The sequence below is a fragment of the Bradyrhizobium sp. CCBAU 21365 genome, assembly GCF_015291305.1.
GTDB classification, from domain to species: domain Bacteria; phylum Pseudomonadota; class Alphaproteobacteria; order Rhizobiales; family Xanthobacteraceae; genus Bradyrhizobium; species Bradyrhizobium elkanii.
Genome location: NZ_CP030036.1, coordinates 2794350 through 2850368, shown reverse-complemented (window position 1 = coordinate 2850368; position 56019 = coordinate 2794350). Strand labels below are relative to the sequence as shown.

Annotated in this window: 55 protein-coding genes (2 of these 55 running past the window's edge); 19 read left to right on the top strand and 36 right to left on the bottom strand. The window is 65.9% G+C overall.

All coding sequences use genetic code 11. From position 1 onward, the window contains the following. Together XI02_RS13080 and XI02_RS13075 are read right to left on the bottom strand one after the other, a co-directional pair. Positions 1-2785, bottom strand: partial view of an efflux RND transporter permease subunit gene (locus tag XI02_RS13080; RefSeq protein ID WP_172648396.1) — the 5' portion only. The gene continues 398 nt to the left of window position 1, outside the view; 2785 of the gene's 3183 nt are visible here — the first part of the coding sequence; its start codon is at positions 2783-2785; its stop codon lies off the left edge, out of view. Positions 2786-2808: 23 nt separating this feature from the next. Continuing rightward, positions 2809-4053, bottom strand: coding sequence for an efflux RND transporter periplasmic adaptor subunit (locus XI02_RS13075; RefSeq protein WP_172648397.1), 1245 nt, complete (start codon positions 4051-4053; stop codon positions 2809-2811). Positions 4054-4257: 204 nt separating this feature from the next. On the opposite strand from XI02_RS13075, the gene XI02_RS13070 reads away from it, so the two are divergent. After that, on the top strand, positions 4258-4857 hold the full coding sequence (locus XI02_RS13070) for a TetR/AcrR family transcriptional regulator (RefSeq protein WP_172648398.1): 600 nt from the start codon (positions 4258-4260) through the stop codon (positions 4855-4857). 53 nt (positions 4858-4910) lie between these two features. Continuing rightward, a complete protein-coding gene (locus XI02_RS13065) occupies positions 4911-6635 on the top strand; it encodes a SulP family inorganic anion transporter (RefSeq protein ID WP_172648399.1) in 1725 nt (574 codons plus the stop codon). A gap of 29 nt (positions 6636-6664) precedes the next feature. On the opposite strand, the gene XI02_RS13060 is transcribed toward XI02_RS13065, so the two are convergent. From XI02_RS13060 to phnG, 9 genes are all read right to left on the bottom strand, one after another. Continuing rightward, on the bottom strand, positions 6665-7276 hold the full coding sequence (locus XI02_RS13060; RefSeq protein WP_172648400.1) for a pyridoxamine 5'-phosphate oxidase family protein: 612 nt from the start codon (positions 7274-7276) through the stop codon (positions 6665-6667). A 76-nt stretch (positions 7277-7352) separates the two neighbouring features. Then, positions 7353-7946: a phosphonate metabolism protein/1,5-bisphosphokinase (PRPP-forming) PhnN gene (phnN, locus tag XI02_RS13055; RefSeq protein WP_069278613.1), complete on the bottom strand. Its 594-nt coding sequence runs from the start codon at positions 7944-7946 to the stop codon at positions 7353-7355. Beyond that, positions 7943-9097 carry an alpha-D-ribose 1-methylphosphonate 5-triphosphate diphosphatase gene (locus XI02_RS13050; protein WP_172648401.1) on the bottom strand — a complete coding sequence of 385 codons (1155 nt, stop codon included), beginning with the start codon at positions 9095-9097 and terminating at the stop codon, positions 7943-7945. Before XI02_RS13050 ends, phnN begins: the two co-directional genes overlap by 4 nt. A 13-nt stretch (positions 9098-9110) precedes the next feature. Next, positions 9111-9809: a phosphonate C-P lyase system protein PhnL gene (phnL, locus tag XI02_RS13045; protein WP_172648402.1), complete on the bottom strand. Its 699-nt coding sequence runs from the start codon at positions 9807-9809 to the stop codon at positions 9111-9113. Between the two features lie 8 nt (positions 9810-9817). Then, positions 9818-10615, bottom strand: a complete 798-nt coding sequence (phnK, locus tag XI02_RS13040; RefSeq protein WP_172648403.1) for a phosphonate C-P lyase system protein PhnK — start codon at positions 10613-10615, stop codon at positions 9818-9820. Beyond that, entirely contained in the window at positions 10608-11492 is an 885-nt protein-coding gene (locus tag XI02_RS13035) for an alpha-D-ribose 1-methylphosphonate 5-phosphate C-P-lyase PhnJ (protein ID WP_172648404.1), read from the bottom strand. The genes phnK and XI02_RS13035 overlap by 8 nt, the downstream gene beginning before the upstream one ends. Beyond that, the gene (locus XI02_RS13030) at positions 11489-12592 is read right to left on the bottom strand and encodes a carbon-phosphorus lyase complex subunit PhnI (protein WP_172648405.1); all 1104 of its coding nucleotides are present in this window, start codon (positions 12590-12592) and stop codon (positions 11489-11491) included. The genes XI02_RS13035 and XI02_RS13030 overlap by 4 nt, the downstream gene beginning before the upstream one ends. A gap of 3 nt (positions 12593-12595) precedes the next feature. Continuing rightward, positions 12596-13204, bottom strand: coding sequence for a phosphonate C-P lyase system protein PhnH (gene phnH, locus XI02_RS13025; RefSeq protein ID WP_172648406.1), 609 nt, complete (start codon positions 13202-13204; stop codon positions 12596-12598). A 4-nt stretch (positions 13205-13208) separates the two neighbouring features. Further along, entirely contained in the window at positions 13209-13670 is a 462-nt protein-coding gene (gene phnG, locus XI02_RS13020) for a phosphonate C-P lyase system protein PhnG (protein ID WP_172648407.1), read from the bottom strand. A gap of 116 nt (positions 13671-13786) precedes the next feature. On the opposite strand from phnG, the gene phnF reads away from it, so the two are divergent. Beyond that, positions 13787-14512, top strand: coding sequence for a phosphonate metabolism transcriptional regulator PhnF (phnF, locus tag XI02_RS13015; RefSeq protein ID WP_016846420.1), 726 nt, complete (start codon positions 13787-13789; stop codon positions 14510-14512). Between the two features lie 167 nt (positions 14513-14679). Here the strand turns inward: phnF and phnE (XI02_RS13010) are convergent, their stop codons facing one another. The 4 genes from phnE (XI02_RS13010) to phnC form a co-directional block, all read right to left on the bottom strand. Continuing rightward, entirely contained in the window at positions 14680-15528 is an 849-nt protein-coding gene (gene phnE, locus XI02_RS13010) for a phosphonate ABC transporter, permease protein PhnE (protein WP_016846419.1), read from the bottom strand. Next, positions 15525-16409, bottom strand: a complete 885-nt coding sequence (gene phnE, locus XI02_RS13005; RefSeq protein ID WP_172648408.1) for a phosphonate ABC transporter, permease protein PhnE — start codon at positions 16407-16409, stop codon at positions 15525-15527. Before phnE (XI02_RS13005) ends, phnE (XI02_RS13010) begins: the two co-directional genes overlap by 4 nt. A 74-nt stretch (positions 16410-16483) precedes the next feature. Further along, positions 16484-17419 (bottom strand): phosphonate ABC transporter substrate-binding protein, encoded by a 936-nt coding sequence (phnD, locus tag XI02_RS13000; protein ID WP_016846417.1) that lies wholly within the window; start codon positions 17417-17419, stop codon positions 16484-16486. 76 nt (positions 17420-17495) lie between these two features. Further along, positions 17496-18311 (bottom strand): phosphonate ABC transporter ATP-binding protein, encoded by an 816-nt coding sequence (phnC, locus tag XI02_RS12995; RefSeq protein WP_172648409.1) that lies wholly within the window; start codon positions 18309-18311, stop codon positions 17496-17498. 206 nt (positions 18312-18517) lie between these two features. Here phnC and XI02_RS12990 point away from each other — a divergent pair, with 206 nt between their 5' ends. The 3 genes from XI02_RS12990 to XI02_RS12980 are packed head-to-tail and all read left to right on the top strand — an operon-like array spanning position 18518 to position 21054. Continuing rightward, entirely contained in the window at positions 18518-19183 is a 666-nt protein-coding gene (locus tag XI02_RS12990) for a chloramphenicol acetyltransferase (protein WP_172648410.1), read from the top strand. Then, positions 19180-20352: an alpha-D-ribose 1-methylphosphonate 5-triphosphate diphosphatase gene (locus tag XI02_RS12985; RefSeq protein ID WP_244980733.1), complete on the top strand. Its 1173-nt coding sequence runs from the start codon at positions 19180-19182 to the stop codon at positions 20350-20352. The genes XI02_RS12990 and XI02_RS12985 overlap by 4 nt, the downstream gene beginning before the upstream one ends. Positions 20353-20361: 9 nt before the next feature. Further along, positions 20362-21054, top strand: a complete 693-nt coding sequence (locus XI02_RS12980) for a DUF1045 domain-containing protein (protein ID WP_172648411.1) — start codon at positions 20362-20364, stop codon at positions 21052-21054. Here XI02_RS12980 and XI02_RS12975 read toward each other — a convergent pair. After that, positions 21051-22001, bottom strand: a complete 951-nt coding sequence (locus XI02_RS12975) for a LysR substrate-binding domain-containing protein (RefSeq protein WP_244980734.1) — start codon at positions 21999-22001, stop codon at positions 21051-21053. The genes XI02_RS12980 and XI02_RS12975 overlap by 4 nt on opposite strands. Before the next feature lie 170 nt (positions 22002-22171). Here XI02_RS12975 and XI02_RS12970 point away from each other — a divergent pair, with 170 nt between their 5' ends. Then, entirely contained in the window at positions 22172-23302 is a 1131-nt protein-coding gene (locus tag XI02_RS12970) for an aromatic ring-hydroxylating dioxygenase subunit alpha (protein ID WP_244980735.1), read from the top strand. Between the two features lie 26 nt (positions 23303-23328). Further along, positions 23329-24117: a crotonase/enoyl-CoA hydratase family protein gene (locus tag XI02_RS12965; protein ID WP_172648413.1), complete on the top strand. Its 789-nt coding sequence runs from the start codon at positions 23329-23331 to the stop codon at positions 24115-24117. A gap of 22 nt (positions 24118-24139) precedes the next feature. On the opposite strand, the gene hemC is transcribed toward XI02_RS12965, so the two are convergent. The 14 genes from hemC to XI02_RS12895 form a co-directional block, all read right to left on the bottom strand. After that, a complete protein-coding gene (gene hemC / locus XI02_RS12960; RefSeq protein ID WP_194483405.1) occupies positions 24140-25150 on the bottom strand; it encodes a hydroxymethylbilane synthase in 1011 nt (336 codons plus the stop codon). A gap of 65 nt (positions 25151-25215) precedes the next feature. Next, on the bottom strand, positions 25216-25836 hold the full coding sequence (gene pncA, locus XI02_RS12955) for a bifunctional nicotinamidase/pyrazinamidase (protein WP_172648415.1): 621 nt from the start codon (positions 25834-25836) through the stop codon (positions 25216-25218). Further along, on the bottom strand, positions 25836-26654 hold the full coding sequence (locus XI02_RS12950; RefSeq protein ID WP_172648416.1) for an aspartate dehydrogenase: 819 nt from the start codon (positions 26652-26654) through the stop codon (positions 25836-25838). The genes pncA and XI02_RS12950 overlap by 1 nt, the downstream gene beginning before the upstream one ends. Further along, the gene (locus tag XI02_RS12945) at positions 26654-28072 is read right to left on the bottom strand and encodes a M20/M25/M40 family metallo-hydrolase (RefSeq protein ID WP_245164046.1); all 1419 of its coding nucleotides are present in this window, start codon (positions 28070-28072) and stop codon (positions 26654-26656) included. Before XI02_RS12945 ends, XI02_RS12950 begins: the two co-directional genes overlap by 1 nt. A gap of 130 nt (positions 28073-28202) precedes the next feature. Then, entirely contained in the window at positions 28203-28691 is a 489-nt protein-coding gene (locus XI02_RS12940) for a RidA family protein (protein ID WP_197971322.1), read from the bottom strand. A gap of 23 nt (positions 28692-28714) precedes the next feature. Next, complete coding sequence (locus XI02_RS12935; protein ID WP_172649223.1) at positions 28715-29119, bottom strand: cytochrome c; 405 nt, start codon at positions 29117-29119, stop codon at positions 28715-28717. Positions 29120-29121: 2 nt separating this feature from the next. Beyond that, positions 29122-30714, bottom strand: a complete 1593-nt coding sequence (locus tag XI02_RS12930; RefSeq protein ID WP_016846403.1) for an NAD(P)/FAD-dependent oxidoreductase — start codon at positions 30712-30714, stop codon at positions 29122-29124. A 124-nt stretch (positions 30715-30838) separates the two neighbouring features. Further along, the gene (locus XI02_RS12925) at positions 30839-31591 is read right to left on the bottom strand and encodes a hypothetical protein (RefSeq protein ID WP_172648419.1); all 753 of its coding nucleotides are present in this window, start codon (positions 31589-31591) and stop codon (positions 30839-30841) included. Positions 31592-31877: 286 nt separating this feature from the next. Further along, positions 31878-32303 (bottom strand): GFA family protein, encoded by a 426-nt coding sequence (locus tag XI02_RS12920; RefSeq protein ID WP_026192428.1) that lies wholly within the window; start codon positions 32301-32303, stop codon positions 31878-31880. A 203-nt stretch (positions 32304-32506) separates the two neighbouring features. Beyond that, positions 32507-33727, bottom strand: a complete 1221-nt coding sequence (locus tag XI02_RS12915; RefSeq protein WP_018270335.1) for an ABC transporter substrate-binding protein — start codon at positions 33725-33727, stop codon at positions 32507-32509. Between the two features lie 232 nt (positions 33728-33959). Continuing rightward, positions 33960-35405 (bottom strand): amidase family protein, encoded by a 1446-nt coding sequence (locus XI02_RS12910; RefSeq protein WP_194483404.1) that lies wholly within the window; start codon positions 35403-35405, stop codon positions 33960-33962. 24 nt (positions 35406-35429) lie between these two features. Then, complete coding sequence (locus tag XI02_RS12905; protein WP_194483403.1) at positions 35430-36848, bottom strand: amidase family protein; 1419 nt, start codon at positions 36846-36848, stop codon at positions 35430-35432. 44 nt (positions 36849-36892) lie between these two features. Beyond that, complete coding sequence (locus tag XI02_RS12900; RefSeq protein ID WP_172648420.1) at positions 36893-37687, bottom strand: FadR/GntR family transcriptional regulator; 795 nt, start codon at positions 37685-37687, stop codon at positions 36893-36895. Positions 37688-37868: 181 nt separating this feature from the next. Next, entirely contained in the window at positions 37869-38207 is a 339-nt protein-coding gene (locus XI02_RS12895; protein WP_244980736.1) for a hypothetical protein, read from the bottom strand. Between the two features lie 81 nt (positions 38208-38288). On the opposite strand from XI02_RS12895, the gene XI02_RS12890 reads away from it, so the two are divergent. Next, the gene (locus XI02_RS12890; RefSeq protein ID WP_172645842.1) at positions 38289-38624 is read left to right on the top strand and encodes a hypothetical protein; all 336 of its coding nucleotides are present in this window, start codon (positions 38289-38291) and stop codon (positions 38622-38624) included. Positions 38625-38689: 65 nt separating this feature from the next. Here the strand turns inward: XI02_RS12890 and XI02_RS12885 are convergent, their stop codons facing one another. Further along, positions 38690-39811 (bottom strand): amino acid ABC transporter permease, encoded by a 1122-nt coding sequence (locus XI02_RS12885; RefSeq protein ID WP_016843332.1) that lies wholly within the window; start codon positions 39809-39811, stop codon positions 38690-38692. A gap of 1 nt (position 39812) precedes the next feature. Then, positions 39813-41000, bottom strand: a complete 1188-nt coding sequence (locus tag XI02_RS12880; protein ID WP_172648422.1) for an amino acid ABC transporter permease — start codon at positions 40998-41000, stop codon at positions 39813-39815. A gap of 154 nt (positions 41001-41154) precedes the next feature. Between XI02_RS12880 and XI02_RS12875 the strand changes: the two genes are divergently transcribed. The 5 genes from XI02_RS12875 to XI02_RS12855 all read left to right on the top strand — a co-directional run bounded on the left by XI02_RS12875 (position 41155) and on the right by XI02_RS12855 (position 46427). Then, positions 41155-42030: a MurR/RpiR family transcriptional regulator gene (locus XI02_RS12875; RefSeq protein WP_172648423.1), complete on the top strand. Its 876-nt coding sequence runs from the start codon at positions 41155-41157 to the stop codon at positions 42028-42030. 5 nt (positions 42031-42035) lie between these two features. Then, the gene (locus XI02_RS12870) at positions 42036-43391 is read left to right on the top strand and encodes an aspartate aminotransferase family protein (RefSeq protein WP_172648424.1); all 1356 of its coding nucleotides are present in this window, start codon (positions 42036-42038) and stop codon (positions 43389-43391) included. 91 nt (positions 43392-43482) lie between these two features. Beyond that, complete coding sequence (locus XI02_RS12865) at positions 43483-44493, top strand: amino acid ABC transporter substrate-binding protein (RefSeq protein WP_172648425.1); 1011 nt, start codon at positions 43483-43485, stop codon at positions 44491-44493. Positions 44494-44663: 170 nt separating this feature from the next. Then, positions 44664-45299, top strand: coding sequence for an aspartate/glutamate racemase family protein (locus XI02_RS12860; RefSeq protein ID WP_172648426.1), 636 nt, complete (start codon positions 44664-44666; stop codon positions 45297-45299). A 177-nt stretch (positions 45300-45476) separates the two neighbouring features. Further along, positions 45477-46427 carry a YiiG family protein gene (locus XI02_RS12855; RefSeq protein WP_244980737.1) on the top strand — a complete coding sequence of 317 codons (951 nt, stop codon included), beginning with the start codon at positions 45477-45479 and terminating at the stop codon, positions 46425-46427. A 102-nt stretch (positions 46428-46529) separates the two neighbouring features. Here XI02_RS12855 and XI02_RS12850 read toward each other — a convergent pair whose 3' ends face one another. Then, the gene (locus XI02_RS12850) at positions 46530-47864 is read right to left on the bottom strand and encodes an MFS transporter (RefSeq protein WP_172648427.1); all 1335 of its coding nucleotides are present in this window, start codon (positions 47862-47864) and stop codon (positions 46530-46532) included. A gap of 328 nt (positions 47865-48192) precedes the next feature. Here XI02_RS12850 and XI02_RS12845 point away from each other — a divergent pair, with 328 nt between their 5' ends. After that, positions 48193-49392: a multidrug effflux MFS transporter gene (locus tag XI02_RS12845; RefSeq protein WP_245164520.1), complete on the top strand. Its 1200-nt coding sequence runs from the start codon at positions 48193-48195 to the stop codon at positions 49390-49392. 196 nt (positions 49393-49588) lie between these two features. Here the strand turns inward: XI02_RS12845 and XI02_RS12840 are convergent, their stop codons facing one another. After that, positions 49589-50002, bottom strand: a complete 414-nt coding sequence (locus XI02_RS12840; protein ID WP_172648429.1) for a DUF983 domain-containing protein — start codon at positions 50000-50002, stop codon at positions 49589-49591. Between the two features lie 96 nt (positions 50003-50098). Between XI02_RS12840 and XI02_RS12835 the strand changes: the two genes are divergently transcribed. Both XI02_RS12835 and XI02_RS12830 read left to right on the top strand, forming a co-directional pair. Then, complete coding sequence (locus tag XI02_RS12835; RefSeq protein ID WP_172648430.1) at positions 50099-51475, top strand: PLP-dependent aminotransferase family protein; 1377 nt, start codon at positions 50099-50101, stop codon at positions 51473-51475. A gap of 107 nt (positions 51476-51582) precedes the next feature. Continuing rightward, complete coding sequence (locus tag XI02_RS12830; protein ID WP_245164047.1) at positions 51583-52881, top strand: serine hydrolase; 1299 nt, start codon at positions 51583-51585, stop codon at positions 52879-52881. A 6-nt stretch (positions 52882-52887) separates the two neighbouring features. On the opposite strand, the gene XI02_RS12825 is transcribed toward XI02_RS12830, so the two are convergent. Beyond that, positions 52888-53097 (bottom strand): hypothetical protein, encoded by a 210-nt coding sequence (locus XI02_RS12825; protein WP_172645843.1) that lies wholly within the window; start codon positions 53095-53097, stop codon positions 52888-52890. 192 nt (positions 53098-53289) lie between these two features. Between XI02_RS12825 and XI02_RS12820 the strand changes: the two genes are divergently transcribed. Continuing rightward, positions 53290-54294: a hypothetical protein gene (locus tag XI02_RS12820; protein WP_172648431.1), complete on the top strand. Its 1005-nt coding sequence runs from the start codon at positions 53290-53292 to the stop codon at positions 54292-54294. Positions 54295-54426: 132 nt separating this feature from the next. On the opposite strand, the gene XI02_RS12815 is transcribed toward XI02_RS12820, so the two are convergent. Further along, positions 54427-55659: a rhodanese-like domain-containing protein gene (locus XI02_RS12815; protein WP_069279375.1), complete on the bottom strand. Its 1233-nt coding sequence runs from the start codon at positions 55657-55659 to the stop codon at positions 54427-54429. A 256-nt stretch (positions 55660-55915) separates the two neighbouring features. Here XI02_RS12815 and glgC point away from each other — a divergent pair, with 256 nt between their 5' ends. Next, on the top strand, positions 55916-56019 hold the 5' portion of the coding sequence (glgC, locus tag XI02_RS12810; protein ID WP_172648432.1) for a glucose-1-phosphate adenylyltransferase. The gene runs 1159 nt beyond the window's last position; 104 of the gene's 1263 nt are visible here — the first part of the coding sequence; the start codon lies at positions 55916-55918; the stop codon falls past the right edge of the window.

Sequence of the window (56019 nt, the reverse complement as noted above, 5' to 3'; positions counted from 1 at the left end):
CCTTCGACAGCCAGACCCCGAACATCGCGGCCAAGAGCCCCATCGGCACGATCATGATGATCGAGAGCGGCAGCGCCAGGCTTTCATAGAGCGCGGCGAGCACCAGGAACACCAAGAGGATCGCCAGCGGAAACACCCAGATTCCGGAATTGCCGGCGATGAACTCCTGATAGGTCAGGTCGGTCCATTCGAAAGCGAATCCGGGCGGCAGCGTTTCGGCCGCGATCCGCGTCGCCGCCTCCTGGGCCTGGCCGGAGGAATAGCCCGGTGCGGCGGCGGCGTTGATGTCCGACGACAGGAAGCCGTTGTAGCGGATCGCACGCTCCGGCCCCGCGCTCTGGCGGACCTTCAGCAGCGCCGACAGCGGCACCATGTCACCCGACGACGAGCGCACCTTGAGCTGCCTGATGTCGTCGGCACGCGCGCGGAACGGCGCGTCCGCCTGCACATAGACCGAATAGGTGCGGCCGAATTTGTTGAAGTCGTTGACGTAGTAGGAGCCGAGATAGATCTGCAGCGTGTTGAAGACCTCCGTGACGGGCACACCGAGCTGCAACGCCTTGGTGCGGTCGATATCGGCGAACAGCTGCGGCACGTTGACCTGGAAGCTCGAGAACACGCCGGCGATCTCCGGCGCCTTCTGCATCGCCGCCATGAACGCCTTGGTCGCTTCGTTCAGCGCCTCATAGCCGAGGCCGGCGCGGTCCTCGATCTGCAGCTTGAAGCCGCCGATGGTGCCGAGGCCGTTGACTGGCGGCGGCGGGAACATGGCGATGAAGGCATCCTGGATGCCGGCATATTTCTTGTTGAGCGCCGCCGCGATCGCCGGACCGCTGAGCGAGGGATCCTTGCGCTCGTCGAACGGCTTCAAGGTCGAGAACACGATGCCCGCGTTTGAGGAGTTGGTGAAGCCGGAGATCGACAGGCCGGGGAACGCCACCGAGCTTTCGACGCCGGGCTGGGTCAGCGCGATGTCGCTCATCTTGCGGATCACTTCCTCGGTGCGGTCGAGCGTCGCGCCGTCGGGCAGCCGCGCAAAGCCGACCAGATACTGCTTGTCCTGGCCCGGCACGAAGCCACTCGGCACCTGCTTGAACAGCACGCCCGTGAGGCCGATCAGCAGCACATAGAGGCCGATCACCACGGCCTTGCCGTAGATCACCTTGGTGACGGTGCGGCCGTAGTTCTCGGAAGACTTCGTAAAGACCTTGTTGAAGCCGCGGAAGAACCAGCCGAGCGACCTTTCCATGATCCGGGTCAGCCAGTCCTTCGGCTCATGATGCCCCTTCAGCAGTAGCGCAGACAGCGCCGGCGACAGCGTCAGCGAGTTGACGGCTGATATCACGGTCGAGATCGCGATGGTCAGCGCGAACTGCTTGTAGAATTGTCCGGTGAGGCCTGAGATGAAGGCGAGCGGCACGAACACTGCGATCAAGACCAGCGCGATCGCGATGATCGGGCCGGACACTTCGCGCATCGCCTGGTTGGTGGCGTCGCGCGGCGACAGGCCGGACTCGATGTTGCGCTCGACGTTCTCGACCACAACGATGGCGTCGTCAACCACGATGCCGATCGCCAGCACCAGGCCGAACAGGCTGAGCGCGTTGATCGAGAAGCCGAACACATGCATCACCGCGAAGGTGCCGACGATCGACACCGGGACCGCGATCAATGGAATGATCGAGGCGCGCCAGGTCTGCAGGAACAGGATCACGACCAGCACGACGAGCGCGACCGCCTCGAGCAGCGTGTGGATGACGGCCTCGATCGACGAGCGCACGAATTGCGTCGGATCGTAGACGATCTGGTAGGACACGCCTTCCGGCATGTTCTTCTTGATCTCGGCCATCGTGGCGCGAACACGGTCGGAGATCTCCAGCGCGTTCGAACCGGGCGCCTGGAAGATCGGGATCGCGACCGCCTGCTTGTTGTCGAGCAGCGAGCGCAGGCCGTATTCGGAGGCGCCAAGCTCGACCCGCGCGACGTCGCGCAGCCGCACCACCTCGCCGGCCGAACCGGTCTTGACCACGATGTCGCCGAACTGTTCCTCGGTCGACAGCCGCCCCTCGGCGTTGACGGAGAGCTGGAGGTCGATGCCCTTGACGCTGGGCGAGGAGCCGACCACGCCGGCGGCGGCCTCGACGTTCTGCGCCTGGATCGCGCGCACCACGTCGCTCGCGGTCAGCGAATGCTCGGCGGCCTTCTGCGGATCGACCCAGAGCCGCATCGAATAGTCGCCGGCGCCATAGAGCTGGACGTCGCCGACGCCATCGATCCGCGCCAGCCGGTCCTTGACGTTGAGCACCGCGTAGTTGCGCAGATACGTCATGTCATAGCGGTTGTTCGGCGACAGCAGATGCACGACCATGGTGAGGTCGGGCGAGCTCTTCTTGGTGATGATGCCGAGCTGGCGCACCACGGCCGGCAGGCGCGGCTCGGCCTGCTGCACGCGGTTCTGCACCAGCTGGGTCGCCTTGTCGGGGTCGGTGCCGAGCCGGAACGTCACCGTCAGCGTCATCGCGCCGTCGGTGGTCGCCTGGCTCGACATGTAGAGCATGCCTTCGACGCCGTTGATCTGCTCCTCGATCGGCGTGGCCACCGTCTCGGCGATCACCTTCGGATTGGCGCCGGGATAGGTCGCGCGCACCACGACCGACGGCGGCACCACGTCGGGATATTCCGAGATCGGCATCGCCAGCAGCGAGATCAGGCCGGCCAGGAAGATCAGGATCGAAAGCACGCCGGCGAAGATCGGCCGGTCGATGAAGAATTTTGAGAGATTCATGGCTCCGCCCCCGCGTGCAGCGCCTAGCGCTGCACGACGTGCTGGTTGGTTTCAGTGGATGCCTGTTGCATGCCGCGCGCGCCCATCTCGGCGACTTCCATCTTCAGAAGTGCGCCCGGACGCACGCGCTGCAGGCCATTGACGACGATGCGGTCACCGGATTTCAGGCCGGCGGTGACGATCCGCAGGCCATCGACCGCGCCGCCAAGCGTGACGGAGCGATAGACCGCGCGGCTGTCGTCGCCGACCAGCATCACGAACTTCTTGTCCTGGTCGGTGCCGACGGCGCGCTCGTCGATCAGCACCAGCGTCTGCTGCTTGGGCTGGCCCATGCGCACGCGGGCGAACTGCCCGGGTATCAATCGGCCGTCATCGTTCTTGAACACGGCGCGGACGCGGATGGTGCCGCTCTGCCCGTTGACCTGGTTGTCGATCAGCTGGATGTGGCCCTTGGCGCCGAGGCCGCCCGACGTCACCATGTCGACCGGGATCTGGTCGAGATTGCCGCGCTTGCCGGAGGCGTCCGCGATCGAGTTCAGCGCGCGCAGCACGACTTCCTCGTCGGCATCGAAGCTCGCATAGATCGGATTGACCGAGACCAGCGAGGTCAGGACCGGCGAAGACGTACCTGCCGCGACGAGATTGCCGACGGTGACCTCGATCCTGCCGACCCGGCCGTCGACCGGCGCCCGCACCTCGGTGTAGTCGAGATTGAGTTTGGCCGTCTGCAGGGCGGCCTCGGCGGCCTTGACGTTGGCGACCGCCTCGCGATTGGCGTTGTCGCGCTGGTCGAAATCGCGCTTGGTGACGATGTTGTTGCCAACCAGCTGCGCGCCGCGCTCGACTTCGCTCGTGGTGAACACGACGCGGGCCTTGGCGGCCTCGAGCTGCGCCTGGGCGCGATCGACCTCGGCGGCGTAGGGCGCAGGGTCGATCTTGAACAGGATATCGCCGGACTTCACCAGCGCGCCCTCGGTGAAGTTGGTCGAAAGGATCGCGCCCGCCACCCGCGGCCGGAGCTGAACCCGGTCGACGGCTTCGAGCCGGCCCGAGAAGTCATCGAACAGCGTGGTCGGCCGCGGCTGGATCACGGCAACGGTGACCGGGACCGCCAGCTCGGGGGCCGCGGCAGTCGCGGTCGCCTGTGCGGCATGAAAATAGTGGCCAGTCGCGATCGAACCGGCCACCGCGACGGCGCCAAGGATTACGATACCGCCGACGACACGTCGGAAGCGGCCGGAACGGGGATTTTGGGTTGACGAAGGCATTCACGCGCTCCAGATATCTGTAGTGTTCGCTACAGATGTGGAGCTGGACGCCGGTTCGCAAGATACTTATGTATCGAGCACTATGAATTTCTTATCTCATTCATGGGGAAATGGGAAGTCGCGGAAAAACATCACGTGCAACAAGAGGATAAGCCAGGGACAATCCGTCATAGAAACGGCACCCGGCTTACGGAGCAACGAAAAATGGGAATGGGACGCCCCCGCGCTTTCGACGCGGACGCCGCTTTGGAACAGGCCATGGATGTGTTCTGGCGCCACGGTTACGAGGGCGCGACGATCGCGCAGCTTACCGAGGCGATGAATATCAATCCGCCCAGTCTCTATGCCGCCTTTGGCAGCAAAGAGGGTCTGCTGAAGGCCGCGCTCGACCGCTACACCGAGAAACGCGACGCCTGGATGGAAAAGGTCTTGGATGCCCCCACCGCCCGAGAGGTGGCCGAACGATTTCTGATGGAGCACGCGGACGCCCAAACCGATCCCGCCAATCCGCCCGGCTGTCTGCTGGTCCAGGGCGGCCTTGCCTGCGGCACCGGCTCGGAGAATGTTCCATTTGAACTGGCAGCGCGCCGCACCCGAACCGAGGACCAGTTGTACGAACGTTTTGTCCGCGCGAAGGCCGAACGCGACCTGGGCGAAGGCGCCGATCCGGCCACCCTTGCCCGTTATCTCTCCGCGGTGACATCAGGCATGTGCGTGATGGCCTCCTCGGGCGCCGACCGCAACGCGCTGCGCGAGATTGCAGCGGTGTCGCTGAAGGCGTTTGATGAGCAGGCGAAGGGGTAGAGCGGTTCACATCAAGCGCCTGCGAGCCCCAACGAAGTTGGGAGTGACCGGGGATGAAGCATTGGACCGGCTGGCTGCCGGGTCTCGACACGCTGCGTCGATATCAAGCGGCGTGGCTTCCACACGACATCGTTGCCGGGCTTGTGCTCGCGACCATGCTGGTCCCGGTCGGCATCGCCTATGCGGAAGCGTCCGGCTTGCCCGGCATCTACGGGCTCTATGCGACGATCGTCCCGCTGCTTGTCTACGCGCTGTTCGGGCCGAGCCGCATCCTTGTCCTTGGACCGGACTCGGCGCTTGCGGCCATCATCCTCGGCGTCGTCGTTCCGCTGTCGGGCGGCGATCCCCTGCGCGCGGCAACCTTGGCCGCCATGATGGCCGTCGTCTCCGGCTCGATATGCATCGTCGCGGGCATCGCGCGGCTGGGATTCCTGACCGAGCTTCTCTCCAAGCCGATCCGCTACGGCTACATGAACGGAATAGCCCTGACCGTGCTGATCAGCCAGCTGCCAAAGCTGTTCGGCTTTTCCATTGAAGGCGATGGACCTCTGCGCAGCCTCTGGGCGGTCGTCGGAGCAATCGTCGACGGAAAGACGCATTGGGCGACCCTCGGGATCGGCGTTGCGACGCTGGCGGTGATCCTGCTGCTCGCGCGGAACAAGCGGCTGCCGGGCATTCTGATTGCCGTCGTCGCGGCGACGGTTGTCACCGGGGTTCTCGATCTCGGGGCACGCTTCGGCGTGACGGTCTTGGGTTCGCTTCCCCAGGGCCTGCCGGGATTTGCGATTCCCCGGATCGGCTATGGCGACATCGTGCAGGTGCTGATCGGCGGCTGCGCCGTCGCGCTGGTGTCGTTCGCCGACACCAGCGTGCTTTCGCGCGCCTATGCGGGACGATTGGGCGATCGCGTTGATCCCAACCAGGAGATGGTGGGGCTCGGCGCGGCCAATCTGGCGGCCGGCTTTTTTCAGGGTTTTCCGATCAGCAGCAGCGGATCGCGCACGCCTGTTGCGGAAGCTGCCGGAGCGCGCACGCAATTGACCAGCGTCATCGGCGCGCTGGCCATCGCCTTTCTGCTGCTGATAGCGCCGAACCTGCTTCAGCACCTGCCCAACGCCGCGTTGGCCGCCGTCGTCATCGCCGCCGCGCTCGGCCTGTTCGAGGTCGGCGACCTCAGGCGAATCTACCGCATTCAGCAGTGGGAGTTCTGGTTATCGATGGTCTGCTTCGTCGGCGTGGCCGTGCTGGGCGTGATTCCGGGAATAGGCCTCGCCATCGTGCTCGCCATCGTCGAGTTCCTGTGGGACGGCTGGCGGCCGCATTCCGCCGTGCTGGGCCGCGCCTCCGGCGTGAAGGGCTATCACGACATCACGCGATACCCGGATGCGCGCCAGATCCCCGGGCTGGTGCTGTTCCGGTGGGATGCGCCGCTGTTCTTTGCCAATGCCGAGTTCTTCAAGGAACGCGCGCTGGATGCGGTGGCGAAATCTCCGACTCCGGTACGCTGGCTGGTGGTCACGGCCGAGCCGGTCACCAGCGTGGACGTGACCGCCGGCGATATTCTCGCCGAGCTGGACGAGGCATTGCACGCACAGAAGATCGAGCTGTGCTTTGCCGAGCTCAAGGACCCCGTCAAGGACAAGCTGAAGAAATTCGGCCTGTTGGCGCAGCTCGGCGAGAACAACTTCTTCCCGACCATCGGCGCCGCCGTTGCGCGCTACCTCGAGATCAACGACGACGTGATTTGGGAGGACTGGGAAGACCGGGCTGACGCCTAGCTAGGTCTAATCCCAGCCTTCCGGGCGGATCACCACATCGTCTGCCGCGCGCGCTCCGGCCATTCGCGATCGTATTTTTCGCCTCCGACCGTGTGCTCGCTCATCTCGGCAAGGATCTGGCCCGGCGTCGGCAACGCCTTCGGATCGACCCGCTTGTCCGGATTCCAGAGATCGGAGCGCACGATCGCGCGGGCGCACTGGAAATAGATTTCCTCCACATTCATTACGATCACCGAGCGCGGTGCCTTGCCTTCCATGGTGAAGGAGGCGAGCAGCTCCGGCTCGGCCGTGACGTAGGCGCGGCCGTTGACGCGCAGCGTGCTGCCCGAGCCCGGAATCAGGAACAGCAGCCCGACGCGGGGATCGCGGACGATGTTGCGCAGCGAATCACAGCGATTGTTGCCGCGGCGATCCGGCATCATCAGCGTCTTCGCATCATGGATGCGCACGAAGCCCGGCAGGTCGCCGCGCGGCGAGCAATCGAGCCCTTCGGGGCCTGCGGTCGCAAGCGACACGAACGGCGACTTCTCGATGAGCACACGATAGAGCGGCGTCACGTGATCGGCGACCTTCACGGTCGACGCGTCGTTCGGGAAGCCGTAGATCGCCTCAAGCTGCTCGACGGTTTCGATCACCGACATTCGTGCCGTTCTCCTCTGCTTCTTTTTTGACGCATTTTCTTCACGCGAACCGGTATCCACTTCGCTCGAAAACGCTCTATTCGTCCCAGCGTTCGCCCTTGATGATGCGGACAAGCTGTCGCGCATGATAGTCGGCGGTGCCGGAATTGACGATGGTGAAATCGGGCGTCGACGTGCTCTCGTCGACGGTGCGGGCCAGCCGCTGCTCGAGAAGGCCGTCACTGCTGCGCGCCCGCATCGCGAGCCGCGCGGCCAGCACATCCGGCGGCGCCGTGACCAGCACCACGACAGCATTGGCATAGTTGCGGCGCGCCGCGGCGATCACGGTGCGCGAGACGTTCGCGATCACGGTGCGTCCTGCACCGATATCGTCGTTGATCGACCGCGACAGCGCATAGCGATGGCCGTGCGCTTCCCAGTGCATGGCGTAGTCACCGGCGGCTACCGCGCGCGGGAAGCTCTCCGCGCTGACCTCCTCATTGTCCTCCGACGCCGAGGCCTGGCGCGTAATCAGCCGACGGGGAAACACGACATCGCGATCATCGCCACAGGCCGCTTTGGCGAACCCCAGCAGCGTATCCTTGCCGGCGCCGCTCGGGCCGACCACCAGGATCAGCCGGCCGGGACCGATTCCGGCGCGCCGATCGGCGACGACCGATGCATCGGTCATGCGACCCTCCCCCCTTCGCGCCAGACGCTGCGCACGACGGGCAGATCGCGCGCGACGTGCACGCGGATCAGGTCGGCGCGCCGGCCGACCGCGATCTCGCCGCGGTCGTTGAGCCCGACCGCTTCGGCCGGTGTCTTGGTCACGGTGCGCACGGCGGAAGCGAGATCGATCGCCGGCACATGCCGCGGCAGTTGCAGCGCCGCCATCAACAGGCTGGACGGAATGTAGTCCGACGACAGGATATCGAGCATGCCCTCATTGGCGAGATCGACCGCCGCGATATTGCCGGAGTGCGAGCCGCCGCGCACCACATTCGGCGCGCCCATCAGGATGTCGATGCCGGCGGCGTGCAAGCCCCGCGCAGCTTCCATCGTGGTCGGGAACTCCGCCACCGCGACCCTGTCGTTGACGGCGTCGACCACGTTCTCGTCGGTGGTGTCGTCATGGCTCGCCAGCGGGATCCGGTATTCATGCGCCAGCGCGACGATCGCGCGGGTGTTCGCAACAGCATATTCCTTCTGATAGGCGAAGCGCCGTGCGAACAGCACGTCGAGCTGGGTGTCGGTCATGCCGCCGCCCTTGCCGCGATAATAGTCGCGCAGCTTGACCTCGTCGCGGAACTGGCGCTGACCCGGCGTGTGGTCCATCAGCGACATCAGCCGCACGTCCGGCCGGTCGATCAGTTCCTTGGCCTCGGCAACCACGTCCGGCATCGGGACCTCGCAGCGCAGATGCAGGAAGTGATCGGCGCGCAGCAGATTCTCCTCGCGCGCCGCCGCGATCGCCGCCGCCAGCACGCCGGCGCGGCCGTCGACATCCTCGGCGCCGTCCTCGCGCCAGACCCGCAGCGAATCCAGCACCGTGGTGATGCCTGAGGTCGCGAGCTGCCCGTCATAGGAGATCACGGCCGCGACCGGATTCCAGAACACCTTCGGCCGCGGCACATAGTGCATCTCGAGATGGTCGGTGTGCAGCTCGATCAGCCCGGGCATCAGGAGGTCGCCGCCGGCATCCTCGGCGGCCTCGGGCGCCCTGCCCTCGCCGAACTCGGCGATCTTGCCGCCTGATATCGCGACCCAGCCCTGCTCGATCACGCGATCGGCGAGGACCAGCCGGGCGTTGCCGATGATGGTGTCTTGCTTGGCGGTCATTTCAAACGGTCCTTCAGGCAGCAGCCGCGAACGAGGTCACGTCGACGAGGCGGTCAGCAATCAGATGACGGATTTCGTCGTCATGGACAATCGCGACCATCGCGACGCCCTTGGTTTTCTTCTCGGCGATCAGCTCGACCACCACGGCGCGATTCGCCGCATCGAGCGAAGCGGTCGGCTCGTCCAGCAGCAGGATCGGCAGGTCCGAGATGAAGCCGCGCGCGATGTTGACGCGCTGCTGCTCGCCGCCGGAAAAGGTCGAGGGCGGCAAGGTCCACAGCCGCTCCGGAATGTTGAGCCGGCGCAGCAGCTGGCCGGCGCGCGCGCGGGCCTCCTCGCGCGCCACGCCGGTGACGATCAAGGGCTCGGCAACGACGTCGATCGTCGCCACCCGCGGCACGGCGCGCAGGAACTGGCTGACATAGCCGATGGTCGAGCGGCGGATGCTCAGCACCTGGCGCGGCTCGGCGGTGGCAAGGTCGACAACCTTGCCGTGATGGCGGATGCCGATCCGGCCGCTGTCGCAGCGGTAGTTGCCGAAGATCATCTTCAGGATGGAGGATTTGCCGGCGCCCGACGGGCCCGACAGCACCACGCACTCACCCGGATCGACGTGGAACGAGACGCCGCGCACCACGGGCAGTTCGACGCCGCCCTGCAGGTGCATGGTGAAGGTCTTCTCGGCGTCGGCAAGTTCGATCATCGCGGTCATTGGCACGCTCATGGCGGAAGAATCGAGGAAACGAGCAGCTGCGTGTAAGGCTCACGCGGATCGTCGAGCACCTGGTCGGTCAGGCCGGTCTCGACGACGCGGCCGCCCTTCATCACCATCACGCGATGCGAGAGCAGGCGCGCCACCGCGAGATCGTGGGTCACGACGATCGCGGCGAGCCCGAGCTCGCTGACGAGGTTGCGCATCAGGTCGAGCAAACGCGCCTGCACCGAGACGTCGAGGCCGCCGGTCGGCTCGTCCATGAACACCAGCCGCGGCTCGGTGACGAGGTTGCGGGCGATCTGCAGCCGCTGCCGCATGCCGCCGGAATAGGTCTTCGGCGCGTCGTCGATGCGGCCGGTATCGATCTCGACCCGCTCCAGCCAGGTCGACGCAGTGTCGCGGATGCGGCCGTAATGATTCCAGCCGACCGCCATCAGCCGCTCGCCGACATTGGCGCCGGCCGACACGCCCATGCGCAGGCCCTGCGCCGGGTCCTGGTGCACGAAGCCCCAGTCGGTGCGAAACAGAAAGCGCCGCTCGGCCTCGCCCAATTCGCCGAGATCACGCAGCACGCCGTCGCGCATCCGGTAGGACACCCGGCCCGCGCTCGGCGCGAGCTGCGCCGAGAGCAGCTGCAGCAGCGTCGACTTGCCGGAGCCGGACTCGCCGACGATCGCCAGCACCTCGCCGGGATAGAGCGCGAACGAGACGTCGCGGCAGGCGGCAAGCCGGCCGTAATTCTTGGCAAGTCCCTCGGCCACCAGCAGCGGCTCATCGTTGTCGAGGCTCGAGAGCTCAGACATGCGCCTTCTCCTTGTGCGGCGCCGCGCTCTCGGTGCCGTGATGGCCGGCCGCCTGGCGCTGCTCGCAGAAGTCCGTGTCGGAGCAGACGAACATCCGCCCGCCCTTGTCGTCGGTGACGATCTCGTCGAGATAGGAATTGTCGGCGCCGCACAGCGCGCAGGGCGCGTTGAAGCGGTAGCGCGTGAACGGGTGATCCTCGAAGTCCAGCGACACCACGGTGGTATAGGGCGGGATCGCGTAGATGCGCTTCTCGCGGCCGGCGCCGAACAGCTGCAGCGCCGCGCAATTGTCCATCTTCGGATTGTCGAACTTCGGCGTCGGCGACGGGTCCATCACGTAGCGCGCGTTCACCTTCACCGGATAGGCGTAGGCGGTGGCGATATGGCCGAAGCGCGCGATGTCCTCGTAGAGCTTGACATGCATCAGCCCGTATTCGGCGAGCGCGTGCATGCGCCGCGTCTCGGTCTCGCGCGGCTCGAGGAAGCGCAACGGCTCGGGGATCGGCACCTGATAGACCAGCACCTGTCCGGCATGCAGCGACGCCTCGGGAATGCGATGCCGGGTCTGGATCACGGTCGCGTCCGTGGTCGAGGTCGTGGTCGCGACGCCAGCGGTCTTGCCGAAGAATTTGCGGATCGAGATCGCGTTGGTGGTGTCGTCCGAGCCCTGGTCGATCACCTTCAGCACGTCGTCGGGACCGAGGATCGCGGCCGTCACCTGCACGCCGCCGGTGCCCCAGCCATAGGGCATCGGCATCTCGCGGCTCGCAAACGGCACCTGATAGCCAGGGATCGCGATCGCCTTCAGGATCGCGCGGCGGATCATGCGCTTGGTCTGCTCGTCGAGATAGGCGAAATTGTACGTCGGCGCGCTCATTCCGCGGCCTCCTGCATTTCCACGACCGCGTTGGCTTCCGCAAACTCCTGCCGCAGCTTGCGCAACAGGCCGAGCTCGGACTGGAAGTCGACATAGTGAGGCAGCTTGAGATGCTCGACGAAGCCGGTCGACTGGACATTGTCGGAGTGCGACATCACGAACTCCTCGTCCTGCGCCGGCGCCGCCGCCTCCTCGCCGAGCTCGCGCGCACGCAGCGCGCGATCGACCAGCGCCATCGACATGGTCTTGCGTTCGCTCTGCCCGAAGGCGAGGCCATAGCCGCGGGTAAAGCACGGCGCCTCGGTCGTCGAGCCCTTGAACTGGTTGACCATCTGGCACTCGGTCAATTCGATCGAGCCGAGCGGCACGGCAAAGCCCGCGTCCTCGGCGAAGAACTCGACCTCGACCTCGCCGAAGCGGATCTCGCCGGCGAAGGGGTGATTGCGGCCGTAGCCGCGTTGCGTCGAGTAGCCGAGCGCGAGCAGGAAGCCCTCGTCGCCGCGCGCTAGATTCTGCAGCCGCAGATCGCGATCAGCTGGAAAGCTCAGCGGCTCGCGCGTGAGGTCGCCGACCGGCGTGTTACTATCTGCCTGCGGCGAGGGTTCGATCAGACCATCACGGCCGAGAATGTCGGTGACCCGCGGCGTGGCGGCCTGCGAGGCTTCCGCGGTCGCCGGCTGCTCCGGCACAAAGCCTTCCGCGAGCTGCGGATCGAGCAGGCGATGGGTGTAGTCGAAGGTCGGCCCCAGGATCTGACCGCCCGGAACGTCCTTGAACGTCGAAGAGATCCGCCGCCGCACCTGCATCTCGCCGGTGTTGACCGGCTCGGTGGCGCCAAAGCGCGGCAGCGTGGCGCGGAAGGCGCGGACCAGGAAGATCGCCTCGATCATGTCGCCGCGCGCCTGCTTGATCGCGAGCGCCGCGAGCTCGCGGTCGTAGAGCGAACCTTCGGTCATCACACGATCGACACCAAGCGCGAGCTGCTCGGAGATCTGTGCCAGCGTCACCTCGGGCACGTCGCGGTCGCCGCGCCGCTCATGCGCGAGCAGCCGATGAGCATTCTCGATGGCGCGCTCGCCTCCCTTGACGGCTACATACATCGCTCACCCTCCGCTTGCGATCAGCCGCGTGGTGCGCGGGATCGCCACAATGGCATCGTCATGGACCAGCACGACATCGATGCCGCGCGGGAACAGAGCTTCGTTGATCGCAAGCCGCTGGAACAGGTCGCGTGGCTTGATCATCGCCTGCAACACGGCGCTGCCGTCGATGCCGGGCCCTTTCAGCTCGAAGGCCGGACCCTGCGACAGGCTGTCGACCTGCAGGATCAGCGTGGTCGACCGGTCAGGATATTCGCTGCTGCCGAACGCAAAATGCTCCAGCGCCGGCAGGCTCGCGGCATCGCCGATCAAAGCGAAGCTCGCGATCGAGGAATCGGTGACCACCGGCGCGCTGGCGTGAAACTTCAGCCAGCGGGCGACGTCCGGTGTCGCCGACATCGCAGCATCAAGCCAGATCGGCGTGTCGTGATCGAATAGCGTCAGCGCGATGGCGGCCGCGCCGCGCATCATGCCGGCCGGTGTTCCCACGCTCGCGGCGACGCGCTGCACGCTGCCCGGGCGCGCCATCGCATCCATCACGGAACGGAAAGTCGACTGCGCCGACAGCACCTTGTCGGCAAAGCCCGCGGGCATTTCGGCAATCGTCGTCATTGCATCATCCCTCACCGCGCACCATCGTGTAGAAATCGACCCGCGTCGCCGCGGTTTCCGCTGCCTTGCGGCCTCGTTCAGCGTTCATGGCGACGCGCAGCGGCGCGATCACCTTGGCCTCCACCTCGCCGGACAGCTCCGCCGACTGCACCATGGCGTCGCACAGCGCGATCATCTGCGCCTTCCGCGCGTCGCGGCCGAGCGTGTAGCCGAAGCCGACCTCGCCGGTCGCAAGCCGCACCGCCGCGCGCGACACCGTCGCCTCGCCGAGATTGAACGGCGCACCGTCGCCGCCGATCCGCCCGCGCAGCATCACAAGGCCGTTTTCCGGCTCGCGCAGGTTCTCATGCGCGGGCACCGCGATCGCCGCCAGCCTGCCGGCGATATCCGCAGCGGCGGCGTGCGCCAGCACCGTCATCGCGGCCTTGCGCTGGGCCTGTTTGCTGTTTGGTCCGGTCGAACTCATGGGCAAACCTTTGGGCAACCTTGCTTGGATCAAGTTGTCTATGATACTAGACAACTTGATAGCGGAGCGCCATGACTGTTTCGTGACAAACCAAAGATTTCTGGTATCACCGCGCCATGAGCATGCAGGAAAGTTCCGGCGTCGCCTTGTGGCGGCAGGTCGCCGACGGCATCGAGCGCGGCATCGCTGACGGCCGCTTTGCCGCCGGCGAAAAGCTGCCCGGCGAGATGGAGATCGCCGAGACGTACCGGGTCAACCGGCACACCGTGCGGCGGGCGCTCGCCGCATTGGCCGAGCGCGGCCTGGTGCGCGCCGAGCGCGGCAGCGGCACCTATGTCGAAGCCCAGCGCCTCGCCTATCCCCTGCGCTCACGCACGCGATTTTCCGAGATCGTCGGCGCCGGCGGTCACGAGCCGCGCGGCCAGTTGATCGAGGCAGGCGACGACGTTGCCAATCGCGAGATCGCACGCGAACTGGGCCTGAAGATCGGTGCGCCACTGATCCGGATCGAAGCGGTGCGGCTCGCCGACCGGACGCCGATCTGCGTTTCCACCACCTGGCTGTCGGCCGAGCGGTTTCCCGATGCCGGCAGCGTATTCGCCAACGTTCGCTCGATGACCAAGTTGCTCGGACATTACGGCGTCAAGGACTACCACCGCGCCTCGACCCGGATCACCGCGGCGATCGTCGATGCGACCGACGCCGCGCGGCTCGACCTGCCGCTGGGACGACCCGTGCTGGTGGTCGACGCCACCGATGTCGACATGCTGGACCAGCCGCTGGTGACCAAGCGCTCGCGCTTCGCCGCCGAGCGCGTCGAGTTTCTGGTCGAGAACGGCTGACGTGCTTCTGCTCCCTCGCCCCGCTCTTGCGGGGAGAGGGTTGAGGTGAGGGGCTGTCTCCGCGACTTCGAAAGCTTTGAGTGTGCGGAGAGTCCCCCTCACCCGGAATTTGCGCTGCGCGAAAATTCCGACCTCTGCCCGCACGCGGGGGAGAGGCGAAGAAGAAGCTACACCACCGCCCTTTGCCCGATGATCGCAAAGCGCAGCTTGCTGGAGATGAAATCGATCGCGGCAACCGCGATCAGGATCATCAGGATCAGGAACGACACCTTCTGCCATTCCAGCACGCGGATCTGCTCGGCGAGTTGCAAGCCGATGCCGCCGGCGCCGACGATGCCGATGATGGTCGCCGAACGGGTGTTGGACTCGATGAAGTAGAGCACCTGCCCGGCGATCACGGGCAGCACCTGCGGCAGCAGGCCGAAGCGGATCTCGTGCAGCGGGTTGCCGCCGGAGGCGCGGATGCCCTCGACCTGCTTGCGATCCGCCGCCTCGATCGCCTCCGAGAACAGCTTTCCGAACGCGCCGAAGTCGGACACCATGATCGCGAGCACGCCGGCGAACGGGCCGAGGCCGACGACGTTGATCCAGACCAGCGCCCAGATCAGCGTGTCGACGCCGCGGATCGAATCGAGGAAGCGGCGCACCGGAAAGCGGATCAGGTTGGAGGGGATGATATTGCGCGCCGCCAGCAGGCTGACCGGCAGCGCCAGCAGCGCGGCAAGCGTGGTGCCGAGCAGCGCGATCGACAGCGTCTCGCCGAGCGCCTGCATGTAGAGCGGGAACGACGAGCCGGGATTCGGCGGGATCATCAGCATGGTGATCCAACCGAGCTGGCTGAGGCCCGCGATCAGCCTGGACGGCGAGAAGTCGAGATCGACCAGGCCGAACACGAAGATCGCAAACGCCGCCACGATCATCGCCGGCAGCGCCAGCCGCGCCGAGGCGGGCCGGTCGAAGGCGTCGGGATATTTCGCGCGCAGCTCGGGCGTATCCGGCTTCGGCAGCTGGCTCATCGCCGGGTCTCCTTACCGAATAGCCGGCCGCGCAGCCAGCCGGTCGAGATATCGATGATGAAGACCGTGATGATGATGGTGACGAGGATGGCGCTGACGTCGGAATAATAGAACTTGCGGATCGCGACCACGAGTTCCTGGCCGATGCCGCCGGCGCCGACAAAACCCATCACCGAGGCTTCGCGGACATTGATCTCGAAGCGCAGCAGCGCGTAGCTTGCATAGCCGGCCGAAACCTGCGGCAGCACGGCAAAGCGCATGCAGGACAGCCAGCTCGCGCCGGTGGAGCGGATGCCCTCGACCGGCTTCATGTCGGCATTCTCGACGATCTCGGCGAACAGCTTGCCGAGCGCGCCGGTCGAGTGAATCGCGATCGCCAGCACGCCGGCCATCGGCCCGAGGCCGAACGCGATCACGAAGATCAGCGCAAACACGATGCCGGGCACCGTGCGGGCGAATTCCAGCAGGCGGCGCACCACAAAGCGCAGCCACGGTCCCGGCGAGGTGTTCTGGGCCGCGAAGAAATTCAGCGCAAAGGCGAACACCGCGCCGGTCAGCGTGCCGACATAGCTGATCAGCAGAGTCTCGCCGAGCATCTTCAGCCACTTCTTCCAGCCCCAAAACCATTCAGGAAGATCGGTCCAGACCCGCGCGCCCGAATCAAGCGTCAGGATGCGGTCGAAATAGCTGACGAAGTTGCCGAAATGGGTGAACAGCGTGCGCAGGTTCACCTCCGCGCCGAACGCGGCGATCACCAGCACCGCACAGAACACGGCCACCGCCAGCGCAGCCCTGAGCCGCTTGCGCGCGACGGACCTGCGGTAAGCGTCTTCCAGCGTGGCCAGTTGCTGCGCCGGAAGAATGGATACGGCGGTCGCCATCGACGCGTGCCAGTCCGGTTCGAGTTGAGAAGAAAAGGCCGGGCTGTCGAGCCCGGCCCTCGTGATTCAGGCGATCAGCTCGCCTTCTTCTTGCGCAGATTGTCGACGAACTTGATCAGCTCGATGGTGCCGTCCCAATCCTTGGTGGTGGCGGGATGGAAGCCCTTCTTCTGGCCGTCGGAGAGACGGTCGAAAGCGGCCTTGTCCTTGGTCGGGGCGTCGAAGAAGGCCTTCGCGATCGCGGCCTTCAGATCTTCCGGCAGATCGGCGTTGTAGGCATAGGGACCGTTGATGATCGGCGCCGACTTGTGGATGATGCGAAAATCGTCCTTCTTCATCGCCGAGCCGTCGGCGTTCTTCAGCATGCCCTTGTGCAGCATCTGGGCCAGCGTGGAGTCGTCGTCGCTGGTCCACTGATTGGCCGCCATATCGACGGTGCCCTGCGCCAGCGCCAAGACGGCGTTCTCGTGGCTGCCGGTGAACACGACCTTGCCGAAATAGGTATCCGCATCGTGGATGCCCATCTTGTCGAGCTCGAAGCGCGGCACGTTGTTGCCCGACGTCGAGTTCGGATCGACCAGGCCGAGATTCTTGCCCTTCAGGTCATCGACGCTCTTGGAGGGGCTCGACGCCTTGACGAAGAATACCGAGTAATAGCCGGTCGAACCGTCCGCGTTGATGTCGTTGGCGAAGGCGTCGGTCTTGACGCCGGTCAGGCGGGCGCGCGCGAACGAGGCCGAGCCGTAGCTGGCGATCTGGATGTTGCCGGCGCGCTGACCTTCGATAACGGCCGCGTAGTCGTTGGCGATGCGCAGCGTGACCTTCACGCCGAGTTCCTTCGACAGGTACGCCACGAACGGCGTCCAGCGCTCGGTGACGCCGGAGGCGTTCTCGGCCGGCACCACCGCGAAGGTGAGCTCCGGATATTTTGCTTTCCAGTCCTGCGCGAATGCCGAACCGGTGAACGCCAGCACGGCGGCGCCGGCCAGAACGATGCGACGAGTGATCATGACTACCCCTCTTTTGTGGTTACACCTGTTGGCCGGGCAAAACGCCCAGCCTCGCAGATTGAAAAATGCGCGACGCTCAGGCCGCGGCTGCGGTGCCGAGCGCCGGAGCCGTTGCGCCGTCGGGCGCAGGCAGCGGTGCTGCGCCGATGACGTCATTGGCCTCGAGATCGTAAAGCTCGCGGGCGATATGGTCGGTCAGCGCCGCCGGGGCGCCGTCGAATACCACCCGCCCCGCCGCCATGCCGACCAGGCGATCGCAATAGGTCCGTGCCAGGTCGAGCGAGTGCAGGTTGCAGAGCACCGTGATGCCGAAATGCTTGTTGATGCGCAGCAGTGCATCCATCACGATCTTGGTGTTGCGCGGATCGAGCGAGGCGATCGGCTCGTCGGCAAGAATGATGTCGGGCTCCTGCACCAGCGCGCGGGCGATCGCAACGCGCTGCTGCTGGCCACCGGAGAGCTGGTCGGCGCGCTGCGCCGCGAGCGGGGCGATATCGAACTGATCGAGCGCGGACATCGCCAGCGCCCTGTCCTGCTCCGGCCAGGCCTGCGCCAGCGAGCGCCAGGACGGAATCTGGGCCAGCCGGCCCATCAGCACATTGGTCAGCACGTCAAGGCGGCCGACCAGATTGAACTGCTGAAAGATCATCGCCGAGCGCGCCCGCCATCGCCGCAGCGCCCTGCCGCGCAGGGCGGTGACGTCGGTGCCTTCGAACAGGATACGGCCCGAGGTCGGATCGGCGAGACGGTTGATCATCCGCAGCAGGGTCGACTTGCCGGCGCCGGAACGACCGATCACGCCGACGAAGCTGCCCGGCGCGATCGAAAATGATGCGTTGTCGACTGCGGCTATTGTGCCGAACCGGCACGTCAGACCTTCCACCACCAGCATGCAATGCTCCAACCGCGTTTGGGCCATCGCTATCCCCGGCGTTTTACAGTTATGTGACGTAACGTTGCGGTGCGGCGATCGTCCACACCCGCTCTCTTGTTGCTTCCTTGCCGTCATCGCAACGTCATGATGTTGTCATCAAGCGTCCCGATGACGAGCACGCATCCCCGGAAGCCCAAGATTCTTGAACATTTGCGGAGGCTCTGATGGCCGGAAAGACACTCTCGGTTGTGCCGACCGTCGACCCGACTGCGTCGGTCCGTGAGAGCAAGCTCGGCAAATATACCGAGGTCGGCGCGCGCACGATCCTGCTTGAAGTCAGCATGGGCGACTATTCCTACGTCGTGAACGACAGCCAGATCACCTACACCTCGATCGGCAAGTTCTGCTCGATCGCGGCGATGGCCCGCATCAACCCCGGCAACCACCCGATGCATCGCGCTAGTCAGGCGCATTTCACCTACCGCGCCAGCGCGTATTTCCCCGGAGAGAGCGACGACGCCGACTTCTTCAACTGGCGACGTGCGCATCACGTGCATATCGGCCATGACGTCTGGATCGGGCATGGTGCGATCCTGTTACCGGGACGGAACATCGGAACCGGCGCTGTCGTCGCCGCCGGCGCGATCGTGACCAAGGACGTTCCCGCATACACCATCGTTGCCGGTAATCCGGCGCGGCCGGTCAAGCGGCGCTTCTCCGAGACGATCGCCGACCGCCTTGCCGCGCTCGCATGGTGGGACTGGGATCACGAAACACTTCGGCGTGTCCTGCCCGACTTTCGCAAGCTCGCGGTCGAGGAATTCCTCGACAAGCATGAGGCCGAGGCCGTATCCCAATCGCAAGCCAAACAACGGAGCGCCGCATCGTGACGGACATTTTCATCGAGGGCGGGCGCACGCTGGTTGACGGCGTCCTGGTCGAGACCTCGCTGCGGACCGCGGGCCGCGACATCGGCGCGCTCGACGCCGAGCAGGGTCGCGCCGCGCTTCACATCGATGCCAGTGGCCTGCTGGTGCTGCCCGGCATCATCGACCTGCATGGCGATGCGTTCGAGCGGCAGATGATGCCGCGCCCCAGTGTCGACTTCCCGACTGACGTGGCGTTGATCGACAGCGACCGGCAGGCGATCGCCAACGGCATCACCACCGTGTTCCATGGCACGACCTGGTCGTGGGAGCCCGGCCTGCGCAGCGCGGAGAATGCGCGGAAACTGCTCGATGCGATCGAGGCGCTACGGCCGCAGCTCGCCGCCGACACGCGCTTCCACCTGCGTCACGAGACCCACAATCTCGAGGCCGAGGCCGAGATCATTCAATGGCTCGCCGAAGGCCGCATCGACCTGTTCGCCTTCAACGACCACAGCAACGTCAAGCCGAAGAAGCGCAACCAACTGGCCGAGCGCACCGGGCTCTCCGTCGAGGCCGTCAACGACATGCTCGACCGGGTCGTGGCGCGCCGCCCCGAAGTGCCCGCCTCGATCGCGCGACTGGCAGCGGCTGCGCGCGCGGCCGACATCCGCATGCTGTCGCATGACGACAACAGCCCGGCGATGCGCCAGGAGTTTCGTGCGCTCGGCGCCGTGATCGCCGAATTCCCTGTCAACGAGGAGACCGCGCGCGACGCCGCTGATGCGGGCGACTTCATCGTGTTCGGCGCGCCCAATGTGGTGCGTGGCGGCAGTCACACCGGCTGGACCAAGGCATCCGACATGATCGCACAGGGCCTCTGCTCGGTGCTGGCGTCGGACTACTACTATCCGGCGCAGCTGCTCGCGGCGTTCCGCCTCGTCGCCGATGGCATCCTGCCGCTCGCCAGGGCCTGGGACCTGATCTCGTCGGCACCGGCGCGCGCGGCAGGGCTCGCCGACCGCGGCGAGCTCGCCGCGGGCCGCCGTGCCGACATCATCGTCGTCGACGACAAGGTGCCGCTGCGGCCGCGCATCGTCGCCGTGATAGCGGCCGGACGGCTGGTGCACCTGGCGGACGCGAGCTGCCTCGTTCATTCGCTCGCACCGCGCAAGACGGTTGCGGCGGCATAGTCCGGTCCCATGGCCAGCACTCCGCGCTACGCGATCTATTATGCGCCGTCACCCGACAGCGCCCTGCACCGCTTCGGTTCGACGCTGCTCGGCTACGATGCCGTGTCGGGCGACGACCTGCCGTTTCCCGATGGCGTCACGCCCGACTGGCGCGAGGTCACCGAAGATCCGCGCAAGTATGGATTCCACGCCACGCTGAAGGCGCCCACCGCGCTCGCCGCCGGTCGGAGCGAGGCCGAGCTTCTCGATGCCTGTGCCGCCTTCGCCGGCCGCGCGCGGCGCATTCCGGTGATCGAACCGGTGGTCGATGCGATCAGCGGCTTCATCGCGGTGATTCCGGCCGGCCGCTCGGACGAGCTGCAACAGCTTGCCGCCGATTGCGTCGCGGAATTCGACGCGTTCCGTGCCCCGCTGACGGCCGCGGATCGCGCGCGGCGCAAGCCCGAGAAGCTCACCGCGCGGCAACGCGACTATCTCGACCGTTGGGGCTATCCCTACGCCATGGAGGAATTCCGCTTCCACATGACGCTGACCGGACGGCTGAGCGACGAACGGCGCGGCCCGATCGTGGCCCAGCTGCGCGAGCGGTTCGCGGCGATCGAGCTTGCGACGCTGGCCATCGACCGCATCGCGCTGCTCAAGCAGGCCGACAGCGCATCCCGCTTCCGCATCATCGGCAGCTGGCAACTGCGGGCGAGCTAATTTGGCTTCGCGAGCTCGGCCAGCAGCCACTTCTTGAATGTCTGCAGCGCGCGACTGCGCTGCGCGCCCGGCGGATGAACCAGCCAATAGCTGCCGGTGACGTGGCCGACCGGCAGGAGCCGGCGAATCGCGCCGCGCCGCTCGCTTTCCCCGATAAAGGGTTCGAGCGCGAGCGCAACGCCCGCGCCTCGTTCGGCGGCCTGCAGTGCGGCCACAAAGCTGTCGACCGAGATCGCGCGCGTTGCGGGCGGCACGGGCTCGCCGGCATGCTTGAACCAGAGCGGCCAGGCCGCGGGGAATGTCGTCACATGGATCAGGACGCCACGGCCGAGATCGGCAGCGGTGCGCAGCTTCAACCGCCGGGCCAGCGCCGGCGCGCCGACCGGAACGGTCCTCACCTCCATCAAGCGATGCGCGACGACGCCTTCGGGCTTGTCGGGCCCGAAGCTGATGCCGACATCGAATGTCTCGGCGTCGAAATCGACATTGCGGTTCGAGGTCTCGATCGCAAGATCGAGCTCGGAATGCCGGGTGAGGAACGAGGATAGCCGCGGGATTAGCCAAGCCGACGCGAACTGCGGCAGCACCTTGAGCCGTAGCCGGCGCTGGCCGGCCGCCTCGACCGCCGATTCCGCCTGCGCCAGCAGTGCAAACGCGCGACCGGTCGCAGCCGCCAGCTTCTCGCCGGCATGGGTCGGCCGGACCGCGCGATGGGCGCGGTGAAACAGCGCGGCGCCAAGATGGATTTCGAGATTGCGAATGCGATGGCTGATCGCCGAGGCGCTGACATTCAGCACGCCCGCGGCCTCCTTGAAGCTGCCGAGCCTGACTGCGACATCGAACGCCTGCAATGCCAGCAGATGCGCCGGCCGGAGGCTTGCAGCAGCGAGGTCTTCCCTCCCTTGCGACAGCGACCGGCGCCCCGGCCTTGGGTTGTTCCTGCTCATCAGCCGATCCTAGCGGCCGGGCCCCGTCGATGTCGCGCGGAAAAATTGTTCGCATGAATTTCATTCATCCGAACCCGGCTCGTTTCGCTTGTCGCCTGCAGGGCAATGGGCGAATCTGCCCCTCGAAACGGACCGGCGGCAAGCCCGGCCAGCAGAGCGGGAGGACGGCGATGACGGCACAGCTCGCGGACGAAGCATCCATCGTCGACCGCATCCTCAGGCATATCGATGCCAAATCGACCGATCTCAGCGACGGCATCTGGCACGAACCCGTCGCGCATTATCTGGCGCAGGATCGCTTCGCGGCCGAGATCGAACACGTATTCCGCCGCACGCTGACGCCGTTCTGTCCGTCGGCCGCGCTCGCCGAGATCGGCGCCTATGTCGCGCGGGACGCGGCGCTGACGCCTGTTGTCGCGATCCGTGGCGCGGACGGCGTCGCGCGCGCCTTCCGTAATGCGTGCCGGCACCGCGGCGTGCAACTCGTCGACGGGGCCGGCTGCAAGAAGGCGCTCACCTGCCGCTATCACGGCTGGACCTACGGTCTCGACGGCCGGCTGCGCCGCATCCCCGACGATTACGGCTTTCCCGGCCTCGACAAAGACACGCATGGGCTCGTGCCGGTCACCTGCATCGAGCGCAACGGCCTGGTGTTCGTCTCGCAGGACGATCCCGCCGCGACATCAGAGGCCGGCGGCATGCCGACGCTGTTCGGTGACGACTGGAAGCTGTACGCGACCACCGCGCAGGAGGTCGAGGCCAACTGGAAGATCGTCGCTGAAGGGTTCCTCGAAGGCTATCATATCCGATCGACGCATCAGGACACGTTCTATCCGCTGCAGTACGACAATCTTAATGTGATCGAGCCGTTCGGCCGCAACAGCCGGATCAGCTTCCCCTATCGGCGCATCGAGAAGCTGCGCAACGTACCGCCGGGCGAGCGCAGGACGGCCGGCATGCTGACGCATGTCTATCATTTGTTTCCGAACGTGATGCTCTCGACCTTCCCGACCAATCGGCTAATGGCCGTGCTCGAGCCGCTGGCGGTGGACCGCACCCGGCTCGTCACCTACACGCTGTCGAACCAGATCGCCGCGGAAGATGGCCGCACCGCGGTCGCCCAAGGACGCGATTTCGTCACCGCGGGCGCGGGCGAGGACCGTGAGATGGCCTGCGCGGCGCAGCGCGGGCTCGCAACCCGGGCAAATGCCCAATTCACCTTCGGCCTGTTCGAAGGCGCGATCAGGCATTTTCACCAGAACCTGGCCGCGATCATCGAGAGCCGTACTGGCGCACGTTGATCCGACCGCACTGCTGAGGACCGAGCATGCTGGACCACCCGACCGTCAAATACCGAACCGAGCAGGCCGTCGCGATCGTGACCATCGATCGCTATGACGAGGCGCGCAATGCGGTCAATCCGGAGACCGCGCAGGGGCTGGCGCAGGCGTTCCGCGCCTTCGATCGCGATCCGTCGCTGTCGGTCGCGATCCTGACCGGCGCGGGCGGCGCGTTCTGCGCCGGCTTCGACCTCAAGCGCACTGCGGCCGGCCATCGCGGCCACCGCGTCGAGAACGGCGATGGCCCGATGGGCCCGACGCGGATGAAGCTGTCGAAGCCGGTGATCGCCGCCGTCGAGGGCCCCGCCGTGGCGGGCGGCCTCGAGCTTGCGATCTGGTGCGATCTTAGGGTCGTCGCGCGTGACGCCACCTTCGGCATTTATTGCCGGCGCTTCGGCGTACCGTTGATGGATCTCGGCACCGTGCGCCTGCCGCGGCTGATCGGGCACAGCCGCGCGATGGACATGATTCTCACCGGACGCGGCGTCTCCGGCGAAGAGGCCGGACGGATCGGGCTCGCCAACCGCGTGGTCGTCCCCGGCACGGCGCTGGCCGAAGCGCGCAGCCTCGCCCATGATCTGTGCCGCCTGCCGCAGGCGGCGTTGCGCAGCGATCGGCTCTCCGCGATCGAGCAGTGGGGGCTCGGCTGGGAGCAGGCTACGCTGAACGAGTTTCGCCTCGGGCTTGCGACGGTTGCGAGCGGCGAGACCGAGGCCGGCGCACGCCGCTTCGCGGCGGGCAAAGGCCGGCACGGCGATTTCGCCGACATCGCCTGAGAAACCGATTGCAGCGGCGGTGCTACTCGTCCACCCGGGTTCGGTCGATGATCTCGGCGGCGCCCTTCTCCAGCAGTTCCATGCCGACGGCGCGGCCGAGTTCGCGCGGCCGGTCCGCGGGCCCGCGCCGCGTCACCTCGATGAAGCCGGCGCCGGCCTCGTCGAGCACGGAGGCGCGCAGCGTCATCTCGCTGCCCGCGAGCGTGGCGTGGCCGGCGATCGGCGAATTGCAATGGCCGTTGAGCACCCACAGCACCTCGCGCTCGGCCTCGGCGGCGAGCCGCGACTGCACGTTGTCGATCCCGGCAAGCCGCGCGCGCGTCGCCCAGTCGGTCTCGACGCATTCCACCGCGACAATGCCCTGGCCGACCGCCGGCAGCATCTCGCCGACCGAGAAATCATGCGCGATGCGCGCGGTCATGCCGATGCGCTCCAGGCCCGAGCGCGCCATCACCAGCGCATCCGCCGGCCCGACCTCGCCGCCGCCGGGCAGCCGCTGCTTGTCGCCCCGATCGAGTTTTGCAACTCGCGTGTCGGCGGCGCCGCGATAATGGATCACGGTCGCTTCCGGAAACAGCCGGCGCAGATAGGCGGCGCGGCGCACGGCGTTGGTGCCGATCATGAAGCCCTTGCCGCGCGCGGCGCGGAGGGTGTCGAGCGACAGGCCGGGACGCAGCACGAGGCTGTCATTGGCGGCATCGCGCGCCAGCATCGCCGCGAGGACGAGACCCGGCGTCTCCTCATTGCCCGGCACGTCCTTCAGCGAATGCATCGCCGCCTGCAAGGTGCCGGCACGCATGGCTTCGCGGATCTCGGCGACGAAGGCGCCGCCCTTGCCGCCATGGCGCAACAGCTTGCTGGTCTGGTCCTGGTCGCCGCGGGTCTCGAACTTGACGATGTCGACGGCAAGGTCCGGCGCCGAAGCGCGCAGCAGCCGCGCGACCTCATCCGTCTGCGCGAGCGCCATCGCGCTCTTGCGCGTCCCAATCCGCAAAACCTGTCCCGACACGAAAGCTCCGCTGCGCGTGATCATCAACGGCTGGGGATTAGAACAAAAGGCCAGTCAAAACAACGGTTTTTGCCCCTCTTTGGCCACGCTCAGACGAGCTCCTCGACAAGCTGCACCCCGGCCGCGCGCATCGCCGCGGTGGCGACGGCAAGCGAACCGCCGAGATCGATGGCGCGGCAGCCCGCCAGCACGACAATGGTCTCGAAACCGAGCCGCCGCGCATCGAGCGCCGAATACTGCACGCAGAAATCCGTCGCCAGCCCGGCCATCACGACGCGCCTGAGGCCGCGCTCGCGCAGATAGCCGGCGAGCCCGGTCGGCGTCTTGCGGTCGTTCTCGAAGAATGCCGAGTAGGAATCGATCGCGACGCGGAAGCCCTTGCGGATCACGAGCTCGGCCCGGTCGATCGCAAGGTCGGGATGAAACGCCGCGCCCGCGCTGCCCTGGATGCAATGATCCGGCCACAGCGTCTGCGGCCCATACGGCATGGCGATCTCGGAGAACGGCGCCGCGCCCGGATGCGAGGTCGCAAACGAGCTGTGGCCGGCCGGGTGCCAGTCCTGGGTCAGCACGACATGGTCGAACCGCGCGGCGAGCCGGTTGACGACCGGCACGACGGCATCGCCGTCCGCGACCGCCAGCGCACCGCCGGGGCAGAAATCGTTCTGCACGTCGATGACCAGCAACAGATCGTCGGGCGCAATCCTCATCAGGTGCCGATCCGCAATGACGCGCGCAGCTTGCGCAGGCAGGCGATCACCGACAGCGCGGTGATGCGGCCGGTCTTCGGGTTCTCCGAGGGGATGTTCTCGATCATCATCGAGAACCGGGCGGAATCGGAATCGACCTCGATCCGGTGGGTGTTGCGGGTCACGGTCGGATCCGCCCAGATCTCGACCCTTGTGCGGTCGGGGCCGATGCCGGCCAGCGACAGCGCCACCGCGACGTTGAGGTTGGCCGGAAAGCCCTTGGCGGCGTCGCGCGCACTGCCCTCGAAGATGCGCAGCGGCTCGGTGATGCCTTCGATCCGGATGTTGTTCTCGGCCAGATGCGGCGCACCGACCAGGCCCGCGACCGGCTTGCGCGTCACGAGCTTGGCCGAATGAATGGTCCCGACGGCCGCCGCGGTCACCGCATCGAGCCCGATCAGCGCGCCGGTCGGCACGATGATCTGGCCGCCATGGGCTCTCGCGAGATCGACGAGGTCCTCGTTCTGCAGCAGCGCGCCGACGCTGAGCACGACCGCGGTCTTGCCGCGCTCGACCACCGGCGCCACGATCGAACGGACCAGCTTGCTCGGCGCGCACTCGACCACGATGTCGGCGACCTCCGCCAGCTGCTCGATTGGCACCAGCTTCGGCGCCGACTTGAGCTCCGCCACCCAGCCGCGGTGCTTGTCCGGGCTGTTCGCCGACACCGCGACCAGCGTCAGGCCCTCGATGCCCCGATCGAGCGCCTTGGCGACGTCGGTGCCGATCGCGCCGAGGCCGGCGACCGCAACCCGTGTCTTTGCCTTGCTGTCAGCCATCATTTCCCGCCGGCGAGCATCTTGACCAGGCGATAGAGATACTCCTCGCCCTCGTAGAACGACTTGACGAGCACGCGCTCGTCCTTGCCATGGATACGGTTGTCGTCGACATCGGCGGCCAGCCCGGAATGACCATAGGTCGGAATCCCCGCGTTACGCAGATAGCTGCCGTCGGTCGCGCCGGTGCTCATGACCGGAACGATCGACGCATCCGGCCAGAACTCCTTCGACAGCCTCTCGATCGAACCCATGATCTCCTCGTTGAGGGGCGACGGCGGGCTCAGCACGGCCTTGCCGGTCGGAGCCACCGCGATCTCCTTGTCGGCGAGCACGCGCTCGATCGTCGCCTGCACGCCCTCGACCGGCTCGCCGGGCAGGATCCGGCAGTTCACCTTGGCGGTCGCCAGCTGCGGCAGCGCGTTGATGGCGTGGCCGCCCTCCAGCATGGTCGCGACGCAGGTGGTGCGGAGCTGCGCATTGTAGCCCGGATTCTCCGACAATCGCGCCAGCGCCGCCGGGTCGGGCCGCGGCGCCAGGATCGCTTTGATGTCGTCGGCATGCGACGTGTCGACCTCGGCGGTCTTGGTGAAATAGATCCGGGTGGTCTCGTTGAGGTTCATCGGGAAGCTGTAATTGGAGAGCCGCACCAGGCCTCCGGCGAGGTGATAGATCGCATTGTCCTTGCGCGGCAGCGACGAGTGGCCGCCGCGATCCTTCACCGTGAGCTGGTAGCCGATCGAGACCTTCTCGTTGGTCTGCACGCTGTTGCGGATCGCCTTGCCGCTCTTGAGACCGACGCCGCCGCCTTCATTGAGCGCGAACTCGGCGTCGATCAGGTCGCGGTGGTTCTTGATCAGCCACTGCATGCCGAGACCGTTGGCATCGAGGATCTCCTCGTCGGTCTCGAGCGCCACGATGATGTCGCGGTCGGGCTTGTAGCCCTCCTTCCTGTAGCGGATCAGATTGGTGATGAAGGCGGACGCCATGTATTTGTCGTCGCCGGAGCCGCGGCCGTAGAAATAGCCGTCCTGCTCGGTGAGCTTGAACGGATCGACCGTCCAGTCCTCGCGAAGCGCAGGGACGACGTCGATATGGGCGACCAGGAGGATCGGCTTGCGCGCGCCGGAGCCGTGCAGCCGCGCCACCAGATTGCCCTTGTGCGGCGCCGGCGAGAACACGTGCACGTCGGCCTCGGGGAAGCCCGCCGCGCGGAGCCGCGCGCCCATCGCCTCCGCCGCCTTCTGGGTATCGCCGGTCGCGGTGGTCGTGTTGATCTCGACCAGCTCCTGGTAGATGCCGCGGGCGAACTGCTGCTGCTCGGTCAGCCCCTGCGCCGCGGCGCCGGCTGCCAGCAGCACCGGACCGAGCGCCGCCGCGAACCGCAGCGATCGAACCGTGTCTCTAGCCTTGTGCGACATCATGCTCTCCCGGAATTCAGCCACCTGATTGGAGACGAATTCAGACAGGCGACACGCGCTTTGGCAAGACGGCGAGCCCTTCAATTTCCGCGCGCATGCTCCGCAGTTTCGCGCACGCTATTTGCAGTCCTTATTTCGAATCCTTGGCCGCGATCACCTCAATCTCGACCAGGAATCCGGGATTGGCGAGGGCGGCGACGCCGACTACCGAGCGCGCCGGCAGGTTCGGCTGGCTGCCGCCGAAGAACTGGGTGTAGCCCTCCATGAAGGCCTTGAAGTCCATCGGCGCGGACGCGTTGTGCACCAGGAATACCTGCATCTTGACGACGTCGCCCATGCCAAGGCCCTGGCCTTCCAGAATGGTCTTGATGCGGTTGAGCACGCCGACGGTCTGCGTCTTGGTATCGCCATAGGCCTGCGGGCTCGACGGATCGGCGTCCTTGTTGATCGCCGGGGGCACCTGGCCGCTGACATAGACGGTCGTCGTGTTGCCGGTGACGGTCACGGCCTGCGCGATCGGGAATGTCGAGTTGGGAATCGGATGCCTGACCACGTCAGCCGAGGCAGCGGTCGCCATCGCCGACAACGCGGCGCCCAGTGCGATACCGATGAATTTCATCAAACTCTCCCCGAGTGTTTTTGTCAGCGGCGGGCGTCCTGGACATCCTTGGTCGTCACCGCGTCCTCATAGTTATTGCTGAAGTGCGTCCGCAGATAATTCACAACGGCGGCGATCTGACCATCGGTCATCATGTCGCCGAACGCCGGCATGCCGCGGCGGCCATTGATGACCAGGAAGACCGGATAGCTGCCGGCCTCGAGATTCTTGTTGCCGGCCAGCGACGGGTACGTGCCCGCCCCGGTCGCGCCCGTCGCATCCGGCATGTGGCAGCCTTGGCACACATTGGCGAACAGCTCCTCGCCGGTCATCTCGACGAAGCGATACCCCGAAGAGAAGGTGCGCTTGCCCGCGCCGCTGTCCTGCCCAAGGGCTGCCGTCGCCGACAGCAGCGCCAGTGCAGCGGCGACGGATGTTGCGGTCCGCATCATCACGTCTTCACCACGCGTTCGTGCAGCCGGGAGATGACGTCGAGCGCGGACAGGATCGCGCCCTCCTGCCAGGCCGGCAGTTGCGAGGCGTGCTCGCCTGCCAGCACGATACGGCCGTCAATCTGGCAGAGATTGCGGTAATGCTGCGCGCGGGCTGCTTCGGTCCATTCGCCGGCGCAGCCGAGCGTGAACGGCACGCGATGCCAGGCCACCGCGACGCCGTTCTCGAATTCGCTTCTGTACTGCGGATGGATTGCGGCGCCGAACTCGACCGCGCTGGCGACCCGCTCGGCCGGCGTCATCGCGGTGAACTCGAAGGAATTGGCACCGCCATACATGTAGGCGCCGAGCAGGATGCCGCGGCCGCCGCGGTTGAAGCCATAGTTCGGATAGGCGATCTGCCGGATCGGCAGGTCGGTGTAGCTGATGCCGCCATAGATCGCGTCATCCTCCTCCCAGAACCGCCGCTTGAACTGCAGGCCGATCTTCACCGAGGCGGCATAGGGCACGGAGTCGATCGCACTCTTCATCGGCGCGCTGACATCGACCGGCAACTGGCTCAGGATCGGCAACGGGATGGTGCAGATGCACCAGTCGGCGGTCGCCTGCTGCACCGTGGATGGACTGGCGGTGTCGACATAGCTGACGGTGACGCCGGAGCCGTTCTGCTGGATCTGCGTCACCTTGGCGCCATAGCGGATGAGATCGCCGACCTCGCGCGCGAACGCCTTGCCGATCATGTCCATGCCGCCGACCGGCTGGAACATGGTGGTCTGGAAATCGTAGCGCGCGAAGGTCTGCAGATAGCGCCACATCCGCGACCGCAGCAGCTCCTGCAGCGGGATCGGGTCGCTGGGCAGCGGATCGCCCATCAAGCCGCCGCCGGGATCGCGCGCATAACCGCGGAACTCGGCCGACACGAGGTTGGCGTTGTACTTGTAGTCGCGATCCAGCGCGCCCCAGTCGCGCAGCGACTGCAGCAGGATCTCCTGATCTTCCTTGCCGACGGTCTCGTCGAGCCGGCCCTGCTGGGTGATCTTTGCGAGCAGCTCCGAAACCCCGCCCTGGAAATCCGCCTTGATGCTGCGAAAGCGCTGCGGCTTGCCGCCGAATGCACGCGTCGCGTGCAGATAGGCGTTGTGGTTGAGCTGGATGAAGGGTTCCAGCGTCACATTGAGCCGGCGGCAGTAATCGAGCAGCGCACGGTGATGATAGGGAATCCGCCACGGGCCGGGATTGAGATAGAGCCCCTGCTCGAACTGGCTGGTCTGCCTGAAGCCGCCGAGCTCGACAAAACTGTCGCCGCCGCGGATCGACCAGTTGCGGCCGCCCGCGCGGCTGTTGAATTCGAGGATCTGGACCTTGTAGCCGGCCTTGCGCAGCTCCAGCGCTGCGGTCATTCCGGCAAGCCCTGCGCCGAGAATCAGCACCGAGGCGCCCTTCACGTCGCCTGCGAGCTTCAGCGGCCCCTTGTAGGCGGATTCCGACGCGAAGCCGAGGCTCGTCATCGCGTGATACATCGCCGAACTGCCGGCAATGGTGCCGATCAGCGCCAGCAGATCTCGCCGCCTGATTACAGATTCGTTCTGCACCCGCGCTCACCCAGCCGCTGACGTCGATGGCGAAGGGAAACGGTTGACGCGATCCGTGTCAAGAAAGGGCGCACGCTTCCACATGCACCCACACGCGCTTTTGATGCATCACGCGACCGACACATCACACCACGCGTTCGCGATGCACGCGCCGGCAATCCATTTCGAAGTCGAGCCCAACCACCGGCGGCCGGTCGAAATGCCAGGTCAAGCCGTTGCGAAGCACGCCGCGGCGGCCGAGCTCGCTTTCCAGCACCGGATAGGCGTCGTGCACCGTGTAGAGCTGCACCGCGGTGGTGTCCTGCCAACGGCCGCCGAACGCGCTCATCCGGCGTTCCATCTCGTCAGCCACGAATTTCGCCTTCGCCAGGAGGCCGGCCGGGCTGGTGTCGCCGAGGGCGACGGTGTGATCCCGATAATTGGCCTTGCCCTCGACCGACTCGCCGCTGCCGGCGACGACAAAGCTGGTTGGTGCGTCCTTGGCGGCCGGCACCGTGTAGCAGAAGGCGTGGAAGCTCGGCTCGCCGGGTGGATCGAGCTTCGGACAGACATTGCTGCGCGCCACCGGATTGACGCCGTCCCGCATCACGCCCCAGGCCACCAGCGTCTTGATGTAGATTTCGTTGAAGGCCCTGAAGCCGTCCTCGGTGAACGGCGCCGGGGAACGCAGCTCGCAGGCGCCGAACGCCGTCAGCGGACGCCCCACCGCTTTGATGATGTCGGCAATCCTTGTAAAACCGGCGCGCAAGGGCACCGGTTCAGAGAAGCTGACGCGCTCGATGGCAAAGCCGGGCAGCGCACCGATGCCGCAGGAATACTGACTGACGCCGGGCATGAAGCGGTAGCCGCCGTCGGAAGCCTCGATGGTGTTGGTCATGGTGCCTCGTGAACACGGTGATGTGGCCGTCGCGATGACGTCCTGCTTGATTTCACCACAGCTGTCGTCCCTGCGAAAGCAGGGACCCATACTCCGCGGCGGTTGTTGTGGAGGGGACTTGCGGTTGCAGCACTGCTCAACAATGGCCATCGGTGGTTATGGGTCCCTGCTTTCGCAGGGACGACACTGAACTTGTTGCACGATCACCGGCGGAAGGGTTCACCTCCCTCTCACCTCTCACGGTCGTCCCGCGACTAGCCGGGCGGTCGTCGGCCGACAGCGATCGTCAGTCGGCCGGGATGAAGCGGAGTGTGCCTGCCCGGCGCGTCGGCTTGCCGGTGTCGTTCGTATGATTGACGCCGTCCATCACAGGCACCTCGGGGAAATCGAACGGGCTTACGCCGTCGAGGCAAGCCACGTTGACGGCATACAGGTTCTGGTTCGATCGCCGTTGATGATGGGTGTAGATTCCGCAGCGCGAACAGAAGAAGTGCTGCACCGATCCGGTATGGAAGCGGTAGCTTGTCAACGTATCCTCGCCATGCAGGACCTTGATCCCGCCCATTTCAGCCATGGCAACGACGGCGCCCCGCATCCGGCAGTAAGAGCAGGTGCAGCGGCGGATTGAATTGAAGTCGTCGCTGAGCGTCACCTCGAAACGCACTGCGCCGCAATGGCACTGGCCAGCCCGAACACCCGTGTCGCCCGTCATGTTGCTGCGTCTCCTGTCCAGATCGCCCAGCGAGGTCAACGCGCCGCACGCAGTGCGCTCGGAACCGCGCAGGAGCATGATCTGCCGACTGAGACCGATCTCAATCCGAACGTATCGTCAGGATCAGCGCCGGACAATCGATCAAAACTCGCGCATGATAGGAGAAAAACTCACGCGAAGGCTCGATGCAAATTTTGACGAGGCTAGTGCGATTTGGCGACGTAAGGGCAGCCGCCTTCATCAAGCGGGCGGAAGGCCTGATCGCCCGGCACCGTCGCGAGATACTCGTAGAGGTCCCATTTGCTCTTGGACTCCTCCGGCTTCTTGATGCGCATCAGATACATGTCATGCACCATCCGGCCGTCCTCGCGCACGAGGCCATTCTGGGCAAAGAAATCATTGACCGGGGTCTTGCGCATCTGCCCGATCACGGTTTCCGAATCGACCGAGTTGGTGGCGGCGACCGCCTTGAAATAGTGCCGGAGCGCCGAGTTGACGCCGGCCTGGTAGGCGGTCGGCATCGCGCCATGACGCTTGAAGAACTCCTGGGCGAAGACGCGTGTCTCCGGCGTGCGATCCCAATAGAAGGAATCGGTGAACAGCAGATCGTGCGCATGCGCGAGGCCAAGCGCAGGCACGTCGGTGAGCGTCACCTGCAGCGCGACGAGTTGCATGCTGGCGCGGATGTTGAACTCGTCGGCCTGCGACACCGCGTTGCGGAAGTCGGAACCGGCATTGGCGAGCGCCAGGATCTTGGCGCCGGAGGACTGGGCCTGCAGCAGGAAGGACGAGAAATCGGCGGTGTCGAAGGGGTGGCGAACCGCGCCGAGCACCTTGCCGCCGGCCGATGTCACGGCCTTGCTCGCATCGCGCTCCAGCGCCTGGCCGAACGCATAATCCGCCGTGAGGAAAAACCAGGGCGTGCCGCCGCGGGCCACCACGGCCTTCGCCGTCGCGTTCGAGGAGGCATAGGTGTCATAGGTCCACTGCACGCTGGTCGGCGAGCATTGCTTGCCGGTGAGGTCGGACGAGCCGGAGCCCGAGATCAGGAACAGCTTCTTGCGTTCGCGCGTCACCGTCTGGATCGCGAGCGCCACCGCGGAATTGACGCCTTCGGCGACCACGTCGACACCCTTGTTGTCGATCCAGTTGCGCACGATGCCGGTCGCCACGTCAGGCTTGTTCTGGTGATCGGCCGAAATGATCTCGATCTTGCGTCCGGCGACCGTGCCGCCGATTTCCTCCGCCGCCATTTGTGCCGCGATCACCGATCCCGGGCCATTGCCGTCGGAATATTGCCCGCTCATGTCGGTGATGATGCCGACCCGCAGCACGCCATCCTCCGCTCGGGCAGCGCCGGCCGCAAATGAGAGACACATGGCGGCCATTGCGATCAGGAGATACGAGCGTTTCGTGATGGACATTTCGTTCCCGGGTGTTTCGACGTTTCGGACGATCTCCTGAAGCAATCAGGGATCGCCGACAACCCCGTCGCCGGCATGGCGCCCTGCGATTCCGTTGAGAAATTCCGGGAGGAGGAACACAGCCATTGCGTCGACACACGCGAGGCCGATCATGCGAACGCCGCGACGAAATTTCGCCGCGGCGTGCACTGAATCATACCAATGGATCATGCGCTGTGGCGTGGAGATCGACTCAGCGCCGCTGCCACAATTGCCGCACCAGAATGCCGGCCTTGCGCTCGATCGCCTCGGCGGCGTCAAGACACATGTCCTCGCGATAGCGCGAGCCGACGATCTGGACGCCGACCGGCAATCCCTCATCGAGGCCGACCGGCACCACGGCCGCCGGCAGCCCAAGCACGTTCATCGACGAAATGAAGCGCAGGTCGTTCCAGAACAAATCCTTGACGCGCTGATCGCCGCCGAGATCGGCATTGACCTCCGGCGTCTTGCGCACCGTGGTCGGCATCACGACCAGTGGATACTGCTCGAGGAAGGTCATCCAGTTCCTGATGTGGCGCGAGCGCTCGGCGATCGCCTTCATGTAGCCGGCCTGATCGAGCTGATTGGCCAGCGCGATGAAGCCGCGGAACGTCTTCTGGAAGTCGGCGCTGGTGGTCGCCAGCATCTGGTCCTGCTGCAGCACGCGAACCTCGGTCATGATCAGGTCGCACCAGAGCTGCCAGACCTTGTTGAGGTCGGGGACCTCGACCTCGCTGACCGCATAGCCGGCATCGGCGAGATGATCCGCCGCCTTGCGCTGGAGCGCGATAACGCCGCGATCGGTCGCCATGTCCTCGGGGATCTTTGCGAGCGCGACCTTGATCGGCCCGGCCGGCTTCGGCCCCGTCAGCGGCGCCGGCACATACCAGGGATCGCGCGGATCGCGCTGCGCCATCACCTCGAGGCCGAGGCGCACGTCGGCGACGTGTCGCGCCAGCGGCCCTTGCGACGACATGAACTGCGCCATCAGCGGCCGCTCCGCCGTGGCGCTGGGATTGAACGCGGGAATGCGGCCCTGGGTCGGCTTGATGGTGGCAATGCCGTTGCAATGCGCCGGCCAACGCAGCGAGCCGCCGATGTCGTTGCCGTGTGCGATGGTGCCGATGCCGGCGGCGATCGACGCGCCGGCGCCGCCCGAGGATCCGCCGCAGGTCACGTCGGCATTCCAGGGATTGCGCGTCAGGCCGTGCAGCGGGTTGTCGGTGAAGCCGCGCAGCGAGAATTCCGGCGTGTTGGTGAGGCCGATGATGATTGCGCCGGCCTTCTTGAGATTGGCCGTCACCGGCGAGTCGCCCGGCGCGATGTTGTCCTTGAATGCCACCACGCCGTTCGAATTGGCCTGGCCCTCGACGTCGATGTTGATCTTGATCGTGACCGGCACGCCGTGCAGCGGCCCGACGGCGCCGCCCCCGCGCTTGCTCGCAGCCAGCGCCCCGTCCGCGGCCTTGGCGGCCTGCATCGCTGACGCGCCGAGATCGACCACGACGGCGTTGAGCGCCGGGTTGGCTTCCTGCATGCGGTCGAGATGGGCGCGGACCACCTCTTCCGAAGTCACTTGGTTGTTTCGGATCGCCGCCGCCGTGTCGACGGCGGACCATTGCCAGATCGGTGCGTTCGTCACGTGATGTTCTCCCATGATGTTCAGTGCTTTGTTGTTGGTTCAATCTCGCGGGTCGATCGGCGTCAGCCTTGATGCACGCGCCTCGATCAGCTCGGCCACTGCGAGACAGACGTCTTCCCGGAAGCGGCCGGCGATCACCTGCACGCCGACCGGCGCGCCGCCGGCGGTCCCGGTCGGCACGACGACCGACGGAAAGCCGAGCGCGGGCACCGCGAGCAGCGGCCGCTGCGCATCGAGCAGCGCGCGCACGACGTTCGCGTCTTCCTGATCCTGATCGAACCGGAACGGCAGTTGCGCCGAGACCGGCAGGATGATGACGGGACAGCGCTCCTGGAACAGCTGCCAGGCCCGCACGATCGCCAGCCGCTGCTCGAAACAGGCGAGCACCTGATCGCCGTCGAGTTCGGGCGCGTAGGCGATATGGCACTCGAGGTTGTAGCGGCTCCGATCGTCGCCGAACTTGCGGATCATCGGCGCCAGCACGCGCCGCTCCTCATTGATGACGAGGCGATGCCAGAGATCGGCGGCCTCCGCGAGCCGCGGCGGCACGGTCTCCTCCACGGCAAAGCCGGCCTCCGCGAGCCGGCGCCCGGCGGCACGCACCGCTGCGCTCGCCTCCGGCGCCTCGTCGCCGAACGGAGCTGCTGCAATCGCAACGCCAATCGGACGCTTGAGCTCTGGACCTTGCAGGGGCACCGGCAGCCAGGTGCCGTCGCGCGCGTCCGCCTGGGCCATGGCGGCGAGGCCGATGCGCAAGTCGGCGACCGAGCGGGCAAGCGGCCCCTGCACCGACATCATCTGCGCGGTGATCGGGCGATCGCTGGTTGCCGACGGATTGAACGCGGGGATCCGTCCCGGCGTCGGACGGAGGCCGGCGACGCCGCAGGCGTAAGCCGGATAGCGGATCGAGCCGCCGAAATCATTGCCGTGTGCGATCGCACCCATGCCGGAGGCAACGGCCGATGCGGCGCCACCGCTGGAGCCGCCCGGCGTCAGCCGACGGCTCCACGGATTGTAGGTCGCGCCGTGCAGATCGTTGTTGGTGAACCAGCGGTGCGAGAAGGCCGGCGTGTTGGTGCGCCCGACAATGACGGCGCCCGCCTTGCGAAGATTCGCGACCACCGGGCTGTCCTCGGTGGCGATCACGTCGCGAAAGGCAACGACGCCGTTGGTGGTGGCGCAGCCGCGCTGGTCGACATTGACCTTGATCGTCACCGGCACGCCGTGCAGGACGCCGAGCTCCGCGCCTGACTTCACCGCGACGTCCGCCGCGTCCGCGGCGGCCAGCGCCTCGTCGGCGAGCACAGCGACAATGGCGTTCAATGCCGGATTGACCTCGGCGATGCGATCGAGACTGGATTGCACGGCTTCCCGGCTGGAAATCGCGCGCGTCGCGATCGCACGCGCCAGATCGACGGCCGACCAGCTCCACAACTCATTCTCGCGCCGCGTGTCCATTGTCGTTTTCTCCAGGGCGTGATGCAGCAGTCGGCCGATGCGGTTCAGTCGAGCCGCAACGGCTGGTGAAACACGGGCAGATCGATGCGCCGGTCTTCCGCGGGAACGACCACCGCCTCGGCGCTCAGCACATGCTCGAGCATCACACGCCGGGCGCGCGCGGCATTGCCGGTGCGGAACGCGGCCAGCAGACGCTTGTGAAACTCGATGTTCTCGCAGGTGAAGGTGGATGCGAATTCCTGGACGCCGAGCTTGCCGATCAGATGACGGATCGCCTCGTTGACGAACCGGCACATCAGGCCGAGCAGCGGGTTGGGACAGGCCTCGATCAGGATGTCGTGGAAATCGATCTCGGCGTGGCGATGATGTTCCCAATCGACATCGCCGTCGGGATGATGCTCCTGGACCGCGATCGCCTTTTCCAGTGCGGCGAAATGCGCTGCCGTGAGGTGGCCGACCACGCTGAAGGCGAGCTCCGGCTCGATCAGCCGGCGGATCTGGTAGATCTGCGCGGTGCTGGTCGACTGGAAATAGAAATAGTTGCTGAGCAGGCCGACGATCCGGTTGATCGACACCGGCGCCACCCGCGCGCCGCCGCCGGGGCCGGTGGTGTTCTGCACCAGCCCCTGCACTTCCAGCGATTTGAGCGCCTCGCGGATGGTGGAGCGGCTGCAGCCGAACATCTCGATCAGCTCCCCCTCCTGCGGCAGCCGGTCGCTCGGCTGCAAGCCGGCCTGGAAGATGTGGCTGCGGATCAGGTCGGCGACGGCGTCCGAGCGCTTGCGCTTGATCGAGGCGCGGCGCGAAGGGTCGAGGGACGGGAGAGCCGATTTATCCATTTTATGATCATAAATAGGATCGCGATCACTTTGCAAGCCGGTTGAAGCGGCCCTTCTCCGGACCTCGCGATGCCGAACCCGCCATGCGACCGGGGGGCGAAGCGCCTACGCGGTCAAAGGGCCGACCGGATGCGGGGAGATGGTGATGAGAGGAGTCTGCGGAGCCGAGGCGGCGTCTCGCTTAAAGCGGACTATGGTTCACGGTGTGGCGCATCTGGCGACAAAACCCTTCGACGAACTGAGCAAGCGCCTCGAAATTGACCAGCAGCCTTTCGGCCTGCTCCCGGTCAGCCGAACCGGGTGCAAACGAATCCGACAAACGCCGTTGACGATCTACACGATCCCGGCACGTTGCGGCCCTGCTCTCGGCAAACTCCAGTTGCTCGCGTCGCCGGCCGAGCTTGTCTTCTTCCTCGAGCAGCCGCTTGTTGAGCATCGATCTCGTGTTGGTTGGAACGTCCGGGCGCTTCAGCAGATCCAGGTAGTGGTCGATGTTTGCGCGCGCGGTATACTCGTTCACGTATGTGCCTCCGGCCAGTCGCAGTCTCGGTCGGCGAGGCTTGGCTTCAACACTCAGGAGCTGCTCGATCTCAGCCAGGAGTTGGCGAAGCTCATCGGTCGAAAACCCTTGCAGGGCATCGTGGACCTGGCTTCGGGTGCTTTCCGGATCGACGGCGTTGTCTTCGGCCATTGGCGTACGGCAAAAATCAAAAGTAAAGCCCTGTCAGGCACGCACCAGATCAACAAATCAACGGCAGCATTTGCGTTCAGTCCAGATCGAACGATCCCCGCGCGAACAATGATTTCCGTTATCGCGCGCGCTCGCGAATCCAATGGCGCTCAAGATAAGTTACAGGCGGAACATCGCCTAGTGCAATCCGTGCCAGCCGCGCTCTTGCGCCAACCATCGGCCAAGTCTTGGTTGCCGCATCGTTAAGGCCAGAACAGGCCGCCACCGAAGAGCAGCATGTGAGGAGGCAAGCGACGGAGAATCCGGATCGCTCAGCCGTGCGCGCGCTGCGCCTCGAGGCCGCGGCTGTAGCGCGACATCGCAAAGCAGAACACGAAGTAGATCACGCCGACGAACACATAGACCTCGACGCTGAAGGCCTGCCAGGCCGGATCGACGATCGCGGTCTTGGCGGTGGTCAAGAGATCGAAGATGCCGATGATCAGCACCAGGCTGGTGTCCTTGAAGAAGGCGATGAAGGTGTTGACCAGCGGCGGGATGACGTGGCGGATCGCCTGCGGCAGCACGATCAGCGCGTTCTTCTCCCAGTAGGACAGCCCGAGCGCGTCGGCGGCCTCATATTGTCCGCGCGGCACCGCCTGCAGACCGCCGCGCACCACTTCCGCAAGATAGGCGCCGGCATAGAGGATGAAGGCGATCTGGGCGCGCAGCAATTTGTCGATGTTGACGCCGTCCGGCATGAACAGCGGGAACATGACGCTCGCCATGAACAACAGGCTGATCAGCGGCACGCCGCGGATCAGCTCGACATAGAGCACGCAGAGCGAGCGGATCGCCGGCAATTTCGAGCGGCGGCCAAGCGCGACCAGGATTCCGAGCGGGAAGCCAAACGCCAATCCGAAGGTCGCGAGGATCAGCGTCACCGGCAGCCCGCCCCAGCGGTCCTGCGTGACAAAGGACATGCCGAGAAAGCCGCCCCACATCAGGCATCCGATCGCGATCAAGGAAGCGGCCCACAGCAGGAACAGCTCCTTGCGCCAGAAGCTGCGGCGGCTCGACACCACGAACAGCGCGATAAAGATCACGACCGCGAGCGCCGGCCGCCACTGTTCGCTGAACGGATAGGTGCCGAACAGGATGAAGCGGTACTTCTCGGGGATCACCGCCCAGCAGGCGCCGACGCCGCGCAGCGCGCGGCAGGCGCTGGTGTCGTTGCCTGAGACGATCCAAATCGCGTTGGCGATGCCCCATTGCCAGAGGCCGATGCAGGCCTTGGCGAGCACGAACAGCAGCAGCAGCGTCATGATGCTCGACGTCACGGACGCGAACAGGTTGGCGCGCAGCCAGGCCACGATCTGGCCGCCGAGCGTGCGCTGCGCGCGGCGCCGGCCGATCGGCAGCGGATCCTGCGGGAGATGTGCGACCGAGCTCATGTCAGCGCTCCACCAGCGCGATCCGCGCATTGTACCAGTTCATGAACAGGCTGATGCCGAGGCTGATGGTGAGGAACACCATCATGATCAGCGCGATCGACTCGATCGCCTGCCCGGTCTGGTTCAGCGTGGTGTTGGCGATCGAGACGATGTCCTGGTAGCCGACCGCGACCGCGAGCGAGGAATTCTTGGTCAGGTTCAGATACTGGCTGGTCATCGGCGGGATGATGACGCGCAGCGCCTGCGGCAGCACGATGTGCTGCAGCACGAAGCTGCGCTTCAGTCCGAGCGCCTTGGCAGCGTCCGACTGGCCGCGCGGCACCGCCTGGATGCCGCTGCGCACGATCTCGGCGATGAACGCCGACGTATACGTGACGAGCGCGATCAGCAGCGCGAAATATTCCGGCGCCAGGGTCAGGCCGCCGACGAAGTTGAAGCCGCGCAGCTCGGGCAGCATGACGCTCCAGCTCGCACCCAGAAGCCACGACACCAGCGCCGGCAGCGCGATGATGAGGCCGAGCGCATAGGGCCAGGCCGGCCGCGCCTTGCCGTCGAGCATCTGCTGCGCGATCAGGCGGCGCCTGACGATGATGAAGACGATCACGCCGGCGACCAGCGCAACGAGCGTCCAGGCATTGGCCTCATGCAGCGGCACCGACGGCAGCACCAGGCCGCGGTTGGACAGATAGACTCCGTCGACCGGCTTCCAGGCCTGGCGCGCCGCCGGCAGGCCCTGCATCAGCACGTACCAGAACAACAGCTGCAGCAGCAGCGGCAGGTCGCGCAGCACCTCGACATAGACGGCGGCGAGCCGCGCCAGCAGCCAGTTCGACGACAGCCGCGCGATGCCGACCAGCGTACCGATCACGGTCGCCAGCACGATGCCGATGACCGCGACGCGCAGCGTGTTGACGACGCCGACGATGAAGGCGCGGAGATAAGTGTTCTTCGGCGTGTAGTCGATCCAGCTGTCGGCGATCGGCATGCCGGCTTCACGGCCGAGGAAGGCAAAGCCGGTCGAGATGCGCCGCACCGAGAGGTTATGGACCGCGTTCGACCACAGCCAGGCGACGACGGCGACCGCGATGGCGACCACCAGGATCTGCCAGAACAGGCCCGCGACGCGGGGATCGCTGAGCGAAAGCCGCCAGGGCCGGGCGGGAGGGCGTTTCGGCGTCGATGTCGTCACAGCACAAGGACCCCAGTGAGAAGCGATCTTCTGCCATGCGCAAGAGCGTTTTCGAGCGAAGCCGACACCGGTTCGCGTGAAGAAAACGCGTCAGCCTCAAATCCTGCGCGCGTCATATGTTGCACCAAATTAATATTTGTGCAACATATGTTTCATGGCCCAGGCCCAGCCGAAACCATCGCCCCTCAACGAATTGTGCAGCGCACTACCGTCGCTGCCGATGCGCTTGCAGGAGGTCGGCCGGTTCGTCGCCGCCAATGACTATGACGCCACCACCCGCTCGATGCGCGAGCTCGCCTCCGTCGCCGGCGCCGATCCTGCCTCATTCACCCGTCTTGCCAAGGCACTCGGCTATTCCGGCTGGGACGAATTGCGCGCCGCGCTCACCGAGGCGCGCCGGCCGGCACAGGGCTCGCCGTTCTCCGGCCGCGCCAGGAGCCGCCGCGCCGGGCCGAATACCGATGTCAAACTGGTGCACGACAAATTGGAGGCCGAGGCCGCGGGCCTTGCGCGGATTTCAGCGAGCGCGATCGCGGAAGCCGCGCGTGCGCTGCACTCGGCTGACCGGATCTGGATATCGGGGTTTCGCAGCTGCCGCAGCGTCGCGGAACTCTTGACCTATCAGCTTCGCCTGTTCCGCCCCGATGCCGTGCAATTGGTCGGCGGCTCCGGCCCGTTCGATCTCGACCACGGCGCCTTCCGCTCGGGCGACGCCGTGGTCGTGATCGGCTTTGCGCCCTACACTCTGGTCAGCGTCGAGACGGCGCGCGCCGCGCATCAGGCGCGTGCTGCGCTGATCGCGATCGCCGACACCATCAGCGCGCCGATGGCCGAGGGCGCCGATCATCTGCTGCTGTTCGAGGCCGCCTCTTCCCCCGGCTTCTTCCCGAGCCTCACCGGCGCGATCGCGGTGGCGCAGTCGCTTGCCGCCGTCGCCTTCACGCTGGGCGGCGCCGGGGCAAAGCGCAAGCTGGAGGAGACCGAGGGCCGGCTTGCCGAGATGTCGCAATATTTTGTCGAGAAAGGATGAGTGTCATGGCAGCCAACAAGAGCCGCGTGATGCACCGCAGCCTGCGCGAAACCCCGCCGAAGGCGGTCGGCGGTGACGGCGTCTGGCTGATCGCGGAGGATGGCCGCCGCATTCTGGATTCCTCCGGCGGCGCCGCGGTGTCGTGCCTCGGCCATCAGCATCCGCGGATCCTTGCCGCGATCGGCAAGCAGGCCTCGAAGATTGCCTATGCGCATACCGGCTTCTTCTCCTCCGAGCCTGCGGAAGAGCTCGCCGAGCGGCTGGTCGGCCACGAGCCCGGCGGCCTCGGCTATGTCTATTTCGTCAGCGGCGGGTCGGAGGCGATCGAGGCGTCGATCAAGCTGGCGCGACAATATTTCATCGAGCGCGGCGAGCCGAAGCGCGCGCGCTTCATCGCACGCCGCCAGAGCTATCACGGCAACACGCTCGGCGCGCTGTCGGCCGGCGGCAATGCCTGGCGCCGCGCGCCCTACGCGCCGCTCCTGTCGCCCTCGTTCAGCCATGTCACGCCAGCCTTCGCCTATCACGAGAAGCGCGACGATGAATCGGAGGCGGCGTTCGTGGCGCGCCTTGCCGCCGAACTCGAGGCCGAATTCCAGCGGCTCGGCCCCGATACGGTCGCGGCGTTCATCGCCGAGCCCGTGGTCGGCGCCACCGCCGGCTGCGTGCCTGCGCCGGAGGGTTACTTCAAGGCGGTGCGCGAGATCTGCAACAGCCACGGCGCGCTCCTGATCCTCGACGAGGTGATGTGCGGCATGGGCCGCACCGGCACGCTGCACGCCTGGGAGCAGGAAGGCATCTCGCCCGACATCCAGGCGGTCGCCAAGGGCCTCGGCGGCGGCTATCAGCCGATCGGCGCGATGCTGGCCAGCGGCACGATCGTCGACACGGTGCGCAATGGCTCCGGCGCGTTCCAGCACGGCCACACCTATCTCGCGCATCCGCTCGCCTGCGCTGCCGCGCTCGAGGTGCAGAAGGTGATCAGCGAGGAGAAGCTGCTCGACCAGGTCAAGGAGCGCGGCCGTCAGCTCGAGCAGCGGCTGACCGAACGGTTCGGCAATCACCGCCATGTCGGCGACATCAGGGGCCGCGGCCTGTTTTGGGGTATCGAGCTGGTCGCCGACCGTGCCACGCGGCAGCCGTTCGATCCCAGGCTGAAGCTGCATCAGCGGATCAAGTCCGCGGCCTTCGCCGGCGGGCTCGGCTGCTATCCGTCGGGAGGCACCGCCGACGGCCAGCGCGGCGATCACGTGCTGCTCGCCCCGCCCTATATCGCGACATCGGGCGACATCGACATGATCGTCGAAAGACTGGGCGCTGCGGTCGACAGCGCGCTGAAGGATGTTGGTCACGGAGCATGATCCGGAAAAGTAGGCACCGGTTTCCCGCGACAGACGCGAAGCGTTTTGCGCAGGGATCATGCGCAAACATGAGGAGGAGGAGGAAGAAAACATGCTGAGGGGTATCATCACTCTAACCGTTCTCGCTGCGGGCATCGCGGGCGCAAGCGCGGCGACGCTCGACACCGTCAAGCAGCGTGGCACGCTGGTGTGCGGCGTCTCGACCGGCTTTGCCGGCTTCTCGGCGCCGGACTCGCAAGGCAACTTCAAGGGTCTCGACGTCGACTATTGCCGTGCGCTTGCCGCCGGCGTGCTCGGCGATCCCGCCAAGGTGCGTTACGTCGCGCTGACCGCGCAGAACCGCTTCACCGCGCTGCAGTCGGGCGAGATCGACGTGCTCTACCGCAACTCGACGCAGACCTTTCTGCGCGGCACCACGCTCGGGCTGCGGCAGGGACCGGTCAATTTCTACGACGGTCAGGGCTTTGTCGTGAAGAAGGACCTCGGCGTGAAGGAGCTGAAGGACCTCAAGGGCGCCACCGTGTGCGTCGCCCAGGGCACCACGCATGAAGTGACGCTCGGCGACTACGGCCGCGCCAACGGCATCGACTGGAAGCCGCTGGTGTTCGACCGCGTCGACACCATGTACCAGACCTTCTTCGGCGGCCGCTGCGATGCCATGACCCAGGACGCCTCCGCGCTCGCGGGCGCGGTCGCGACCGCAGCCCCGAAGGCCGATGATTATGTCGTGCTGCCGCAGACCATCAGCAAGGAGCCGCTCGGCCCGTTCACCCGCAACGGCGACGAGGTCTGGAGCGATATCATCACCTGGCTGCATTACGGGCTGATCGAGGCCGAAGAGCTCGGCGTCACCCAGGCCAATACCGACGAGATGGCGAAGTCGCAGGTCCCGGCGATCCAGCGCCTGCTCGGTGCGTCGGGCGATCTCGGTTCGCGCCTCGGCCTCGACAACAAATGGCTGGTCGGCGCGATCAAGGCCGGCGGCAATTACGGCGAGATCTTCGAGCGTAATGTCGGCAAGGCAAGCCCGCTGAAGCTCGAGCGCGGCCTCAACGCCACCTGGAGCAAGGGCGGGTTGATGTACGCGATTCCGTTCAAGTAAGTGCTCTTCGCCTCTCCCCGCCTGCGGGGAGAGGCCGGAACGCATCGCAAGATGCGTTCCGGGTGAGGGGGAGCCTCCGCGTACCCTCCTCTCACCTGTTATGACAATAGAGCCCCTCACCCCGACCCTCTCCCCGCGAAGAGCGGGGAGAGGGAGAGCACGAAACATCCATGCGCATCTCCCTGATTCACGCCTTGAAGCACTCGATCGTGCCGATTGAAGCATCGTTCGCACGACATTGGCCGGAGGCGCGGCTGATGAACCTGCTCGACGACAGCCTGTCGGCCGATCTCGCGCGCGACGGCAAGCTGACCGACCGCATGACCGAGCGCTTCCTCACCATGGGCCGCTATGCGGCAAGCACCGGCGCCAACGGCATTCTATTCACCTGCTCGGCGTTCGGGCCGTGCATCGAGGCGGTGGCGCGCGAGCACGCGCCGATGCCGGTGCTGAAGCCGAACGAGGCGATGATCGAACAGGCGGTGGCGAAGGGCCAGCGGATCGGCCTGCTCTCGACCTTCCCGCCGACCCTGGTCTCGATGCCGCCGGAATTCCCGTCGCAGGTCACGGTGGTGCCGAAGCTTGCCGAGGGCGCGCTGGCGGCGCTCGACCGCGGCGACCGCGCCGAGCATGACCGCATCGTGGTCGAGGCAGCCAGGGACTTGCGCGACTGCGACCTGATCGCGCTCGCGCAGTACAGCATGGCCCCGGCCGCCGAGCGCGTCGCCGAAGTCACTGGCCGCGAGGTGCTGACGACACCCGACAGCGCGGTCAAGAAGCTGAAGGCGATGCTGGGGATCAGCTAGGCGCGTCCATGATCGCCGGGTTCGGCGGTAGTGGCTTTTGGCCCGTAGCCGACAAATTAGTCTATCGATAATGTGCCGCGCGGCCTCGGCGGAGCTCGTGTGACGCCACCTTCTGACGTCACATAAGCTTTCCAGGCTGAGGCGGCCAACTTCCGGCCGAGACGAGGGCAACTGCTGATGCGAAATACCCCTTTCCTTGCGATGGCCGCCATCGTTGCTTTCCTCGCACCTGCAGCCGCCCAACAGGCCCCGCCTACGTCGTCGGCGAGCGCCTCCTCCGCGCAACTGACGCACAAGCTGAACGCCTATGTCGGGTGCATCAACCGTCTCTCGGCGCGCTCGTACGAATCCCGCGAACGCTACTTTTCCTGGGCCGCCAAGAATGGTCCCACCGGCAAGGAGCGGATCATCTACGGAACCTACACGATCTACGACACGTCCGACTGCAAGACGAGCGTCGCGGCTGCCAATGCAGCGGACCCGCACGACGCCGAGCTTGAGGCGGCCGCGAACGCGTATGTTGCGGCCGTCACCACGCTTGAGCCGCTGTTGAAGGAGGCGGACGACTACTACACCCAGGAAAATTACAAGGACGACAAGATGGCCAAGGGCAAGGCGCTGCATCCGCGCCTGGTCGCGGCCTGGGATGCGTTTGCCGGCGCCGACAAGGCGCTGCGCGCCGGCGTCGAGGCCATCAATGACAAGCGCGCCGCCGAGCAGCTGGCCGCGATCGAGGCCAGCGAAGGCCGTAAGTCGCACTACTATGTCGAGGCCCTGATGATCCAGGCCAAACGCGTGCTTCGCGCGCAGCAGGCCGACAAGCCCGACCTCAACGCGATAACCCAGGCGCTCAACGAGTATGAGGCCGCGGTGAAGGCAATGGACGAGGCCTCGGGCAAGGACGGCGACGCCAAGCTCGGCTCAATGTTCATCGGCAGCGCCAAATCATTCCTCACCACGGCGAAGCAGCTCATGCGCCGCGTTCGCGACAAGGTGCCTTACAGCTCCGGCGAGAAGATGATGCTGAGCAACGCCGGAGCCGGCTGGATGGTGGAAGGATCGCCGGCACGGTTGATGCGCGACTACAATCAACTCGTCGACAGCTACAACCGCGGCGCCCGCATCTGAATGACCGGGCCCGACACTGCGGTGCTGCCAGCGGAAGCGTAATCCACCGCGACACAGGAACCGCGGCGGATGACGCCTTGCGGCTCATCCGCCGTGCCGCGCCTACGCTCCTGCGTCGTGCACGTTCAGATCGACGCCTTGCGGGTCCCTGATCGTCGACACCGTGATCAGCGAGATCAGCGACAGCACCGCGATGTAGACGCCGACGCGCCAGGACTGGCCGTAGGTGCCGATGATCCACTGCGCGATCATCGGCGCGAAGGCGCCGCCGAAAATGGCGCCGAGCGCATAGCCGATCGAGACGCCGGAATAGCGCACCTTGGCCGGAAACAGCTCGGCATAGAGCGCCGCCTGCGGGCCGTAGGACAGGCCGAGCGCAATGGTGAGCCCGACGGCGCTGACGAAGAACAGCAAGAGGTTCTTGCTGTCGATCAAAAACCACATCGGCACCGCCCACAGCACCATCAGGGAGTAGCCGATCTGGAAGCAGCGCACGCGGCCTATTTTGTCGCCGAGGATGCCGCCGAGCAGCGTGAAGATGAACCAGCTCACGGCCGCGAGCGTGCCGATCAGCAGCAGCTGCTCCGACGGCATCTTCAGCGTGTTGGCGCCGTAGCTGATGATGAACGCGATCAGGATGTAGCCGGCCGCATTGTTGGCCATGAAGATCAGCGCGGTGCGCAAAATCTCCTTGCTGTGGTTGCGCATCAGGTCGCGGAGCGGCGCGGAGGATTCCTTGTGCCGCCGCTGCATCGCCTGGAACACCGGCGATTCCTCGACGGTGCGGCGGATCACGATGCCGACGACGATCAGCACGATCGACAGCAGGAACGGAATCCGCCAGCCCCACTCGATCATCGCCTGCTTGCCGAGCGTCGCGGTCAGCACCCACAGCACGCCGGTCGCCAGGATCATGCCGAGCGGCGTGCCGATCTGCGGGAACGAGCCGAAGAAGCTGCGCTTGTCGACGGGCGCCGATTCCACCGACATCAGCGCCGCACCGCCCCACTCGCCGCCGGCCGAGAAGCCTTGCAGGATGCGCAGGAGAATGAGGAGCGCCGGCGCCCAGGCGCCGATCTGCGCGTAGGTCGGCAGCAGGCCGACCAGCGCGGTCGCCGCCCCCATCAACAGCAGCGTGACGACGAGCATGTTCTTGCGCCCGAAGCGGTCGCCGAGATGGCCGCAGACGATGGCTCCTAACGGGCGGAACAGGAATGACAGGCCGAGCGTCGCGAACGACACGATCTGCGCCAGCAGCGGATTGTTCGCGTTCATCGGTGCGAAGAACAGCGCGCCGAACACCAGGCCCGCCGCCTGGGCGTAGACGAAGAAGTCGTACCACTCGATGGTGGTGCCGACGAGCGTCGCGGTGAGGACCTTGCGCTCCTCATCCGACAGTTCAGCGCCGCGCGAGCGCGCGGACATTTCGATGGACATGTCGCCTCCCCAAAACCCGTTCTTGAATCTGTTCTTGGCCGCGCGGGCGCGGTCGGCGGCAATGCGCCTGCCCGCACGGATGCTGGAGCCGGGATAGCAGAGCTTTCCGCGCCGCACGAGCAAAATAGTTGCAGTCGCAACGATACTCGACGGATTGTGCCTTGGGCCCCGGTTCCCGACCCCGCTACCTCGACCGCGATCGGCGGGCAGCCATCCCGAAACGCCGATTGTGCATCGCAACAAGATCGCTACGATGTGAGGATTCCCAAGAGGTTGCTAAGTGTCTGATATTAATGCTGATGCCTGGGTTTCCTCAGGCCACCGCCCGATGGGCTTTCCGGAATTCGTCGTCGTCATCGCCTCGATCATGGCGCTGAACCCGCTGGCGATGGACATGATGCTGCCGGCGCTGCCGAACATCCGCTCCGCGTTCCAGATCGCCGACGCCAACCGCCCGCAGATGGTGCTGTCGATCTTCCTGGTCGGCTTCGGGGTCGGCCAGTTCGTGATGGGCCCGCTGTCGGACCGCTTCGGCCGCCGCCCGGTGCTGCTCGGCGGCATGACCGTCTACACCATCGCCGGCCTGCTCGCGATCATGGCGCCCTCGTTCGAGACGCTGCTGCTGGCGCGCGCGCTGCAAGGGCTCGGCACCGCGGCGACCCGCGTGATCGCGACCTCGATCGTGCGCGACTGCTACGCCGGACGGCGGATGGCGAGCGTGATGTCGCTTGCGATGATGGTGTTCATCGCGGTGCCGGTGATCGCGCCGTCATTCGGCCAGGCGGTGATGCTGCTGACGCATTGGCGCGGCATCTTCGCGCTGCTGATGATTTATGGCGTGATCGCGCTGGCCTGGAGTGCGATGCGGATGCCGGAGACGCTGCCCAGGGAGCTGCGCAAGTCGCTGGCGATCCCGGAGGTCTTGTCCGCGTTCCGCCAGACCATCACCAATCGCCAGACGCTCGGCTATGCGCTCGCCGCCGGCGGCGTGCAGGGCTCGCTGTTTGCCTTCGTGTTCTCGTCGCAGCAGATCTTCACCGAGATCTTCAAGCTCGGGCATTACTTCCCGGTTGCCTTCGCGGCCTGCGCGGTCGGCGTCGCGATCGCCGGATTCCTCAATTCGCGCATCGTCGGCCGCATCGGCATGCGGGTGATCTCGCACGCCGCGCTGACCGGCTTTGCCGTGGTCGCCGGCGCGCTGTTCATAGCGGTGAAGACCGACACGCTGTCGCTGCCGCTGTTCATGGTGCTGTCGGGCCTGATGATGTTCGCGTTCGGGCTGATGATGGCGAATTTCACCGCGCTCGCGATGGAGCCGCAGGGCAAGATCGCCGGCACCGCCTCCTCGCTCTACGGCACCATCACCACCCTGCTCGGGATCGGCGTCGGCACCACGATCGGCCAGGATTACGACGGCACCCTGCTGCCGTTCGCGACCGGCTTCTTCCTCTGCACGTTGGCCGCGCTCGCCGTGGTGCTGGTGACCGAGAAAGGCCGGATGTTCCGGCCCCATCACCATCCGATTTGATCTTCGTAGCCCGGATGAAGCGAAGCGTAATCCGGGGTTCGTTATGCGGGCGACAGGGTCCCGGATTACGCTTCGCTCGATCCGGGCTACGATCCTGACGTGACCCAGCGTGTAGCCCGCATGAGCGGAGCGATATGCGGGGCTAACTGTTCCCGGATGTCGCTTCGCTCATCCGGGCTACGATTCTGAGATTGCGTCAGGCTTCGCGTGTCCGTCCGACCCGCGCCTGCGCCACTGCACGCCGCGTCGCCGCAAATCCCTCCATCCCGAGCTGCCACTGCAGGCCGACGATCGCGCCCTTGGTCGGCTGCAGCAGCGCGAGCGCGCTGAACAACGTCACCGGCAGCCAGATCGCGAGTTGCAGCCAGGCCGGCGGCGCGTAGTTCATCTCGAGCCAGAGCAGCGCCGGCACCACGACGTGGCCGACCACGACGATCACGAGATAGGCCGGGAAATCGTCCGCACGCTGCGGGGTGAAGTCCTCACCGCACGCTTCACAGTGATCGGCGACCTTGAGGAAGCGGCCGAACAGATGGCCGCGCCCACAGTTCGGGCACTTCATGGTGAAGCCGCGCCACATCGCCTTTGGCAGGGAAACCGTCTCGGTCATCGTCGTTTTCCTTCGGCCGTTGTCCTTGACCTGATCTGATCATCCATACAATATGCAAGTGTAACACCTACAATCAAAGACAAATTGCCAGATTGCATGGATTGGATCCCTACAGTTTCGGAATGGCACGGCCCGATGTTCCTGCGCATCGTCGATGCGCTGGCCGCCGACATCGCGAGCGGCCGGCTGGTGCGCGGCCAGCGGCTGCCGACTCATCGCGCGCTGGCCTCGGCGCTCGATATCGATCTGACCACGGTGACGCGGGCCTATGGCGAGGCGCGGCGGCGCGGACTGCTCGACGCCCGTGTCGGCCAGGGTACGTTCGTCTCGGAGACCACCGCGCGCGCCGCCTCCGACCTGCCTGCGCCCGTCAACATCGACCTGTCGATGAACCTGCCGCCGCAGCCGGTCGAAGCCAACCTCGATCTGCGCATCGCGCAGGGACTTGCGACCATCCGCTCCGAGGCCGGGTTCTCCGCCTATCTCGGCTATGCGCGTCCCGGCGGTACCACTGAGGAGCGCGAGGCCGGCGCTGCGTGGCTCGCGCCGCGCGTGCCGCAAGCCTCGGCCGACCGCATCGTGATCTATCCGGGTTCGCAGGCGATCATCTTCAACGCGCTGCTGGCGCTGACATCGCCCGGCGATGTCGTGGTGACGGAGGCGTTGACGTTTCCCGGCATCAAGGCCGCGGCGGCGCGGCTCGATGTCCGCCTGGTCGGCGTCGCCATGGACGTCGAGGGCGCGCGGCCCGAAGCGCTCGATGAGGTCTGCCGCAAGCACAAGCCGAAGGCGGTCTATCTGGTGCCGACACAGCAAAACCCGACCACGGCGACGATGAGCGCGATCAGACGCAAGGCGATCGCCGATATCATCAGCAAGCGCGGCTGCGTCCTGATCGAGGACGACGTCTACGGGCCGCTCGAACCGCAAATGGCGCCGATCGCAACCCTGATTCCGGAGCGCACCTACTACGCCGCGAGCATCGCAAAATGCATCGCGCCGGCCCTTCGCGTCGCCTATCTCCTGGCGCCCGATGCGAGCGCCGAGCAGCGCATGCGCGCCGGCATGCAGGCCACCATGCAGATGCCGCCATCGCTGATGGTCGCGCTGGTCACGCAATGGCTGCGTTCCGGCGTCGCCGCCGACATCATCCGCGCCATTCGCAACGAGGCAGCGGCGCGCCAGCAGCTTGCGACCCGCTTCCTCAAGGGCGTCACTTACGCGGCGCGGCCGGCCAGCCACCATCTCTGGATGCCGCTGCCGAAGCATTTCGACGGCACCGACCTGTTGTCGCATCTGATGCGCAACGGCCTCGCCGTGGTCGGCGAAGACGCCTTTGCGGCGGGCGAAGCCGCGCCGCGCGGCCTGCGCGTGTCGCTGGGCGCCGCGCGCAACCGCGCCGAACTGAGCCAGGCGCTGCAGGTGCTGTCGAATGCGGTGCGCACGCCGGTCGGCGCCACCCAAATCGTATAATTCCGGCGATCGCCGGGAATAAACTCGCTCCAAAATGATTATGGTGCGCGGGGGCGCACGCCGTTAAAACTCTGCGCTCAGGGCATCAGGCAGGGGCAGGCTTTTCAATGTCATGCGGATATGATCGGGCAGTCCACCGTGCTGTGCTGACGCTTCGCGGGGCAGTGACCGCGATCGGTTGTCTTGCAGTTGTCATATCAGGCGCGGCGCGCGCCTCCGATGCCCCTGCCCCGGTGCCGGAAAAACTCGAACGCATCACCTCATTTTTTGACAACGAGGTTGCGACAGGAAAAATTCCGGGCGCGGTCATCCTGATCCAGCAGCACGGCAAGCCGGTCTATCTGAAGACCTTCGGATATCGCGACGTCACGACCAAATCGCCGATGCGGCCGGACACGATGTTCGCGCTGCATTCGATGACCAAGCCGATCACCAACACCGCCGCGATGATGCTGGTCGACGAGGGCAAATTGTCGCCGCAGGATCCGCTGTCGAAATACATCCCGGCCTTCGCCGACATGAAGGTCGCGATCGAACCGGACGGCGGAAACGATCCGACCAAGGTTGAGCTGGTGCCGCCGATCCGGCCAGTGACCATTGAAGATATCATGCGGCACACTTCGGGCATCACCTACGAATATATCGGCGCCGACTGGATCCAGAAGATCTACCGCGCAGGCCACCTGTTCGACGGAAAATTCGACAACAAGGAATTCGTGGCGCGGCTGGCCAAGCTGCCGCTGTCGCGGCAGCCCGGCACGCTGTGGCGTTACGGTCATTCCACCGACGTGCTCGGCCGGGTGATCGAGATCGTCTCGGGCAAGACGCTCTATCAGTTCGAGAAGCAACGCATCTTCGATCCCCTGGGGATGAACGACACCAGATACGTGCTCGACGCCGAGACCGAACGGACACGGCTGGCGGAGCCGCTGCCCTCGGACACGATCCTGATCGAAGGAGAGAACGACCGGCGCGCGCATCCGGAGTGGGAATCCGGCGGCGGCGGCCTGGTCTCGACCATCCTCGACTATGCACGCTTCGCGCAGATGCTGCTCAATGGCGGCGAGCCCGACGGCAAGCGCTATCTGAGCCCCGCCGCGTTCAAGACCATGACGACGGATCATATCGGGCCGGGCTCCGGCGTCGGCCGCGACTACTGGTACTTCCCCGGCGACGGCTTTGGTTATGGCTATGGCATTGCCGTGCGCACCGATCCCGGCATCGCCAAACCGCCGCCGCCGGGCTCGATCGGCGAGTTGAAGTGGGACAGCGGCAGCGGCACCTATTTCGGCGTCGATCCGAAGCTCGACATGATCTACATCATGCTCGAGCAGACCCAGAACGAGCGCCAGCGCATCACGCCCGCGTTCCGCAAGCTGGTCTACGACGCGTTCAGCCCGGACTGAGTTCCGTCACCCTCGTCTATTGCCGCGACCCGTTTCCTGCCTGCGCCGTGCTGCGGCCGCGATCAGGCTTGCGGTGCATTCGTTGCAGACGAACCCGCACTCATCCGTAAACAGGCCGATCCGTACATCGAGGCCGATCGCATCATCGTCGACGATCCCCTCGATCATGCCACCGCAGCACACGCATTGGTGGCGTGACGCCAATTCCCGTTCCATGACGCGCTCTCCAGCCGTCGCAGCTTCCCTCCTGCTGCTTCCCTCACGCTATATACTATCGTATATATCGAGACGACAAGGCAGGCGGGTGAACAATCCGGTCGGGAACCCTGCAGACAACAAAGATCGACCGGAGACGATCGCCAAGAAAATCCTGCCTGGTCCAACCAGGTTCATTGAGGAAACGCGATCATGATAAAGAACAATGGCGACGCGGGACGTCCGCGCGCAACGGGAGAACTGCTCAAGATCCGCCGCGCATCGCTACCCAGCGCCTCGGCCATCGTCCTTGCGCTTGGCATAGCCGGCGCGGCGCGCGCCGAAACGGCTCCGGTCGGCGTTCCCGACAAGAGTTTTCCGGAGAGCGTGACCTCGACCTCCGACGGGACGCTTTATGTCGGCAGCTTCAACCATGGCGGCGTGACCAAGATCTCGGGCGGCAAGGCCGAGCAACTGGTCAAGCCGGGCGCCGCCGACAGCCGCTCGACGCTCGGCGTGCTCGCCGACGAGAAGAGCGGCACGCTCTATGTCTGTTCCAACGACATCAGCGCGATGGGCGTGGCCGGGCCGAGCGACACCAAGGGCGCCTGGCTGAAAACCTTCGATCTCAAGAGCGGCGCGCCGAAGGGCAGCTTTGCCTTGAGCGATCCGAAATCGTTCTGCAACGACATCGTGGTCGGTGCCGACGGCACCGCCTATGTGAGCGATTCCTTTGCGCCGTTCGTCTACAGCCTGAAGCCGGGCGGCACGGCGCTGGCGACGTTCGCGACCGATCCGCAGCTCGCGCCCGCCAAGGACGGCGTCGGGCTCGACGGCATCGCGATCGGCGCCGACGGCAATCTCTACGTCACGACCTTCATTCCGGCCAAGCTGTTCAGGATCGAGATGAAGGACGGCAAGGCCGGCGCCGTGACCGAGCTGAAGCCGTCGCGGCCGCTCGACCACGCCGACGCGCTGCGGGCCCATGGCGGCGGCTTTCTGCTGATTGAGGGCAACGGCAAGCTCGACAAGATCACGGTGAAGGGCAGCGAGGCCACCATCGACACCATCAAGGATGGCCTCGCCGAACCGGTCTCGGTGACGCAGGTCGGCGATGTCGGCTGGGTCGCCGAAGGCAAGCTGTCCTATGTGATCGGCGACAACAAGGGCAAAGACCCCGGCCCGTTCAAGCTGACGCCGATCGCGCTGCCGAAGTAAACGCGTGACTCGTCATGGCCGGGCTCGTCCCGGCCATCCATGTCTTCTTTTGCAGAAGCCAAGACGTGGATGCCCGGGCCAAGCCCGGGCATGACGGATGCGGAAACCTCCTGCGCCACGCCCCTTCATGCGCTAGATCACGTAAAACCCGTGCGTGCCGTCGCGGCGAAGCTGGTCGACGAGGCCGTACTCCCAATCGAGATAGGCCTGCATGGCCTTTTCCGCGACACCCGTGCCTTCATAGGGCCGCCGGTAGCGGTGCGCGGGATCGGGCCGCGGCACGACGCGCGGCGGCCCGACTTCGAGCGGGCCGCCATAGCCGCCGTCGAGCACGCAGACCTCCCAGCCCATCTGCGCGAGCCAGGACGCCGTCATGTCGGCGCGGATGTTCTTGTCGTCGGTCAGCACGATGCGCGCGCCGCGCACGGGCGCGGCCATGTCGATTTCCTGCACCAGCTGGCCGCCGGCATAGTGGCGGAAGCCGGCAAGATGACCGGCCGTGTATTCCTCCGCATCGCGCACGTCGAAGCGATACAGCGTACGGTGCGCGTCCTCGTCCAGCGCGACGAGTTCATCGATCCCGATGTGACGGACGCCGGCGCGATAGGCGACGTCGCGCGCATTGTCGCCTGCGCCCTCGAACGGACCGATGCCGCCGCGCTTGCCGGCGCCGTGCTCGAGATCGTGCTTCGCCAGCGTCCAGCCGATCGTGCCGTTGCGCAGCGCCCGCACCTTGTTGGGCAGTCCGGCATTGATCAGCGACTGCGTGCCGATGATCGAGCGGGTGCGGCCGGCGCAGTTGACGATGATGGTGGTGTCGGGATCCGGCGCCGCGCCGCCGGCGCGCAGCACCAGCTCGGCGCCGGGCACGCTGACCGAGCCCGGGATGTTCATGGTGGCATATTCGTCGAAGCGGCGGACGTCGAGGATCGCAATGTTGGCCTTGTCCGAGATCAGCGCGGCGACCTCATCGGCGCTGAGTGACGGCGTGTGCCTGCGCGACTCGACCAGCTCGCCAAAGGCCTTGGCGTAGGAATTGACGTCCTCGAACACCTCGTAACCGGCCGCCTTCCAGCCCTGCAAGCCGCCGGCAAGCGCCGCGACGTTGCTGTAGCCCAGGGTGCGCAACTCGGCAGCCGCGGCAGCGACCAGGCCCTCGCCATTGTCATAGAGCACGATCGGCACGTCCTTGCGCGGCAAGCGCAGTTCGGCTTCGAACGCGATCCGGTCCGCCGCCATGTTGGCGGCAAACAGCGGATGGCCGGTGGCGAATTCCGCCTCGTGCCTGACGTCAAGCAGCGCGATCTCCTGGCGCAGCAGAAGCGTTGCACGGATGTTCTGGGGCGTGATGGAAGAAACTGTCATGAGATGCTGGCCTTTATGCTGGCCTTGGGCGGGACATGCGCAGCCTGCTCTAGGCCGAAATCGCGCGCCGTCAATAGCCTTAACCCGCCCGCAACCCCGATCTTCACGGGAAGGGGTTGCGGGAACGAAAGTCTGTCATCCCGCTTTGCCCAACCGGGGCGCGCTTGCTACGTTCCATCGGCTCCGTTGGCGCCCGATCAGGCCTTCCGGACAAGAGAAGGCAGCGGGGCCAGCCTGAAGTTCTGGGAGGATGACCATGAGATCAGTCGGAAATGAACCATTGTCGCGTCACGCCCTCGCTTTCGTGCTGGCCGGCGGACGCGGCAGCAGACTTCAGGAGCTCACCGACAGGCGCGCCAA

Excerpts from the sequence above, each read along its gene's own strand:
- phnE (WP_172648408.1), bottom strand. The coding sequence starts at position 16,409 with ATGGCGACCGCCGTATCCATTCTTCCGGCGCAGCAACTGGCCACGCTG.
- XI02_RS12850 (WP_172648427.1), bottom strand. The coding sequence starts at position 47,864 with ATGTCCATCGAAATGTCCGCGCGCTCGCGCGGCGCTGAACTGTCGGAT.
- phnE (WP_016846419.1), bottom strand. The coding sequence starts at position 15,528 with ATGAGCCAGCTGCCGAAGCCGGATACGCCCGAGCTGCGCGCGAAATAT.
- XI02_RS12940 (WP_197971322.1), bottom strand. The coding sequence starts at position 28,691 with ATGAAATTCATCGGTATCGCACTGGGCGCCGCGTTGTCGGCGATGGCG.
- XI02_RS13065 (WP_172648399.1), top strand. The coding sequence starts at position 4,911 with ATGAAGCATTGGACCGGCTGGCTGCCGGGTCTCGACACGCTGCGTCGA.
- XI02_RS13060 (WP_172648400.1), bottom strand. The coding sequence starts at position 7,276 with ATGTCGGTGATCGAAACCGTCGAGCAGCTTGAGGCGATCTACGGCTTC.
- phnK (WP_172648403.1), bottom strand. The coding sequence starts at position 10,615 with ATGTCTGAGCTCTCGAGCCTCGACAACGATGAGCCGCTGCTGGTGGCC.
- XI02_RS12820 (WP_172648431.1), top strand. The coding sequence starts at position 53,290 with ATGATAAAGAACAATGGCGACGCGGGACGTCCGCGCGCAACGGGAGAA.
- phnD (WP_016846417.1), bottom strand. The coding sequence starts at position 17,419 with ATGATCACTCGTCGCATCGTTCTGGCCGGCGCCGCCGTGCTGGCGTTC.
- XI02_RS12815 (WP_069279375.1), bottom strand. The coding sequence starts at position 55,659 with ATGACAGTTTCTTCCATCACGCCCCAGAACATCCGTGCAACGCTTCTG.
- XI02_RS12980 (WP_172648411.1), top strand. The coding sequence starts at position 20,362 with ATGGCCAGCACTCCGCGCTACGCGATCTATTATGCGCCGTCACCCGAC.
- XI02_RS13030 (WP_172648405.1), bottom strand. The coding sequence starts at position 12,592 with ATGTATGTAGCCGTCAAGGGAGGCGAGCGCGCCATCGAGAATGCTCAT.
- XI02_RS12860 (WP_172648426.1), top strand. The coding sequence starts at position 44,664 with ATGCGCATCTCCCTGATTCACGCCTTGAAGCACTCGATCGTGCCGATT.
- XI02_RS13035 (WP_172648404.1), bottom strand. The coding sequence starts at position 11,492 with ATGAGCGCGCCGACGTACAATTTCGCCTATCTCGACGAGCAGACCAAG.
- XI02_RS12885 (WP_016843332.1), bottom strand. The coding sequence starts at position 39,811 with ATGAGCTCGGTCGCACATCTCCCGCAGGATCCGCTGCCGATCGGCCGG.
- XI02_RS12990 (WP_172648410.1), top strand. The coding sequence starts at position 18,518 with ATGGCCGGAAAGACACTCTCGGTTGTGCCGACCGTCGACCCGACTGCG.
- XI02_RS12935 (WP_172649223.1), bottom strand. The coding sequence starts at position 29,119 with ATGCGGACCGCAACATCCGTCGCCGCTGCACTGGCGCTGCTGTCGGCG.
- XI02_RS12975 (WP_244980734.1), bottom strand. The coding sequence starts at position 22,001 with ATGAGCAGGAACAACCCAAGGCCGGGGCGCCGGTCGCTGTCGCAAGGG.
- XI02_RS12870 (WP_172648424.1), top strand. The coding sequence starts at position 42,036 with ATGGCAGCCAACAAGAGCCGCGTGATGCACCGCAGCCTGCGCGAAACC.
- XI02_RS12915 (WP_018270335.1), bottom strand. The coding sequence starts at position 33,727 with ATGTCCATCACGAAACGCTCGTATCTCCTGATCGCAATGGCCGCCATG.
- XI02_RS12855 (WP_244980737.1), top strand. The coding sequence starts at position 45,477 with ATGCGAAATACCCCTTTCCTTGCGATGGCCGCCATCGTTGCTTTCCTC.
- XI02_RS12845 (WP_245164520.1), top strand. The coding sequence starts at position 48,193 with ATGGGCTTTCCGGAATTCGTCGTCGTCATCGCCTCGATCATGGCGCTG.
- XI02_RS12925 (WP_172648419.1), bottom strand. The coding sequence starts at position 31,591 with ATGACCAACACCATCGAGGCTTCCGACGGCGGCTACCGCTTCATGCCC.
- phnN (WP_069278613.1), bottom strand. The coding sequence starts at position 7,946 with ATGACCGATGCATCGGTCGTCGCCGATCGGCGCGCCGGAATCGGTCCC.
- XI02_RS12830 (WP_245164047.1), top strand. The coding sequence starts at position 51,583 with ATGTCATGCGGATATGATCGGGCAGTCCACCGTGCTGTGCTGACGCTT.
- XI02_RS12840 (WP_172648429.1), bottom strand. The coding sequence starts at position 50,002 with ATGACCGAGACGGTTTCCCTGCCAAAGGCGATGTGGCGCGGCTTCACC.
- phnH (WP_172648406.1), bottom strand. The coding sequence starts at position 13,204 with ATGACGACGATTGCCGAAATGCCCGCGGGCTTTGCCGACAAGGTGCTG.
- XI02_RS13050 (WP_172648401.1), bottom strand. The coding sequence starts at position 9,097 with ATGACCGCCAAGCAAGACACCATCATCGGCAACGCCCGGCTGGTCCTC.
- phnG (WP_172648407.1), bottom strand. The coding sequence starts at position 13,670 with ATGAGTTCGACCGGACCAAACAGCAAACAGGCCCAGCGCAAGGCCGCG.
- phnC (WP_172648409.1), bottom strand. The coding sequence starts at position 18,311 with ATGCTGGTGGTGGAAGGTCTGACGTGCCGGTTCGGCACAATAGCCGCA.
- XI02_RS13070 (WP_172648398.1), top strand. The coding sequence starts at position 4,258 with ATGGGAATGGGACGCCCCCGCGCTTTCGACGCGGACGCCGCTTTGGAA.
- XI02_RS12970 (WP_244980735.1), top strand. The coding sequence starts at position 22,172 with ATGACGGCACAGCTCGCGGACGAAGCATCCATCGTCGACCGCATCCTC.
- XI02_RS12835 (WP_172648430.1), top strand. The coding sequence starts at position 50,099 with ATGGATTGGATCCCTACAGTTTCGGAATGGCACGGCCCGATGTTCCTG.
- XI02_RS12920 (WP_026192428.1), bottom strand. The coding sequence starts at position 32,303 with ATGACGGGCGACACGGGTGTTCGGGCTGGCCAGTGCCATTGCGGCGCA.
- XI02_RS12865 (WP_172648425.1), top strand. The coding sequence starts at position 43,483 with ATGCTGAGGGGTATCATCACTCTAACCGTTCTCGCTGCGGGCATCGCG.
- XI02_RS12900 (WP_172648420.1), bottom strand. The coding sequence starts at position 37,687 with ATGGATAAATCGGCTCTCCCGTCCCTCGACCCTTCGCGCCGCGCCTCG.
- XI02_RS13075 (WP_172648397.1), bottom strand. The coding sequence starts at position 4,053 with ATGCCTTCGTCAACCCAAAATCCCCGTTCCGGCCGCTTCCGACGTGTC.
- XI02_RS12875 (WP_172648423.1), top strand. The coding sequence starts at position 41,155 with ATGGCCCAGGCCCAGCCGAAACCATCGCCCCTCAACGAATTGTGCAGC.
- XI02_RS12950 (WP_172648416.1), bottom strand. The coding sequence starts at position 26,654 with ATGGCTGACAGCAAGGCAAAGACACGGGTTGCGGTCGCCGGCCTCGGC.
- phnL (WP_172648402.1), bottom strand. The coding sequence starts at position 9,809 with ATGACCGCGATGATCGAACTTGCCGACGCCGAGAAGACCTTCACCATG.
- XI02_RS12905 (WP_194483403.1), bottom strand. The coding sequence starts at position 36,848 with ATGGACACGCGGCGCGAGAATGAGTTGTGGAGCTGGTCGGCCGTCGAT.
- hemC (WP_194483405.1), bottom strand. The coding sequence starts at position 25,150 with ATGATCACGCGCAGCGGAGCTTTCGTGTCGGGACAGGTTTTGCGGATT.
- XI02_RS12945 (WP_245164046.1), bottom strand. The coding sequence starts at position 28,072 with ATGTCGCACAAGGCTAGAGACACGGTTCGATCGCTGCGGTTCGCGGCG.
- XI02_RS12825 (WP_172645843.1), bottom strand. The coding sequence starts at position 53,097 with ATGGAACGGGAATTGGCGTCACGCCACCAATGCGTGTGCTGCGGTGGC.
- phnF (WP_016846420.1), top strand. The coding sequence starts at position 13,787 with ATGAGCATGCAGGAAAGTTCCGGCGTCGCCTTGTGGCGGCAGGTCGCC.
- XI02_RS12965 (WP_172648413.1), top strand. The coding sequence starts at position 23,329 with ATGCTGGACCACCCGACCGTCAAATACCGAACCGAGCAGGCCGTCGCG.
- XI02_RS12910 (WP_194483404.1), bottom strand. The coding sequence starts at position 35,405 with ATGGGAGAACATCACGTGACGAACGCACCGATCTGGCAATGGTCCGCC.
- pncA (WP_172648415.1), bottom strand. The coding sequence starts at position 25,836 with ATGAGGATTGCGCCCGACGATCTGTTGCTGGTCATCGACGTGCAGAAC.